Genomic DNA, 57,478 nt, shown 5'->3' with positions numbered 1-57,478 from the left:
CTGAGCGAGGAGGCTACTGACAAGCTGCAGGCGACGTTCATGGACAACCAGCATGTGCCGCATATCCGTGAACTGGCCTCCTATCCAATGCAACTGGCGATCTTGCTGCATCTTCTCTATCGTCGCCAACTGCTGCCCCAGCAGCGCACCGAGCTATACACGGAGTACTTGAAGACGTTCCTGGATCGCGAGCAAACTGCGGAGAAGGAGCCGCTGCTTGCCGACCAACGCGACACCATCGTCAGCGTGCATGCCTACCTGGGATGGTATTTGCAGACCAGGGCGGAAGAGGGCGCCAGCGCCGGGTCGATTTCGCGCGATGAGTTGCGCAAGCTGCTGCGCGAGCATTTTGCAGGCCAGGAGTACGGCCAGCAGTTCGCCGAGCGGTTGTTCTCAGCGATCTCCACTCGCGTGCTGTGCCTGGTCGAGCGAGAAACCGACCGCTTCCAGTTCGAGGTCCAATCGCTGCGCGAATACTTCACTGCGCTTTACATTTTCGAGAATGCTCCCCCTAAAGGTGACGGGAATTCCCGTGACGACTGCCTAGATGCGCTGCTGCAACGCCCCTACTGGTCCAACGTCTGCCGCTTTTTTGTCGGGATGTTCTCGAAAGTAGAGGTGCGGGGGATCCGCCATAACTTGCGTCAGTTGAGCACCACGACAACTGATCTCACGCTTCATCCGATGCTTCGCGCGATGGCCGCCCAATTCCTCGACGACCGGACCTATGTCGGGCAAGCCGATGAGCCGATTCAAGAGGTTGTGGATTTCGTACTGGAAGGCCCCGGAGTGGTGCTGGCCAGGGACGGCATGCTCGACGCCAGCGGTCCGCACCTGCAGTTCTCCGAACGGGCCGGGCAATCACAGGCCGCCCGGCACCTCAAAGCGCGCTTGGTCGACGAGGCGTCGGCGCAGACCAGATCAGCGATCGCCGAGCTGCTGCGCCGGCACAGCACAACCGGCGAACTTCATCAGTGGTGGTGGGAGCAGACAGAACCCACGCTTGAGTGGTTGCAGACCGCAGCCGAATTGGGCGTGCTGGGCGACCTCAGCGAGGATGAGAACACCACGCTCGCAGCCACCTTGACTGCCTTAAACCCCCCTTCGGCATGGCTGGCGATCCTTCTCGACCAGGGCGGCTACAACGGTCGCCACGGGCAGGTCATCGAACTATGCAAGGCCGACGTCAACGACGGTGCGGCCGAAATCATGCCGCCGATCGCAATGACCTCGGTCGCCGTCTTGGTGGAGGGCGCAGCAAAGGCGCAACTACGCCCATACGCGACGTTCCAGCGCGCACGGCGGACACGAATCCGTCAGCGAGGCAATACCGGTGACGCGGTCCTGCACGAGGTTGCCGAGTTGTCCAACTACCTGTCGGACAAGCCGCTGACCGAAATGTCAGCCAACGATTGGTTCAACCGGCTGAAGCGGATCGCCCAGACATGGGGTGACGGCTGGGTTTTGCGGCAAGCGCTCGCAACCGCCCCCGTCGACGCAGACCTACAGACGCTGGCTGATCGCGCAGGAGATGAGCAGCCGACACTGGCTGCCGTGTCCCGGTGGGAATATGACGCTCGCTCCCACGCCAAGGATCGAGACTGGTGGGAACAGTCGCTGGCCTCGTGTGGGTCCGACCTAGACCGACGGCGTTGGATCTTCGCAGCACTGAGCATCGCGCGGCCGCAAGCCGTCCTGCATGTAGCAGCACACCTCAACGAGACAGTGTCGGGTCTTTCACCTAAACACTATGCAGCGCTACAGTATTCGCTCCGGCGATTCAGGCTATCTCCGATGTCGCGCGAACTTGTATTTGCCGAGCCGTTGCGGCTTCAGCAGGTCGACGCGAGTGCGCGTCTACTGTGGCTGATTCGAGCAGTGGGAACCGAGGCGACGACCGACTGGGCCGATAAGCGGCTGGGAGCCAATTTCGAGTCGTTGCTGCAGCCAGGCTTGGGTGACATGCGGCCGTTGCTGCGTACTGTCGGCGCTCAGACCACAGTGAAGGTCAAGCGGCTCCAGCACAGCCGCTCCGTGTTGCCTGTGGGCGGGTGGGCAAGCGATATCAAGCTCGGGGCACTTAGCCTTGAGTTGGCCCGCGAGATCCTTCGCAACCCCGAGCAGTGGCCGGGCGACGTCGTTCAACGAGCCGCCGAGAAGATCGGCACCAGGCTCGCGTCGAAGGCCCCCACGCTGGGCACCGTCGCCCACACGGCGGCATGGTTCACATAGCCGCTCGCAGATTCCGTCGAGTCTGTTCAGCGGTGCACATCAGCTAGCCGACGCCGGCTGCTGCCCACCGGGCGCCGGCGTTGGTCGCGGTGATGCGCCGCACGTAATAGGTGCAGTGCGCGGCCATATCGGTCGGTACCCAGGACGGGGGACACGGTCTGCTGCGAGTCATCAAGAAACGCTGTGATGCGTTGTTGTGCTTGAGGATGGGTCGCAGCCGAATGATATTCCAGTTCGGGATAGATCGTGGCCAGATTGATGACGGAGGCGTGCCGGCCAAACCAGTACAGGCGCTCGGTGTTGTCCCCGTCGTTGATCACGAGGAAGGTGCTTAAGTTGTTCACGGCGTCAATGTAGGCGGCAGGTGTGCTGGCAACATCTCACGACGCGTTGGGAGAGGCCAGTTTTTGGGCGGTGGGCAATGATCAGGCAAAGGTTCGTCCGAGCGAGCGACTGATCAGCACTTCCGGCCCTTCATGGTCGGGAGGATTCAACGCTCGAGCCAGGAGGGCCTAGCGAACCTGGGTTCCCATCGCCCGCCCATTGCCCAGCGCTTCAGGGTTGACAACCGACCTGTGTGCCAGGCTGTCCACCAGTCCTGATGCACGCCGTCGGCGAGACGTGCGAGACGTGTCGTCGGCTTTTCTGTGCAGAATAGGTCGGCGGGCGTCTTGTAGATGACCCATTCGATTTCCTCGGGTGGTCGCAGATGAGTCAGCAGGGCGTCGCCGACCTCAGCTTGCCGCTTATCGCACTCCACCAGCCAAACAGGCGAGGCGGGGTTACTGGCGGGGCAGAACTCCCACCGCCAGAAGCCATGACCCTTCTCGCCTGCGTGGTCGATCAGGACGCTTGCCCGGTCCTCGCACAGCTCCGCTCCATTCGGCCATATCCACAACGCCTTGGTGTCGTAGATCAGGACCGTGTTGCCTGTGGCTTCTACGTTGTAGCCGAGCACCGTGAGGCGTGATGAGAATGTTGTGCCATTGGTGCTGCTCCCATCGGGGATTGTTACGAAGGTGGCGAAGGTGCTGCCGAATGCTCCGTCGATGACCGCCGAGCCGAACCAGACGGCGCCCAGGGCAGCCAGGATTGCGCCGCTTGCCAGGGGTAGCCAGGTGATTTTGGGTGGGGTGCGGCGGTGGGTGACCGCGGGAGGTTCGGGTTTCGCCGGTTCAGGGTCGAGAAGCGTCGGTACAGGTAGGTCCATGGGGCCTAGAAAGAGTAGGTCGTCGACTTCCTGGGCGGCTGGCGCCATTGGCCACCAGTGCGAGGAGCCGTCGACGGCGAGCCAGCCTTCCAGTACGCCGTAGATGCCGGCGGAGAGGAAGGTGGCCGGCAGCTGCGCGAGCAGCCACGGGATGATCAGCGAGGACCAGATCGAGGGGGCTGGGTCGTAGAAGAACACCAGTGGTGTGCCGCTGAGGACAGCGGCCCACATCATGGCTGGGATCGGGTAGGCCCGCAGCTTTTCGGGGATCAGCCTGATGATTTGGGCGTAGACCAGGCGGCCGAGTGGCCAGCCGATGGGCGCGGCGGCTGCGGCGGTGGCCAGGATCGTTTTTTCCCACCATCCGGTGTCGGCGGCCTTGCGGAAGAGGATTCCTGGCCTGACGTCGTCGTCGTGGGGATCGGGACGGACGCCGGTGCGCGCGCGGGTGCGGGCACGTAGCCGCTTGCCGAGCAGTTCGGCGCGGCGTTTCTGGAAGACGAAGATGCCCGCGTGCGCTGCGATCCAGGCGCGTCGCTGATCGTCGAAAACGTCAGCAGGCATTGCGTACTCGCGTGGTGGGGTCGATGCGTGCGACGGCGTCCCAGAGGGCGGCCAACTGGCGTTCGACGCATTGCAGTCGAGCCTCGACTCGGGCCTGTTCGTTTCCTCGCGGCGGCTGCGGTGGTGGGTCGCCGCCGTTGAGGATGTGCGCACATGCGCCGGACGGCCATTCGAGTGCCTCGTCAAGCTGGGCGATGGTTTCGGGGCGTAGGCCGCGGGAGTTGCGGACAGCTTTGTAGAACGTGCTGCGGCTAAGTCCTGCGCGTTTGGCCAGTTCGGTGAAGGTCATCCGCTTCTCGGTGAGGCGGCGTCTGACATACCAATCGAGCCGTGCGGGGCCATCTTGAGGTGCTTCCACGCTAGAAAGATAACTGTAGATGACAGTTCACGTCTACATGTGTCGACAGAAAGATGATCTAGTCGCTACAGTCATGCCTACAAGATGAGTTTTTGATGACAGCGAACGGAGAAGGTGGCATGAAGGTGCTGAAGGCGACTCTGGCGCTGGCCGGTGTCGCAGCGGTCGCGCTCTATGTGGCCGTGATGCTGCTTATTGAGCTACTCGCCCGGTTATTGCCGCTGATCGTGCTAGGCGCGGTCGTGATGTTGGCCGTGTATGTATGGCGTCGAGTCCAGGCACACCACCGTGAGCGCCACCAAGCAGCGATCAAGGATCGCGCACCCACTGGCACGGTGGAACACCCTGCGCAGCGGCAGGTATCAGTGGTCCCCGCACTGCCATCGCATCAGCAGACGCGGTTGATCGTCGGCAGCGAAGGCAACGGCGGCATCGACCAGGAGGGATACCTACGACTGGGTCCGCCGCCGGCTCTGCCTAGTTCAGCCCGACAGTCCGACGTCGTGGCAGCTGGGCGTTCCCATGGCCGGCGCAACGTCTCACATGCACGGCCGCGGAGCAGTCGGCCATGACCCGATCCACCCCGCTCGATGACGATGAACGCTGGCTTGTGGGCATCGGGGCCCAAGTTCGGCCCGAGGACCAGGATGACGAGTCCGACGACGTACACGACGAGGAGTCCGACGACGAGCTCGACGACGACGACGAACGCGACTCCGATGACGCAGGCGGCGAGCCGCTCGATCAGACTGCAGGCCACGGCGTGGACGGCGATCAGGGTTCCCCGACAACGCAGTTCAGCGGGGTCACCGACCTCGACGCCGCGCCGCCTCCAGGCCATGAGTCCTCAGCTGGTGTCTCCGTCGACAAGCGGCGTCGCTTCACACCGTGGGTGTTGGGAGCGGGTGTGGGAGCAGCAGCCCTGGCGACCGTAATCACCGCTGTCGCCTCCAACTTGAACAGCCCGGCTCCCGCCGCAGCGCCGAGCCCGCCGAGCGCGTCGTCATCGTCCGCACCCCGGCCTGCACCTGCAGCACCACCACGACCTGCGGCGCCCAGCGACGCCAACGCTGATGGGCCGCTGCCGTTCGCGGCGTATTCGGACTGCGACGAAGCCGGTTCAACCCCGGCCCAGTCGGTGGCAGTTGCTGATTCACCGTCACCGTGGATATGCGTGCTCAATGGGCCGGGGCAGCGCCTGGACCTTGTGCTGGGTCCGCCGGGAATGCCGCAGTCCTACGTGATCACCGGAGTCACGATTGTGCCGGGCGCGGTCGGGAAGCCTGGACGCCCTGATACCGAGCCGGATCCGTGGCTGGCTCATCAGGTCGTGACCCGGTTGCAGTGGTCGTTTAACGACCCTGCCAATACCGTCAAGCCGCAGAACACGTACAACGTGCGCGGCGAGGCGCCCATGGCGATCCCGCACATCACCGCCTCGAAAATCACCGTCATCATCCAGCAGACCAGCCCACCCCCGGCTCCGCAGCCCAGCGCGACCGAGCAACCCGCGCCCGGAGGCGTTTTCGGGTCGGTGCTCGGCCCACCCGCGCCACCGGCTGGGACAACAGGCAGCACATTTCCCCTCGACGGCAACGAGCCCAGACCGGATAGCAGTCTGCGAACGTTTGCGGTTTCCAACATCAAAATCATTGGACACAAGGCAATTTGATGAAAATCTCGAACACGTGGAAGCGTCGGATCGGTGCGGGTAGCAACATCGCCCGTCGCGGCGGCTTCGCTGCCCTGGTGCTGTTCTCGGCGATCAGCGGTTTGGCCGAGGCCAAACGGTTCGTGTTTCCGCCCCCGCCACCGCCAATCACTGAGGAGAGCCGATCGGTCGTCAATGAATCCGACCGGGTCAAGGCGTTCGCGGCCGACTGCATCGAATCGCTGCTGTCGGGAACCATCACCGGCGGAACGGATCTGAGCCGCTGCTACCCCGACGGCCGCAAGTACACCCCGGCTGTTCCTGGCTCCAAGATCGTCTCGGACGCCAAGCCTCAAGCCATCAAGTACGGGCCCAGCAATGACGAGGTCAGCCTCTACAGTGTGAAAGTCCAGGTGAGCGAACAGCTTTACCCAGGAGCTCCAAAGACCCCGGCGGTCTATCAGCTCACGGTGAGCGCCTACCAGCACACCGGACTGCAAGCCATTGACAAGATCTCACGCCTGCAGTCCGACCCGCCCGGGGCATATATCGCGCTGAACTATCCCGTCACGGTCGAGCCGCGTAGGCCCGACTCGACCGAGTTCACGCCCTTGTTCACCTCACTGTCAGGATTCGCCACCGCCTACCTCACCAACGCTGGCGGACTGGACCGATTCACCACCCCCAACTCCGGGATCACACCGCTGGCGGCCTACAGCGAGGCCACCGTCACCGCAGCCCAGGCCGAATCGGAGGCTCCTGAGAACCCACCTGACAACTTCGAGCTGCCGGTGCACATTGATGTTTCCGCGCGAAGGCCCGACTACAGCCAGGAGACACTGTCCTACCCACTGACGCTGCGGGCCAGCGGCGGCAGCTGGTTCGTCGCGCAGATCGACGCGATGCCGACGGTGGCTGATCTGACCCCGACCCCGGCGCCTGCACCTGCTTCAGCAGCAACCCCGTAGCCCATCACATCGAAGGAGCACCATCATGAACGAACTGAGCCTCTTGCAGACGTGGCTGCACGACATGCCGGACCCGGTGAGCGCGAGCAGCAACATCGCCGACGTCGCGGTCCACGGCGTCACTGAACCCAACTCGCAGGTCATCCTCGCTGCCGGCGGCGGCGGGCTCATCGATATGAGCCATTGGATCTTCTACATCATTGTCGGGATCGGCTGCGTCTACTTCCTGGGCGGCGGCATTCTCCGCGGCATGCGCGACCACTGGAAGAAAGGGGAGGGCGCGGCGTTCAAGGCGATCCTGGGCGGGGTGGGTCTGGCCATCCTCATCACCCACATCGTGGGGATCTACCAACGCGGCAACAGCGAAGTGGAGAAAGCCCCCGGCGGTTGGTTCAACGGCGGTAACGGCGGCTCCGTCTCGGTCAACCGCGGCTGGTGAGTGCGCCCATGATGGCTCCCCGCCGCAGCGGGGAGGCCGCTACCGTACACACCGGCATCCGTGACGTCGAAATCCAGGTCGGCGGGGATGTAGGCAAAGGCCAAAGGTGGCCGGGCGGCCCGTACCGGCCCGCCGAGCGTGGCGCCATCATCACGATCGGCGGAGCGACGCTGTGGTGGGTGGACACCCACGAAGGCGCGTGGCCGGTCCTCGTCGGCGGCATAGCGCTCATGGTGATCACCGTGGCGCTGATGCGCGTCCTGATCCCCAGGACACGACCGTCGTTGGCCGTGCGGATGATGTTCGTGCGCAACATGCTGCGCCCCAAACACGTCATCACCTCCAACGGCGACGACCACGGTCTCACTGTCGACGAGAGTTTCGACCCCGCCCAGCAGGTCGAGGGCAATCTGGTCTTCACACGCGGCGGCGTCTACGCCGAGTATCTCCTCGACGGGCGTGCTGTCACGATGCGCTCGTTCAACGTGCACGAAGAGGCAGCCAAGCTGACCCAAAGCCTGGGACGTCAACTGCCCTCGGGTGCACAGATCCGCGGCCTTCTCGTCGCCGAGGACAAGAAAGCGATCATGCGCTCCATGGTCGGCTCCCACACCGACAACAAGGCATGGATCAAGCAGTGCCGCGCATGGGAACCAACCATCGCCGCGCCCTCGAAAGCCATCACCTCGGGCTACACCGGTCCGGTACGCGCGCGGTTCTGGCTGTCCATCCCCGTCGATTCGGGCACCTCGGGCCGCACCACGTTGGGCCAGGGAAAACGTGTGCTCGACTGGATCAGCGGCCGGGATAAGGATTCCGATACATCGATCCACCACTACCGCACCGTCGCTCGAAAGATCGTCGGGGCACTACCCAATCAGTTCAACATTCGCCCCGCCAGTCCTGCTCAGATCCAGTGGTACTACCGCCACCGTGCCGGCCTGGGCGTGATTCACCAGCCGATTCCTACCGACGGCGCGGGCCCGAGTTCCCTTACTGCCGCCGACTTTCCGCAAATGGCGCTCGATGAGGGCGACAACGCCGATCGGCCATGGTGGCGACCGAAGGTGCAGCCGCTTGTTCGGGTGTATGACCCCAACAATCCGATGGCGGCCAGCAGCTATCAAACATTCCTCACTGTCGAGCACTTCCCTGAATCGGGAATCTGGTTTCCTCGTGCGTCCTACTTGCACGGCCTGCTCAACGTTCAGACCGATGCCGCGATCGAGTGGACCCAGCACTACGACGTGCGCACGCCCGAGGAAGCTAAGGCGGTCAACTACCGCTACACCAAGAACATCAAAGATCAGATCGACCAGCGCGGTGACCGCGGACGAGAAGACGATGAGTTACCTAAGAAGCTGAAAAGCACGCGGGCGTACACACGCAAGATGTCGAACCCCGCCGAACGCGAGCTCGATCACAGCACGATCATCGCGGTCGGTGCTGCCACCCCCGCGGCCCTCGACGACGCCGTGAAGCAGATTAGACAGGAACTGGAGTCGGTCGGCATCGTGGTGCGCCGCCGGCGCGGGGCGCAACTGCAACTGTGGAAGGCGTTCCACACCGGAAGCGAAAATTCCTGCCCTCTGGACGAATTCCGCAACCCGACGACGGCCCACGAGTGGTCGTTGTTCTTGCCGCTGATCTCCGGGCGCGTCGGCAACGTGAAGGGAAGCCCCCTGGCGGTCGATCAAACCACCATGCGGCCGTCGGTCATTCTGCACGATCCCGAAGGGTGCGCCCGACGCAACAACAACACCGGACTGGCGATCGTCGGCGATCCCGGGGGCGGAAAAACGCACCGCGCAAAGCTGTCTGCGCTGGAATTGATCTATCGGGGCGGACGTGTCGTGGTCTTCGAGCCCGACACGATCGCTGAATGGCGCACAGCACTACGGTCTGTTCCCGGCGTACTGTTCATCGACCCCACCTTGGCGGAATGGTGCTTCGATCCGCTGGTCATCTTCCCTACCGCCGTCGCGGCAAGGGTGGCAGCGGCTCACATTCTTCCCTGGATTGGTTTGCCTGCCAACCATATTCAAGCCAAGCGATATCGCCGTCTCCTTCGACCGGAGAACCGCGAACGCCTCGAAATCAACAGCCACCGCGAGCTGATGAGCTATCTACGCGCGCAGCCGGGATCTGACGAAGACGAGTTGTTGCTGCGTCTGGAGTCTGCCGAAGAGGATTTCCCCGGCCTGTTCGACGACTCGCTACCGGCTTACCATCCCCAAGACGGCGCGGCGACGGTGTATTTGACCGGCAACCTCGCCCTTCCTGACAGTAGCGATGAGTACGAGCAGCTTTCCGGCCCACAACGTGCCGGTATGGCGGTGTATGGCCTGCTGATCGAACTTGAGCAGAAGTTCATGTTCGGCCGGCGCCACATCTTCGATGTGATGATCTTCGAGGAATGCGCCGAGCTGCTGGCCTACCCCGCGACCGCGCGCATCGCCCACCTCATTACCCGCCGCGGCCGCAAGCACGCGACCGGAATCTGGTTCATCACACAGGATTACCGCGACCTGGCGCACATGGGCGACAAGTTCGTCACGCAGAAGTGGATCTTCCGTGTGCAGGATCCCGAGCTGGCGTACTTGACGCTGAAATGGGCCCGGATCGATCCCGAGATGTACCCCCAGCTTGTGGACACGTTGTCGCAGGACACCAGCCCGGGCAACACCCGCGAAGACGACCTCGTGGAAACCGACGCCGACGGCACGGTTCGCATCACCGAGGCCAGCGCGGTAGACCCCGAGCGACGCGGTGAGGGATTCATGGTCGATGAGCTCGGCCGTGTCGCGCGGGTGCAGTTCTTCGGCGCGCCCACCGACAACCTGGCGCGAGACTTCGACAGTACCCCGATGCAGGGGGCCGCATGATTTTGCGAGAGCGCGTGGCGCTGTGGCTTTCCCGTCACGATCGGGTGCGCCAAACACTGACGGTGATGATCGCGATGCATGCGTTGTGCGCGATGGCGATGGCCGCAGCGCCCAGCGCCGCGGCGGCTACCGGCGCTGCAGCGCTGGGGTGGACCGGGCTGCGCGATGCCGACGGCGTCCCCCTCAAGGACATGTTCTTGTCGGTGGTCAGCACGTCCGAGGCGGTCACCAACAACGGCCAAGAAGTCGACTGGAACCCCGCGTCGTGGCTGCAATGGCTCAACGAGGCCGGTCAGGTTTGGATGTCGCACAGTCTGGTCACCTCCGTGCTGACCTGGGAGGCCGCCGCGATCGTCTACGGCGCAGCGCTGTCGTTCTGGTTTTTGCGCTTTGCGATGTCGAATACCTACCTGCTGGCGTTGTCCGAGGTTGCTCGGCCAATCCACACCGCGGTCACGGGGTTTGTCAACGCAATGTGGCTGGGCCCGATAGCGATTGGAATCTGCGTCCTGGTAGCCGGCTTTCATTATCAGAACGCACGGCCCGGCCGCGCGTGGAGCATCGCAGGCAACGCCGCCATCTTGACACTGCTGTTGTTCACTTTCTTCCGCGACCCGATCGACGAACTGACCAGCGAGCACGGCCTGTTGGGCATGGCCCGCTCCACAGGGTTTCAGATCGCTCAAACAGTGCGTGGCCAGTCATTTGCTCCCGGTCAATCACTGGACGGCCAACTCGACGCGATGATGGGTGAGCTGATCTCCAACACCGTGCGCCCGATGATTCAGCTGATGAACTTCGGACGGGTCGTCGACGACATACCCGGCTGCCGGCAGGCCTGGTCGGCGGCCGTTCGCGCCGCCGACGGTCAAGGCCCGGGACCGGCACACGCGATGTATGCCGACCCACGATTGCCCCAAACTGGCGGAATCCACTGCAACGCCGCTGACGCGCTCGCCCACGCCCAGCACCTGGGCGCCAACGACATCATGCTCGGGGCGCTTTTCCTGGTCATCGGATTCTTCATCGGATTCTTCATCTGGTACGTCGGGATCAGCACCCTCGTCGTCGGCGCCAAGGCCGCCTACTACGGAATCATCGTCACGCCGGCATTCCTGCTCGGCATGATCGGCTGGAAACGCGCCAAAGACTTCGCCACCCGCTCCGGTTCACAGCTGCTGTTCCATGGTGTCGAGACGATCATCTTCACCACGTTCCTAGCCATCAGCACCCTTGGCATCGCCTGGGCCCTGACAACCGGCATCATCGGGCGAGGCGAGGTCACAGTGGTTCCGCGCCTGCTCATGGTGGCAATCGGTTCGATCGTGGCGGTCTTTGTGTTCCACTACATCGACAAACACTTCTATACCGACAATGTCGGAACGATCGCTCACCACTGGCGTTCGGTATGGGACTCCGGCCGCGGTGCGGCACGCTCGGAATACGACGACTTCCATGACGGCCTCGACCGAGCGCGGGGCTTGCGCGATCGTTACCGCAACTGGCGGTCGGGTTCGTCGGACGAGGACGGCGACGAGGGCTCCGAGACCGGTGGCGGCTCGAAACCTGACGATGTGCCCGGGTTGGACGTCGTCAAGCCCCGTCCGAGCCGACCCGCGCCCGATCTGGCCACCAAGCCCGCGGCCACGGCCGGGACTGAGGAGGCGGCCGCACATGCGACGTCGGCGGCCGCGACCACTGCGACGCGCAGTGCTGCGACTGCAGAAGTCGGCGCGGCCGCAGAAACGGTGGCCGAGGTTGCCGCCCCAGAGGTCGCGGTGCCGGTCGCGGCGACGGTGGCGGTTGTCGAACGGGCACGCGGTCATCGCCGGGACGAGCATGGCGGCGCGCACGAGCACGGCGGCGATCATCCGCACGGGGCGCACCCGCACTCTGACCCCCCGACTCAGCACTCACCGGTTGATGAGCCGGCCATGGGGACACCTGAGCCCGGCTTGGCGATGTCGGCTACATCAGCGCAGCGGCCGTCCCGACGCGCATCCTCAGGACGGCATGCGGCATCGGCTGGCGATGACCCTTCGCAGCGCGGTCCTGGCAATGTTGCCGACGACGCGTCCGGTGACGGCCCCCTAGAATTTCCTGCAGCGACGCCGCGACCTGCTACGAAAGGGCAGCAATGATGACCGCCCGTCAACACTTCGCTCTTGGTATCGAGGCGCTGGGACTGTCCTCGCCGGTACCCGGGTATCCGCTCACGTTGGCCAGGGACGCCACGGATCAGCAGCGCAGCGCGGCGCGCCCGCATTTCCAACGGGCCGTCGATGCCGATCTCGCGATGTGCGACGCCTGGGTGGGTTTGGCCTGCGCAGGCGACGTCAGTGTGTCCACGCTGACGAGTGCCCACGAAAATTCGACATTCTTGCACCGCGAGACTCGCCGGCTGGGGCTGGAGGACACTCAGCTCTATCCGGCAGTTCCGGCTCCGATCGACTGCATCAACCTGTATCCCTGCACCCATACTGGTCTGGCATTGGCGCGCATCGCCGCCGTCATCCGAGCACGCGATTACGATCTGGCCGAAAAGCTCCTCGACACGGTCCATTTGGCCTCCGAACCCCATCAGGCTCAAATCCACCGTCTCCTGGGCGCCAGCCTGTACTACGTGACAGAACAGTGGCCGACGGTGCTGGACTGGACGTGCCGCTCAGTGTCGGTGATCGAGCCGGAAGTCGACGAGGTGACGACGTTGATGACGGGGGTGGCCCAAGCCCGTCTGGGCCGAGTCGATGAGGCTGTGGCCACGTTGGCGACGATGAAGCCAACGATCCCTCAGGTCGCTGCTGAGGCGGCGCTGTTTCTGGGGTTGTGTGAACGTTCGCGCCAGGATGAGAAGCGTGCCCACCTTCATCTGCAGAAGGCCGTTGTCGGTGACGTGCGATTGTCGGAGGCTGCGGCTGCGCTGGCCGACCCCACCTACGGCCTGCTCACAACGACCGTCGATGCCATCGCTGCGCGCAGCAATCGGTGGGATCCGCGCAGCGGGCCGTCGGTGGGCGATCTCGCGCGCGAGAAGCGGCGCGCGGGAGATCCCGAGATGCTGGCCCGGGCTGAAGCACGTATCGATGCTTACGTCGGCCTGGCACCGGTCAAAGAGCGACTGCACCAGTTGAAGATCGCTCGGCAATACGACGCGATGATGCTCGCCGCCGGCGAAGAGGTCGGTGAGATGGAAAGTCTCAACATGTCGTTCGTCGGTGCGCCAGGTACCGCGAAAACCTCGATGGCTCGCGATGTCGGTGAAGAGTATTGCGGTCTGGGGCTATTGGCCAAACCCGATGTGGTGGAGGCTTCGCGGGCCACGCTGATCGGTGAGCATATCGGCGTAACAGCCAACCGCACCTTGGCCTTCTTGGAACAGGCCAAGGGCGGTGTAGCCCTCGTCGACGAAGCCCCTGAGCTCTACAAGCCGCACACGCCCAACGATTTCGGCATAGAAGCCCTCGACACCATCATGAAGTGGACCGAAGATAACCGCGACAACACCATGGTCATTCTCGCGGGATACAAAGGTCCACTCAACGCCATGCTGGACCACAACGTCGGAATGCGTTCACGGTTCCCGGTCCAGTTGGAGTTTCCTTCCTACACCGGCGAGGAGATGCTGGAAATCCTCACACGGATGGCCGCCAGCCGTTCCAAGGTTCTTCTCGACGACGACAGCGGTCAATACTGGTTGAAGCTATGCACCTATCTGTACGAGGCATGGTCGAGCGAAGACGAAAACACCGGGCCCAGAGGCGAACCCGGCGGCCCGCGACGTCTCATCGACATCGCCGCCAATGGTCGTTTCGCCCGCATGGTCCTGACCGAGGCCGCGTTACTCATGAAGAACCGGGTCACACCCACACTCGACACCAGCACCCCCGAAGGGCTGCGACGAGGTCGCACAGTCATCACCGCAGATCTACGCGAGGCCACTCGGCGCACCCTTCTGACTCAGCGCCTGGACCCTTCCATCTCCGATATCACCTAGCCGTTCCTTCAACCTGCCGGAGGCAGCCATGGATATTGCTCCACCGCGCCGAAACGACAGTCGGGTCAGCACCGACGAGGTGACAGCATTCCTGCGCCAGGCCGGCCTGGACCCACAACACTGGGATATCGGTGAAATCACACGCAAGGTCAACCGGTGGGTTACCGATCACCTGATCGAACTCGGCGCGACGGAGCCGACATGGTCTGACGCCGACAAAGCCGCCCACCACGCAGAATTCGGATCCGTGGCGGCGGTGGACTTCCTCGAGCAATGCGTGATCGAGGCCGGCCCCGATAGTGCCCCATGGCGCGAGCTGCAACAACGTGTTGACACAGGGGAATTCGATGAGTGGCAACCCATTTGGCATCACGTTCCCGACAACGGGCACAAGCTGCGGATCGGCGGCCCGGACAGTGTCCAGACCCGCGGATCATTGCGTGACGGCGCACGCACGCCCCGCGACGAACGGCTGCTCCGTGCACAGCAGCGGGTCAACGCGCTCCATCGAGGGTGCACAGGTCACAGTCGTCTCAGCGTCGACTTGGCGTAGGTCCACCCCCTGCCCGGCCCATTGCCTCGAATCGTTGGCGATTGGTGTGGGCGACCGCACCCTTCTCGAGTGAGGATGCTTACCATGATCTTCGCCTACCTCGCTGCGGCATTCCTGGTCGCGCTGGCCGGCTGGTTGTTCGGATCGATCATTGCCCGGGTGTTCGGGGTGTTCTTTGCGCTGCTCGGTTTGGTGGGCACGTTCGTCTACGGCGCACACAACGAAGTCGGTTCTGCCGCAAAGTGCTTCCTCGCGTTCGTCGGTGGCTTTGCGTTGTGGCTGGCTGGCCATTGGATGATCGCCTACAAGCATCACAGTTGGAAAAGCTCGATCGCGCGGCGCCTGTTCAACCAGACACCTCTGCGGCGTATCGACCCGACTCGGCGGTGGGGCATTCCGGTCGTGCACCGCCGGGACTAGATCCACGCGCTGAGCGTGGAACGGGCACACCGAGAATGGACGGATGGCACTGACTCCGCTGGGTGATCGCGATGTTTTCAGTTGGTTCTCGGGTAACCCGCAGGCGTGGGGGCCCGACGGCGCTGGGTGGCGAGCGTGGTTCGCCGGGAACGTGGTCGATGGGCTGTGCGAACTCCTCGATGAGCACCTGGCTGTCGAACGTGTGAAGGGTGCGCGGTGGCCAGCAGCTATCGGGTGCGTTCCGTGGCTGGGCAGCAGGGAGGTTGCTGATCGGCTGGCCCAGATGTGGAGCTGCATCGTTGTCGACAAGAACGAGGTCGGCATCGTGCCCGACCAGCTGATCAACGGCCGCAGGCGCATGCCCAACACTGCGCTTCGCCTCGGCCGGCATCGGCCGGATGATTTCCCCGCCGATGAAGAAGACCTCGTTCTCTCTGGCGAGGAACCGCGGTATGAGTACGGCGTCGGACCTGTGCGCGTGTACGGGTGGCGCCAGCAGCAACCTCCAGTGACGAAGCCGTTGCTGCACACCAAGCTGCTGGTTCTGGGTGAGATCCAGCGGTGGGTGATCGATCCCGGTGACGCTCCATCCTTCGAAGAGACACACTTCATCCCCCAGCAGGTCTGGTGCGGTTCAGCCAACTGGAGCAACACATCACGCTTGCATCTGGAGCTAGGCATGGCCTGCACCGATGATCAGCTCGTATACCACGCGACAGATTTCATACGGTCCCTGATTACAGACTCCGAACCGATATCCACCCAGGCGGCAGGTCCGGAACCGAGCCTGGTCTACATCGAGGAGCCCGGCCCCACTTCGGACGAAATCGCACAGTGGGAGGCTTACCGAGCAGAGGCCCGCGCCGACGAAAGCGATCCGGACGACGACGACCATTAGAGCGGCGGCCCACCTCGGCACGAGGACGACCCAACCATGCCGATGTCGGGACGACAGCTGGGCACTGAAAATGCCGCGACGCGGCCTGTCCGACTTGGGTACGGTTTCGGGATGCCTGACGAGGACAATGGCTCACCGAACGAGGACGAAGACGTCCATCTTCAGTGGTGGTATGACCTCGATCTGCCACTACTAGCCGAAGTTGAGCTACTTTCCGCGCGGCCCAGCTACACAACATGCCTGGTTACCGACGACGGCATCCTGCCTGTCACACTGCGCCTGCCAGCAACACCGGCCGTCGAGTCCGGGCTCGCAAATTTCCTTGCTCCTCCGCCCGACTGGACGGCCACACCGCGAACAGCCGATGAACAATGGGGCACCCATTCCAGGCACGAGGCACTGGGCTTCAAAGGTGTTGCCATCAAACGCATCGCGTTCAGCGTTCACGCCCGCGCCGCGCAAATCGACCCGACGATACGTGCCGAGTGGGGCCAGGAGCTTCTCGCACAACAGATCCTGCACCACATCGACACCTGGTGGGAAAACGTCCGAACGTGGCTGGAGATCTGCACCAACCAGCGACTCACACAACTTGGTCAAGAAGGTGACGATTGGCTAAACCCTCACACCAGGACGTCGATATGGGCCGTCGACGATTACAGCGGGGCACGGCATGAGGTGAAGGTCGGGGGCACGGTGATACGGGGGCCCGAGCGTGTCATCGGTGTGACGCCCGAAATCCTGCAGGGTTGTGCGGCGCTCGCAGCGACGACACCGCCATTGGCCTGGAGACTGTTGCGCGACGCCCGTGCCCTCCAGAATGCCGACCAGCTACGCCGGGCAGTTATTGATGCCGCTACCGCAGCAGAGCTTGCCGCGACCAAACGGATCGACGACCTACTCGCCAACGAAGCTGACCCGAAACGACGCAAGACTCTCGCGGACGCCAAAACACTTGGAGGAAAGGCAACCGCACTGCGCGACGAGCTCCCGGCGAACTTCCATGCCGATCTCGTGCGCAGGCGCAACAACGCCGTTCACGAGGGGATCGAAGTACGCTACCCCGAGTGGGAGGCGGCTTTCCGCGCAGCGTTGGCGCTTGTCGAACGTGTCTTCCCACTACCGACGCCGCCCGGTTCTGCTGAACCGCTGATGTGCTTCTGGTCTCGTGCCACACGACCGGAGATTTTTAACTCGCGTTATGGCCCTAGTCGGGTGTAAGGCACCCGGGTGCCCCGGATTGCCGCACCCCCCGAGCAAGCATGGCGGTGCGGTTTGAACCTAGCTCGCAGCCACGCATGCCTCCCAAAGGTAGCCCGTCGCCTGCTATTTGGACGAGGCGCGCGCGACGCGCGCTTTGACCGCTTGGTCGTAAATCTTGAGGAAGTCGGACCAGTCGGGAATCCATACTCGTTCGCCGCCGGTACCCTTCACGACGAGCCGGGCTTCGTTGAGATCCTGCGGCAGGAATTCCTGCCATTCGATTTGCGCGCCGAACACCGACGATTGGCCACGGCTGCCGGACTGAGGTTCGTACGCCTCGGTGCGCCGGGTGGACAGACCTTCCCAGTGTGAGGCCTGTTCGAGCAGGTGTCGTTCATGGGCACCGCGCATGATGAGGAATCCTGGGAAGATGTCGCGTAATGCGTCGGCGTATTTCGGGCCGAAGACGTGATCGAATTGGCTGGAGGCTTGGACCTCGGCCTGGATGCGGATACCGCTGCCGCGGGCGGCACCGACGTAGTTGAGCAGTCCGGGCAGCGGGCAGGAGTTGCAGACCTCGCCGAGCTGCAGCAGCAATGGTTCGGTGAGTTCGTCGTTGGCGGCCTTGTTCTCGAAGTGGCGGATGATCGAATCGATCAGTGCGACCGCCACGCCGGCGACAGCACCGGTGTGGGGGGCGATCACGCAGATGGTGGTCTGGGGATCATCGAGCATGCGCACGTCGAAATTGTGGATGTCGAGTTGCTGGATCGGGTCGACGTCGCGGTTGTCGTTGGCTTGGGTGGCCAACCCGAGTCGTAGCCACGGTTTGATCGCTTTTCGCGCGGTGATCGCGACACTGTCACGCATTCGTGGGTCCATGGCGAGCATGCTGACCAGCGGGTCGGTGAGCATGGCGTGTGGGCACCATTCAACTGCGGCCATCCAGGATTCGGGAGGAACTTGGGCGGGTTGCAGCGCGGCGGGGCCGGAGCCGGAGTCAGCGGCGGGATCGGGCAGGCCGTAGTTCTCGGCGGCGTTGAGCACCCACGGCATTCCGAGACCGTTGCCTTTGGGACTGGCGGCGTAGAGCAGGGCCGCCAGTGGTGCTGATGCTGTCGACTCCCAGAGTCCGCCGGCACTCACGGTGGCCCCTGAGGTGACCCCGCCGAACCCGACGCCGCCAGTGGCGAGCATGGTTTCGGCGACTGTGAGCGCCTCGTCAGCGGTCTTGATGTTGGCTGTGGGATCGGAAACCATGGTGCGAACTCCTATCGGCCACACCGGATTCCCCTTGGCTGAGAAGTCCAGAACGCCACGGATGCCCCCCAGCCGACGCTGAAACAGCAGCTTGGCCGCATCGGGCTTAGAAGAAACATTCACGACTGGACCGGGATGGAGGAGGGCTGCCGGCCCGAAGATGCGCCTGGTCTTTCCGACCCCGGTTGGAGCCGATACGCAGATGTGCGGAGCGGTGTCGACCTTCACCGGCCGGTCACGATCGTCGAACTTGAGACCGCAATATGGGGTGTAGTCATCGAGGGAGGTCATGTGCTCGAACCGTAGCGCGATCGGGGCGACATTCCCCTACACCTCCAGTTCCCTGTTCCCGCAAGGCGCAACACCCAGCCCCGACGGTGGGGGCCAGGTGGGCGAACGCCGCAACATGCGCCCAACTGCACTCACGAAATGCAATGCACCGGGCGAGTGCACACGTACGCTGTGCTGCATGGAGAACGTCGAGGAGCGTCGGGCGGCCATGATCGCGCAGGCTGGCCAGATTCTGGCCGAAGCGCGCCTGCGCGAATCCATGGCCAGTACGGTCACCTACTGCGTCACAGGCGCGCTGGCGTATGGGCTGCGTGAGCAAGGGTTGTCGGACAAGGCGATCGGCGAAATCTTGTCGGTTTCGCGCAACCGTGTCGGCGACCTGGTGAAAGCGGGAATCTGGCCGACGTTGTTCGCTCGAATAAAGCTCGACGACGACCGCCGCAGGAAGTTCGCGGCCGCAGAGATGAAGTCGATCTACCGCCCTGTTGCGCAGGAACAACAGGAGTGGGTTCACACACGGACCGACTGCAGTGGCTACATCGCTGAACGGAACAACATCCCGATACCGCGGGAGTATCGACATAGCCCTGGTTCTCTGGAACCTGAGGCGGCCGAATTCGACAATTGCGTGACCGGCGAGCGGATCGTGGTGTACACGCTGGAGCGGCATCACGGCAAGATGCTGTTCGATTCGGAGCACCGTCGCGTCGGCTACGACTACAGGGGTGAGTACCGCATCGAACTCTGCTCGGCCAGCGGCGCACGCCACCCGCTTCCGCTGGAGCTTCTCGGCATCACCTCGAGCGAGTTACGTTTTGGCGATAAGTGGGCCGATCCTGAGGAACGCCGACTCAGCGACGATGCATTCCGCAACGCAGTCGCGGCGGTGCGCAAACATTACGGGATCTGGCCTCTTCCATCGCTGAACGAGGACGACGCAACCTACTGGGACACCGATTCGGGACTCCATAGCCCCTAGCGACCAGTCGGCATACGACCGGCGGTCACTTCGCGATAGGCCGCAGCGGGCAAGTCGATCCACCGCGGTGTAGGTATGCGGGGTGAATTTTTACCCCAATTACCTACACCGCCGGACAGAAGGGTTGAGGGGTTTCGTCAGCTAGGCGTCCCTCCCGGGGCAATGAAATCCACGGATCACTCCGATCGTTCCTGCGACCCGTCGGAAAGCCCGTCTACGTCGCGGGCCAGCTGCGCGCCGCGGCGCAGGGCCTCCTTGCGTTCGTCACGTCGGGCCATGCTTGCCTCGTCGTCGGGTCGGCGGTTGGCAAGCAGTTCTTCGGCTTTGGCGGACATTGCGAGGGCCCGCGCCGTACCCGCCAGCCCGCGTCCAGCTTCGTCAAGCACCTCAAAGAGCCGGGCACGTCCCGGAGTTGCTGCGGTCTGTCCGGTGTGAACCTCATGCGCCGCAGCAGCGCCGAGCGTGCCGACGATGTCGAAATCGTCGGCGACACGAATGTCGAAGTTGCGAAGGTCAGTCGGATCGTCCATGGGCAGTCACGGTATCGACTGATCGGGGAACGCACGCGACACGCCCAAGTGTGAGTTTTCGGCGCGTTCGCGAATTCACCCTTGTCTACTGGTCGGTGATATCGCGAGCGATGTTCTGCTCGGTGGGCGAGGTGTGCAGTGCGGTGATCTGTTGGTGGCGTTTGTAGGCGTTGCGGTTGGCGGCTCGGAGGTCATGGCGGCGACGTATGGCAGCGCGGGTGTGGTCGTCGAGCAGGTGGGGTTGGACGCGTTCGGCTTGGGCGAGGATCGGGTCCAGGTCGGGAGCAACCCGGCTGTGCAGTGGACCTTGGGTCAAGACGCTTCGAGTGTGGTGTTCGTGGTCATAGACCTTGGGCGCGTCAAGGGTGTGTGCCCAGGGGATGTCGGTTTGCAGCAGGGCCATCAGGCGGGTTGAGGGCTGGGGTGGCCAGGCTTGGGTGGAGGTGTCGAGCAGGATGACTCCGGCGCGGGCTTCGTGGGCGGCGTCGATGAGGTCGGCGAGCACCTGCGGTCGGGCGGTCGCGGCGTCGTCGATGACGATGAGGCTGCCCGTTGGCAGAGTCCATGTGTTCTCAATGATCTGAGCGTGCGTGTGTGCCAAGGTGGCGACGGTGTCGGCGAGCTGGTCGGCGCGTGCGGTGTCTGCGGCTTGGGGTGTGGGGGCACACCACAGGACTTTTCGGTCTTGGGCGCTGGCGGCGTGGTGCAGGGCGCGCATGGCGTTGGTGGTGTCTGGGCTGGGCAGGGCGCGTACCGGTGTGACGGTGAACGGCAGGTGCGCGATGGCCGTTAGGGCTGATGCGGTGTCGGGGGATAGCCCGGCCAGATCCTGAGCGGTAACTGGTAGCGGGCGGGTGGGGTCGAAGTTGGTGGTGGTTTCGAGCACTCGCAGTTCGGTGTGCAGCAGCTCGAGGTTGTCGGTGATGTGTTCGGCGGTGCGGGTTTCGGCGTCGGCGTAGGCGCGTGCGGTTTCGGCTTCGGCGGTAGACAGATCCGCGCGCAGCTCGGCCAGCGCTGCGCGTTTGGCTGCCAGGGTGTGGTCGTCGTCGCTGCGCAGTCCGGCCAGGTAGGTGTCGACGTCGGCGTGGCTGACGACGTTGTCGGGGCCGCCGGCGGCATGGGCGCGGGCGGCTTGGGCTGCGGTGAGCAGCGGGTAGTACTTTTCGGCCGGGGTGGTGTCGGGAACCTCGGATTCGAGCAGTTGCAGGTGCCAGCGGGCCGAGTCAACATCGCCTGAATCGGCGTCCGGATCGGTGCTCAGACGTTCGTAATGCTCGCGGGCGCGCGCGACGGCGCGTGTGGCCTGGTCGTAGCGCGCTTCGGAGTCGGCCCATTGTTCGGTGACATCAATGACGGCGTCGAGGTAGGGGCGATCGGCATCGGCGCGATCGCGCATGTCGCGGATGCGGTCGGTGTTGGCGATGACTGCGGGGCCTTGGCCGTGCTGGCACTGGCCGGCCAAAGCTGTGTATTCGGTTGTTGCGGCGAGGTATTCGCTTCGTAGGGCGTGGACATTGGCCAGCGCTGGCGCCAGGGGTGGAGCGGGTCGGGTGGTTGACAGCTCGTGGAATTGCAGGCCGCTGAACTCGTCGGTGGCCGGTGAGCGTGGGTCGGGGACAGGTTCGATATCGGGGCCTGGCTCGCGCAGGTCCCGGTTCGCGTCGACCGGGTCCGGTTGGTGCTCGAGGTGTAGATCGCTTTCCGCGAGGTCTGGTGGGGCGAGTTCTTCTTCCTCGGGCGAGAGCGGGGGGTGCTCGGGGGTCGGGATGGTGGTGTCGTGGGTTTTGGCGGCGTGGGTGAGGAATTCGACGCTGTAGGTGATCAGACGCGCGTATTCGTGTGTGCCGATGCGGGGTGCGCCTTCGCTTTCGGCGTGGGCGTCAGCGTCGGCGAGGTGTTCGGCGGCTAGGTGCAGCAGGTCACGCGGGGACCAGTGCCGCGAGTCCACGGTGGCGACGGCGCCCACCAGTGCGGGCCAGGCGATGTCGGCAGTGATGGCTTCGGCTGCAGCGGAGCCGAATACCTCGTGCAGGTCGCTGATCCAGGTGGGCCGCAGGTGCGAATGGGTGGTGTCCAGGGCGGTGGGGGAGAGCACCGGGGAGATGCGCCACCACAGCGCGGCGGCGGGCAGTTCGTCGGGCAGCGGGGCGTCGCGAGTGGCTTCGGTGAGCAGGGCGGGAAGGTCGGCGCGGATCTTGGCGGCTTGGACCAGCCGTGCCGCGAGCTGCGGCCAGTAGCTGTCTGCCCGGATCCGGGGATTGATGGAGTCGACAAGTTCGTCGAATTGGGCGAGTTGGGGTGCCTGGCGGCCTATTTCGCCGATGGCGCGTTCTTCGAGAAGCGATTGGATCTTCTGCGAGCGCACCGAGATGGCGCGCGGCCCGGTGAGGCGGGTGTCGGTGTCGGCGACGCCGTGGGCGGCGCGGAACACCGCGATCTCGGTGGCCAGTGCCGGGCTGGCCGCCCAGATTGCTTTGGCCCACACGGGAGTTGTGGACGCGGTCCAGGTAGCGCAGGTGACGCGGATCTGCTCGGCGAGGTCGGTGACCAGGTCGTGGCGACGCTGCAGGTAGCGGGCCACCTCGGGTTCGGTGCGCAGTTCGTCGGGGATGGGCGACAGCCAGCGCAGCGGCCCGGGCGGTGACGGATCGATCGATTCCATGCGGTAGTGCATGACGGCCGCAACCAGCCCGGCGCTGCGTAGTTCGCGGCGGTGCAGCTGCTGATCGTAGAGGCGCAGTGTTTCGTCGACCCCGTGTTGTAGGGCCATGGTGGCCAGCTTCCCGCGCAGCGCGGGCCAGGCGGCGCACTCGGGGATGTCGGCGCGGATGGCGGCCACACCGTCATCGAGGCGCGCCAGAGCGGCGGCACCGAGTCGGTGTTCGGTGAAGGTGATGACGGCGTCGTAGTACATGTCGCAGGCGGCGGCAAGACGGCCGAACGGGTCGCGGGCTTCGCGGTCTGCGGTGGTCGCCGAGACCTGTGCGCCGTCGCGGGCCAGGGCTGCCGAGAGTGCTTCGACGGCGGTTTCGGGATGGGTGACTTTGGTGGACAGAATGCGGTGCGGGTCTTGCTCGCTGGTGGACAGGTAGATGTGGTTTTCCGCGCGCCCGCGGGTGAGCGCGACGTAGAGCAGTTGACGGGTCATGGCTGCCGCGCCGACGATGTGGCAGCTATGTCCGGCGGTGAGGCCTTGGGCCAGATCGACAGTGGAGGCGTAGCCCAAGGTGACGTCTCGGGACACGTAGTCGGCGGGCAGGGTCAAGCGCTTCTTGCTGCCGAGGTGAGTGACGACCAGGGAGCCGTCGGTGCAGATGCGTTCGATGCGGTACCGGTAGCCGTTGCGCACGAAGTCGCGTGGTCCGATGCTCAGCCAGCGACTGTTCTTGCGGGTCTTGATGATGTCACCGGCCGAGGCGGCCAGCCCGTCGGACAAGATCGCCTCGCGGCCAATGCGGGTGATACCCGCGTCGGCGAGCCGGTCACGGCGTGCGCGGGCGTTGAGCTCGTCGACGACCTCGTTCGTCGGCGCCAACAATAGGCTGTCGCGGCCGGCTTTCATGTCGGATCGCCAGGCGCTATAGGCCATATCGGCGGCGGTGCTGTCTGCCCCGACGTGCACGCGGTGATGGTCGATGTAGAAGCCGAGCGCGGCGGGGTCTCCGGCGCGCAGTGCCAGGGTCGCTGCGGCTTCGGATTCACTGCGGAAGCGCACCAACTCGGACAGCGTGAGCGTGTCGGTTTCGTGGGCGATGTCACGTAGGACGCCACCGGCCGAAGGTGAAGCGAGCTGGCCGTCATCGCCGACGGTCCGAATGCAGGCGCCTTTGGCTTGAGCGTGGGCGATCACCGCGTCAAGATCGAGGGTTCCGGCTTTGCCGACCTCGTCGATGATGATCATGGTCTTGGCGTTGATCTTGTGAAACCAGGACGGAACACGGGGCTCCGAGTCGCGGTACTCGGCCTGGACGCGGGCTTTGATGGCTGCTTTGACTTCGTCGGGCAGCGCCGCGTGGCGGTCGCGGCCAGCCTCCGCATTGTGTTGTTGGTACGCCGCGGAAAGCGCGGCGGAAAAACTGGGCCGGCGCCCACGTTTGGGTGCGGCGCCGTTTCGGAGCGTTTCACCAGCGACCGTGTGCACGTATTTGGCGACTGTGTCTGTCTCGGCGTTCAAGTCTGCGGCCAGTTCGATGGCGGCTACGGCGGTGGGGGCTAACCCGATCACGTTGCCACCTGAGGAGCGCCAGGCGTGCGAGAGTGCGGCCATCGCGGTGGTTTTTCCGGACCCGGCGGGGGCCAAGGCCAGTATGAGTTGGCGGTCTCCGGCGGCCATTTCCTGCACGAGGGCTTGTTGGCCGGCGTTGAGGGGTTTGCCGCGCGCGGCTGAGTCGGCTAGCGCCAGGTCGATGTCGGTTTGGCTGGCGCGGCGCGACCCGGTAGCGCGGGCGGCGGTGATGATGCGTTGCTCGGCCGCACGCATTTCCTTCGATGTGAATTGGTCTCTGCCGTGTCGGTGATACACGCTGGTGCCGTCGCGGCGGCGCAGCAGCTTGGGCTCGCCAACATCGGTGTCACCGACGCGGGCGTGCGGCACCGAAAACGGCTCCGAGAGGGCGGTTTCGGTGATGCGTTCAACCAAATCAGATGGGGCGATCGCGGCGTAACCGCGGGTGCGGACGTAGCGTTGGGCTTCAGCCAGAACATGGTGGCGCTGCCAGTGCGCCCGGCCTTCGGCGACCACAGCGATCACCGAATCGGCCGCCGAGTGCACCCATTCCTGGTCAATTTTTTGCACTTGTTCGGGCTTGGCTGCATTGACCTCGCGCAACATCGCGGCCAGGCCACGGTGGCCGACAAGTTCCACGGCCTGGGTGCGCCATTTGGCGCGTTGTTCTGCCAGCGACATCGGGTCATGTTTGGCTTCGCGGGTCTCCAACGTGGCCTGCTGGGACAGGTCCAACAACTCGATCGCGGTGGGCTCGCGACCGTGGTTGTTCTGGAATTCCTTGGCCAGCTCAGCGGTGCGTGTTTCGATCGCGGCGCGGCGCGAGGACCACATTTTCAGCAGTTCGGTGGGCACTCCGACGATCTCGCGTACGGGGCGCTTACCTCGTGCGGGAGCTTCGGTTTCGGCGAACACCCACCCCAAGCGTTGGGTGGTGTGGTGCTCCAGTCGGGTGTTGTAGAGCTCGGACAGCGACACCATCATGTGGTGCAGCGGTTGGCCGTCCAGTGACAGCCAGCGCCGTACGCCGTTGTGGTCGATTGTCGAGACTTTGGCGCTGATTACCAGGTGGGTGTGCAGGTCGGGATCCCCGGCGCGTGAGTCGCGATGGGTCCAGGCGGTCGCGATCACGCCCTCGGTGTCGACCTGGGCGGCGCCGTTGGTGCCCATGCGTGTCAGCGCCACCGATCGTTCGATTTCGGCGAGGACATCTTTGACCGCGGCGTGGTGGCAGTCCTCGAGAATTTGCGCCACCGGCAGCGGTGCGACTGCCCACATGGCGCTGAATGACTTCACCGGTGAGCAGGCCAAGTCATACGCTGCCACAGCGACTTTCGCGGGGCGATGAATGCGCGCAATGTAGCCGGACAGTTCACGATCGTCGCCGGGCGGGCGGCCGTATTCCTCGACAAACCAGGCGCGGGCGAGCTCGGTCTTGATGGTGGCTTTGACGTCAGGTTCGAGTTTGGTGAACGGCGAAAGGCCCGCGGCGACGTTGTGATCCTGGTAGGCCTGTGACAGGGCGGCTACGAACGGTGGGTCGGCGTAGATCCGGAATTTGCCGCCGAGTTTGGTGGCTTTTTGGGCTGGGCCGGAACCGGCTCCTCGGGCGGTGAGGTACTTGGTGATCTTGCTGGCGTTGGGGTGTATGCCTTCTCCGAACAAGGCTTTCATTTGGTCTTCGGTGACCTCGGAGCCGGGCGCGACGGTCCAGACATCGGTGATGGTCTGCTCAGACATCGCCAGGCCGGTCGACGGTTGCGACAGTGCGGCCAGACCGCTGCCCATCCATTGGCCCGGTGCCTCGCCCTTGACCGAGTAGTAGTCGGACAGGGTGCTGCGGCCTCGGTGGGTGGCGTCGGAGGCAGCTACCTGCCGCACCAGGTACAGGTATCCGTCCCCGCTGCTGATCTTGTGCATGCTCACGGTCAAAGTTGCGCAGCCCTCCCTATGGCCGCACCGTAGAGAGCTGACCCCCACCTGCCCCCTACACCAAGGCAGGGTTCGTTACCGAATCGTTATCCACAATGCAAGAGGTGTGTAGGGCGTGGTGGTGCTTGGTGGTTGGGTCGGGGTTCGGTCGGGCTGGCCGGTGGCGGGGGCCGGGCGGTGGTGAGTGGGCATGGAGGGGTTATTGGTGGGTCTGGCTGGGCTCTGGTGGACCTGGCGGGGTGGCGGTGAGGGATTTTGGTGGTGAGTGGTGGGTGTAGCCGCTGCGGCGGCGTTACGGTCGGGCTGCATGGCCAACAAGCGGACGCTGGAGCAGGCGCGTAAGGAAGCACGGGCGAGATTGGTTGAAGCTCAGCAGAAGGAAGCTGAGCGGGAGCGGCAGGCGATTGAGGATGCGGCCGTGATCGTTCGGGCACGCACTAGGCGTGCCGACGTGGACTCGTGGGAAACCAAGCAGATCGCGGCCGTGGCCGTGGAAGCTGATCGCAAGCGGGTTGAACACGAGAGGACGGCAATTGATGCCGTGCAGCGGATGCGGGCCCGGGGCGAAACGGTGAAGACGATCGCGCTGCTGTGCGGTTTGACCGAAGCCGAAATCCGAAAGCTCACGCGCCGGGCGGCCAGATCGCAGCCGGCGCCTACCGAGGACGGGCAGCCGCGCGCACTAGCAGAGGGAGCGGCTGAATCGGCGCCGCAGGCGCCGGAGGTTGTGGACGCGGTGCACGCGATCGCCGACGCGGCACCGGTCGAGCGTGTTGCGAGCTCGACGTGAGTAGCAGGTCGCCTGGCGCGGAACCTGTGTTGTGGGTCGATGAAGAGGTGCACGCCGCGGAGTGCCGGCGCTTCGATGCGAGCGTGGTGCGCGGGCCGTCCGAGGACGACTGCGACATTTGGGTGAAGGCGATCGGCGGCGACGGCTACGGCCGGTTTTACATCACCCGCAACGGGCGCGGCAGCTGCGTCCGGCCGCACCGGTACGCACTAGCTCGCGCGTTGCGTCGACCGCTGGCACCGGCAGTGTTTGGCCTCCACGGTTGCAACAACCCGTTGTGCGTCAAAGTCAGCGCGGACCGCAAACATGTCTACGAAGGCGACCAGAAAGAGAACATGATCTGGATGGCCCGCGCGCGGCGGGGAAGCTCCGGACCGGGACTGCGGCGCGACCGGCTCGCGGACCGAAGAGCGCGCTCGGTCGCGCTGCGTGAGGCCGTACGACAGGGCTGGGACCGCGCGGCGATCAACGACGTACTGCAGCGAGGGCAGGAACCCGGCCTGTTCGACGTGAACCGATTGTCCCCTGACGAAGTCTGAAAGCGTCGCTCAGTGTGTTGAGCACTTCCATCGACCCACAATCGCAAGGAGCAACATGTCCTCTCGACGACCACGTCCCGCCGACGATATCGTGTTCGCGCCGTGTGGACCTGGCGGGCGCCGGCCCGAACGCATTGATCAACTCTTGAGTGAGCTCGGCGCCTACTGGCGACAACAACCCCACTTGAGGCTGGGCCAGATCGTGGACAACTTCGCCAGGGAGTTGGCCGCTCAACTCGATTTCACTGAGAACTTGGACGCGGCACATCGTGTGCTTGAAGACGACGCGCTACTCGGCATGCTCAGGACCGGGCACGGGCATCCGCACGTTGCCGCCCGCGAATACCTGCTGTGGCTCGGTGATTCCGGTCCAGTCGCTTCACCGCCGGCCAGCTGATCCTCGACCCTCTCGACGAACTCCAACGAAGGTCAGCTCGCGGCTGCGCTGGCGGCTACCAAGGCTGCCCACCACGTGGCAACGGCAAGTTGTTCTGGAGGAACGGCCGTGTCCAGCTGGCGCTGGACGGCGGCGGCCAAGGCTGCCGCCGACGCTGGTCGGTACCCGCGTGAAACGAACATGTGGCGTAGGTCGCAGAGCACACTTGCCGGCAGCGCCGGCACCTCGGGTAGCTCGGCGAGTGCGGCGGCCTCGCACCACAGCGCTTCGGCCATGAGCGGTGATTGGATTACCGCGGCAGCGGCATCCAGAGCGGGGTGGCTGCGGCGCCTTTCGTCACTAGCTGCCGCTCCGGCGTGGTGGTCATCGGAGATCCAGTGCAACGCGGCGGCGGCCGTGTAGTAGGGCGTGACAGCGGTGCCCGATGCGGTCACAACGAGAGGTTCGATGAACGCGGTGGCGGCGATGTTCGGCCGGCCGCGCCTGGCGTCGAGGCTGATGAGTTCGAAGCAGGCGCGTTGGACAGGGGCCGCATGCGTGGGAGAGACGAGTGGCCGCAGATAGGTGTCGCTGCGTTTGGCATGGGTCAGCAGCGCGCGACTCGCGTCGTCGTAGTCGTGATGCGTCGTTGTGGTGGCGCCGGTTTCGGCGGCGACCGTGAGCTGATGCATGGCTATTCCGTCCGGCCTGCGGTGGCCTGGTCAAAGTGCCGTGAGGCCCCGGTGAGCTTGTCCCACTGACGCTGCACGGCAGCTCGCTCGTACGTGTCGACGACGGCGATGCCCGTGTCGACCGCAAGCGCACTGTCGCGTACGACTTTGAGTTCAGCGGCGAGATGATGGCGCGGTGCGGCCGCACCGAAGTGTTCGATGGTGGCGGTCGCGTGCACGCGACCGCCACCGAGGGCGATGAGCTGCCAGCTGCTGAAGTCCGAGTGCATCTGGATCGTGTCGGTTCGGCAGTTGGCCTGCTCGACGTAGCGTTCAAGAGCGCACTTGGCGTCGGCACCGTCGGGATGCTCACTGATCGTGGTTCGGCGGTCGGTGCGCTCAATGGTCAAGCGGTGCATCGTCGTAACTCCTTCGGTGTCGGCGAGCGGTGGCCGTCAGGCGGTCCGGGCAAGTGAGCGGGTGGCAGGCGATGGGTTGGAGTCCTGCGCGGCGCCGAGTGTGTTGACGCGTTCGACAGCTAGGAGCGTGTCGTTGTGCGCTTCGTAGTGGGCCTCGCTGACGAGGGAATCGAGGAGTTCCTGGGCCTCGTAGGCGTCGATGTCGTCGTCGGTCCAGGATTCGGGGTATCGACTGGTGTAGCTGAACGAGTCTTCGGAGTTCACGCAGCGCGCGGTGGGGTTGTTGTTGGCGGGGCAGAAGTAGTCGCCGCAGAAGCAGAACGGTCCGGCGTAGGTGTTGGTGGCGGCCGCGTAGTCGGCGAACACCTCCGTGTCCGGTAGCGCCTCGTCATGGTGCTCGATCGCACGCGGCGCCGGCGACCAGGGGTCGGTCGTGTCGCTAGTCATGCGGATACCACCGTGGCGTCAGCTGCGGATGCCACATCTTTGACGTGGGCCTTGATCCGATCCGGACGGAAGCCTGACCAGTGCTCGGCGCCGGCGACCAGGGGTCGGTCGTGTCGCTAGTCATGCGGATACCACCGTGGCGTCAGCTGCGGATGCCACATCTTTGACGTGGGCCTTGATCCGATCCGGACGGAAGCCTGACCAGTGCTCGGTGCCGGCCACCACGACGGGCGCCTGAAGGTAGCCCAGGCTCATCACGTAGTCGCGCGCGTCACTGTCTGCGGTGGTGTCGACCTTCTCGAACTCGACGCCCAGCTTTTCCAGCGCCTTGTAGGTGGCGTTGCACTGTACGCAGGCGGGCTTGGTGTAGACGGTGATGGCCATTTCCAACTCCTCGTGAATTTGAATAGAGAAAGCGTTCTCGGTATTCCTCCATTTTAATATAGATAGAGGTATTTGTGCAATAGTATCAGCAAATTACAAGTTGTAATGTGACGTACTTCTATACAATTGCCACTAGGTCAGTCAGTCCACTTGCGGCGACCATTACTGCCGAAGACGATTTGCCCCGTCTATTCCATGCAATTGCCCTGCTGAATACCTCTAGGCGCACCATTTGACGCGAACTGGTTGCGGGCATATCGATTCAGTTGCAGTCTTCGCCACTGGTACTTCAAGATTCAACGGTGACCCGTCTTGTGCGCTGGGTTCGTCCGCACATAGCAACATGTAGTGAATGCCTGAAGAGAAGCGATACGACACATCCCCTCAATGATGATTTTCCGAATTCCTAGACGGCCATTGCGGGTGGTCGGCTGTCGAGGTGGTGTTAGCGCGAGGGCATCAATTCCAGTGGTCGATGCCGACGCTGACCTGGTGTCGGCCAGCTGCGTCGATGTGGTGCTGTTCGTGACGGGCGAGGGAGCGCAGTGTGGTGGCGACGAGGTCGGGCAGTTGGCCGGCGGTCGCGGTTTCGTGGGTGACGCTGGCCAGCCATACAAAGGGATCGGCCGTCGCGGTGCGTGTGTCGGTGGGGTAGATCGCGATGTGCCAGCCGACGTGGACGCCGTGGGCCTCGAGGGCGAGTCGTTGGGCCAGGGGAGTGATGTTGGCGGCGTAGTCGCTGATCCAGAGCCAGTCGCCGGTCTCCAGCCGGGATTGGAAGAACACGTGGTGTCCGCCCGCGTCGAGCAACTGCAGAGCGATGCCGAAGCGGTGGTGGATCTCGTCGAGGATCGCACCGAAGCCGCGGCGGTCGGGGAGCGCGACGTCCCCTCCGGTGTGGGATCTGCGGCGCGTTGGCCGCGCAGGGCTCAGCACGGTGGCCGGCCAGTGATTTGGCAGCGGGTGGCGTGGTCGGGCACCAGGTGGCCGACGATGTCATCGGCAATGTCGACGAGCGCGGTGAGCAAGTCGTGGACTTTCTCGTTCTCGGCGGGGCTGAGGTGGTCCTGGCTGCGCACATCGCAGAGCTCATCGCGCAGCGGAAACCAGTCGCCGAGCAGCTCGATGACGGGCCGGGCGATCGGGTGGTCGGTGGTGGTCATGATGGGGCCTTTCTGGGTAGGCGTGCTGAGCGGGTGGTGCTGTTCAACCGGAGGTGGGGGACGGTGGTCTCCCCACCTCCGGGAAAGTTCAGGCCAGGAGACGTATTGCGTGTCCGCCGAGCCACTGGGAGACGTTGCTGCTGACCGCGTTGCCGAACCCCATCGTCTGTTCGGACTTGTTTCCCATGGCCCGGTAGGTGTCCGGGAAGCGTTGAGCCCGAGCATGTTCCCGGGGGGTAAGCATCCGGAAACGGCAATCAGCGACGTCGATGGTCGATCCCGAGACCAGTCCGGCCGAGTCGCGGGTGGCCACGGTGTGCAGGGGTTCGCGGGTGGTCTTGGCGTCGCCTTTGCGGAACGGGATGACCAGGCTGATAGGCGGCTGCTGCGGGCAGGTGGCGTTGGGCGGGACGGTCAGGGCCTGGTGACCGCCTCCTCCAGAGCCAGTGGTGACCGTAGCCAGCGGGTCGGCGATGCTGGTGGCGTCGGCGTGGTTGCGTAGCACGGTGATCCACGGCTCCGGGGTGAACAGACCCTCGGTGTCGGGGGTGGTACGGGCCCGCATGGGCACATCGGTGGTGATCGCGGTGTCGTTCCAGGTTCCGCCAGCGGGCACCAGCATGGGCGGCACTGCCATTCCGTCACCGATCTTGGTCGAGCGTGTCGGCATGGGTGCGGCAGATACCGGGTAGGACCGCGAGTCCCCGTCAGCGCCGTGGTTGGTGGCCACGATGGTCGGCTCGGCGAACATTTCGATTCCGGCCCGGATGCGGCGCATCGTGGAGGCGGCCAGCGCCTTGCGGCGATCACCAATCCGCTCGCCCAGGTTGCTCCAGTCGATGGCGGCCGCCGCAGGCAGGACGAAAGGTTCCACGATGCTGTGGCGGCAGGACTCGTTCGGGCAGCGGTACACGTACTGCTGGCGGTACTTGCCGATGCGGCGGCGGTCGGGGCGCTTCCACGCTTGGACGGCGGGGTTGACGGCCTCGCACAGGGGGCACCAGGCCAGCGGTCGGGGCCGAATCTCGTCCATCTTCACGCCTTTACGGGCGAACAGAAAGTACATGCGATCGCGCCACTGCGGGGCGAACGGATTGGTGTCGTCGCCAATGTGGGCCGAGGAGACGGACACGAACTGGTGGCTGTAGCCGAGGGTGTCCATCGCGGTGAGCCAGACGTCGAACAGCTCCCAGCGGGCCGCCTCAACCACGTTCTCGACGAAAACCATGTCGTAGCGATGCACTTCGGTGGCCCGCACGACATCCCAGAAGGTGGCGCGGGTGCGGTCACGGCCGGCCGAGGGGACGTGGCCCTCGTCTTCCAGAAACAGCGACATCTGAGTGCGGGGCGCGGCGGTGCCGCCGGCCGGTGAGAGTTCGGTGCAGATGGGCGATGCCCACAAGATGTCGGTCTTGGGCATGCGGCGCATGTCGTAGTTGGACACGTCGGCGATGACGTGATCGGCGTTGGGGAAATTGAGTGCGTGGGTGGCGATCGCCAGATCCCAGTGGTTGGCTCCCATGGCCAGCTGCAGACCCGCGTTTTCCAGGCCGATGCTCGAACCCCCAAAGCCGCAGAAGATGTCGGTGTACGAGATGCCGGACGGCTGTCCGCTGGGGCTCCAGTCGGAGTGTTCGGCTTCCAGGGCGGTGCGGATGTCCGCGAACTGTTCTGCGGTGAGAGCGGGAGCGTCCACGATGTTCATGCGATTACCTCACGGGGGATGTGGTGCGAATGCGGGGGCGTTGCTGACTGTTGTCTATAGTCTACACCAACTGTTGCCTATGAGCAACAGGCCGGTTCACCCTTCATCAACCCCAGCTCACGCGAGTTATGCTCTTGCACAACGGTAATCAGGCACATTCGCGACTCACTCTGCGGAGTCCCATGGGCCCGTGTAGGTCACGATGGTGCGGGACACAACTTGCACATACCCGGCCGGGAAGCCCCAGTACTGCGCTTCGGGATGGGTCGCCCACTCACGTGCCTGGTGCTCATTCGGTGCGTCAGTGATCTGTCCGCGCTTGGTGGTGACGTAGTCACGAAGCCAGCGCACGCCCCACTCGGTGCGTTCTGCACGCTTGCCGCGCTCAGCCCGGCCGGGGAGGTCGAACAAGGGAAGGGTCATGAGGTGACCGTGAAAAGTTCGAGTTGGCCGACCGGCAGCAGTCCAGGCATCACCTCGTAGGGACGGTAGAGCCCCGAAGCGCCGTCGCCGAACTGCACCTCCACCTCGTTGGACGTGATGTCCGCGACGACACCGGATTTCATGGTTCCCGGGCCGAGGACCACCTTGACGTGCTGGCCGATGCTGAACTCATCCAGCGATGTAGCGCAATGGCCGGCTGGTTCGCTCTCCGGGTTGGACAGGTCGTGCTCGACCGTCTGGAATCCCAGTGCGCGATCGAGTACTCGGTCCTGCCACGCCTGGATCCGGCGTAGCTCGCGGTAGTGGTTGTCGACTTCTTCGTCGGTCGGGTGGTACATGCCGCCGTAGGTCGGGTCGCCTTCGTTGCCCCTGTGGCATTCGGCCTCCCGGCCGCAGCGGCACCAGTCGCGTCCGATGTTCTCGGCGTTGAATGCGCGACGTACTGCGCGGAGTTCGTCGGTGACGTCCTGGGGCAGGCTGCGGGCGTATCGGTTGATTTGCGCGGTAGTGATGGTCACTGATTTGACTGGCGGCCTGCCGATATCGGTGGTCCACCATGGGCACACGATTTTCCCTCTGCCGCAGGTGTAGCCGTTCGCTAGCCATTCCGGCGCTCCGTCGATACGGTGACCGGTGCTGCTGGAGCAGCGTGACATCAAGTCCGCGACACCTTCGGGCCCGAGCAGGCAGTCGCGCATTGCCCATCCGCCGATCGAGCGCAGCAGCCACCGTTGGTCCTCGGTCAATGCCTGCCTGGCCATCACGCATCACCCTTGGGGACGCGATGAGCGATTGAGTGCGTGTGCAGCTCGGCGGGGACGTGCGTGCGACCGCTTGAGGATCGCGCGTGTGACTTTCGGCCAGTCGTGGTCATGGCGGTTGAATCTCCCTTTCTGGCGCCTATCTGTTGTCTATAGTCTATATCGACTGTAGTCTATAGGCAACAGCTAGTGAAGCGAGGGGGCCGAAATGGTCAGCACTACAGTCGAATTCATGCCACGCCTGTCAGGCTTGAACGAGGGCGAGCGAACCCCGACAGTGTGCGTCTCGTTCGGCATGGGACTGGACAGCTCAGCCTTGCTCGCGCGGTGGCTGACCGACCCGTCCAGTCGCGACTTCGCTCTCGAAGACATGGTTGTCCTCACCGCCATGACCGGCCACGAGAGCGCAGCCACCATCAGCGCAGTGACCCGCCACATACTCCCGCTGTTGCAAGCCCACTCCGTGCGCTTCATCCAGATAGCCCGCAGCCAACGCAAGACCACCCGAGTCGGAGACGGCGTGGTAGTGCTCGACGACTCCCGATTCACCCGCCAGCTTCACGCTGAAGGCCTCTACACTCTCGGCGATGAGATGCGTTCGGCTGCAACGCTTCCGCAGCGCGGTGGCACTAGGTTGTGCTCAGTTCACTCAAAGGGAGACCTGTTGGACCCGGTGATCGCCCGGATCACCAGAGGCCGGTCATTCCGGCACGTGATCGGCTTTGAAGCCAACGAGCGGGCCCGGGCCGACAAAGATCGCCTGTTCGACACCGAGCTGCGGACTGGGTGGTACCCCTTGCGGGATTGGGGCTGGACCCGTGCGGATTGCAACGACTTCGTCATTGACACGTTCGGCGAGTCGATTCCTAAGTCCTGCTGTGGATTCTGCGTCTTCGCGATGAGCACAGCCAACGGGCGGGCAGCGACGGTGCAACGGTACCGGCAGGAACCGGAGCTCGGCGTAGAAGCACTCGTGCTCGAGCACCTGGCGCGAAGCATCAACCCGTCTCAGACACTCATCGAGGGCAGCAGCGCCGCCGACCTCGTCGCGACCGCAGGGCTGACAGAAGTGCAGCGACGTTTCGACGCGCATCTGGCCACGTGTGAGTGGTCGCTGTATGAGGTGCGGCGGCTGGTGCGCCCGGGCCGCAGCGGTGGGAAGGGGATCACCGCTCGGTCCTTGCGCGTCGCGGCCACCGGTTCACGAGAGCAGATGGCACGCCAGCTCGCGGGCCAGCCAGGACGACGCGTGCAGGGCGCTGACGGCATCGTGCGGCACATTCTGCGCGACCGAGCGACCGACTCGTCCAGGGTTGATCATCTCTACGTCGCGGCACCGGCCGGCGCACAGGACAAGCAGCGTCCGGGGTTCGAACAGTGGTGGCAGGAGGCCACCGGCGATGCGCTGTTCTGACTTGTCTCCGGTGCAGACCGCGCTTGTAGACTATAAGCGACAAGAATGCAGGGACACCGACCAGAGGACGTTCGTGAGCGCTGGCGAAGATTTTGACGAAGCAGCAGTCCAAGGCCGCATCGGCGCAAACATCAGGCTCCGACGAGAAAAGGTCGGTCTGAGCCAGGGAGCTCTCGCCGAACGCGCCGGCATCCATCGGACTTTTCTCAACCAATTGGAGAACGGCCACCGCGGATGCACCGTGACCGTCCTAGCTCGGCTAGCCAGAGAACTTGACACCAGCACGTCGGTGCTCGCGCTCGACATCGACTGACTACCTCCTCAGGCCTCCCCGTTGCATCGCGCGTAAGGGGGCAGGTTGTCCCTGGCCCACGAATCCGCCTTTGTGCGAAGGCTTCTCCTGGCGCTGCGAACAGGTCAAACCAGGACTTTGGGTTTGGTACGTCGTTAAGCCGAATCCGCGAGATCCCGCAGTTTGTTGTCGATCACGGATCGTTCCACAGCGATAGCTCTGGCCGAGAGGCGCCCCGCTGGGTTATCGAACACCTTCGGCAGTCGCTCGATGACAGCGGACAGGTCGTCTGACGTGGCATGCAACTCCGCCATGCGCTCCTGGTGGGATGAATCTGCAGCCATGTAGGACTCCACCGGGCCGAGGGCGAGGGCGATCCGAATCAATGACTGGTCATCGGTGTCGTCCTGTTCGACGGTGCGCTCGCGGCCCCAGGCGCTCGCCACGTCGACGTCGATGCTGTTGAGGTGCGCTGCGTTGCGCGTGTCGAGCGCGAGCCGGCCGCGGAAATCTGACTCCAGCCTCGCTGCGATCACATGCAGATTCTGCGGTACGGACCAGGCGAACCCGTCGGCGGCGTTGTCGAGTTGGCTGCCGTAAGTGCGGACCCGTTCGGCGATAGTTCGGATCTGAGTGATGACGTTCGTCAATCCCTCAGTGTCGTAGGAGTATCCGAACCCGTCGTGCTCTTGCCGATACTTCTCGACGGTCTCCGGACTCCACCCCTGAAACCTGTCCCCGATCACGACGTCCGGGTCTTTGAATTCTCGCGCGCGAATCCGTGCATGGAGCACATCGCGCGTGATCCCAAGGTACTCGGCCACCTGCGCAGTGCTCATGTAATGCCGCATGCTGCGAGGCTACCAGCCAGACACAATTGTGTACGCAATTGTGGGCGTTGCGCTGAGGTTGGTAGAGGTCCACAGGAACAAGTCCGGGGATCACGTTTCAAGGCGATCGCCGTCACCTACTCGTAGCGTCACGGTGTCGCCTCCTGGAACCATCGCCAGATCAGCCATCGTGATGGATGCGAGCCGCCCCGCCGCCTGGTGGGGCACCTCGACCGTTCCGACACCGTCGACAGTGACGGTCCCCCCGGACGTCGGCACATTCCAGAGCGCGCCTTGCACGGCGCTCAAGTCAGCGTCGCCGCCGACGATCTCCTTCCCATCAATGGTGACCGACCACGAGCCGCTGCTCCCGAGGCCACCATGAGAGACGGTGACCATGACGGTGTTACTGAACATTCCGTGCCCCATCGTCAACGGCTCCTCCTCAGTCCGGTAGCCAGCTCCGTTGCCTTCAGGAGCATTCGGAGTGGGTGATGAGCCGCAGACGGCGAAAGTCATGGTTAACAGTGCACGTGGGCACAGAGAGCGGACTCGAAACGTCGCGTCGCGGCCGGGCGGTCGCCGGGAGGGCAGCGAGTGGCGAGTACGCCGGCGCCGCAGCATTCGCGCGCCGATATCGCGTGTTCCACTGCTGCATGGTGCCGATTTCAACTCCGAGGCGCGAAGCGACGCGATGATCGTCCCAGCCGTACCCGCGAAAGTGTGCCCATTCGTGGCGAAGGTCGGCGTCGGGGATCGCATCGAGGGGGAGGGGCAACCGTTGGTCCGTACGGTCAACGTCGTGGCGGTCGTGGTGTGCCATGCGTCTTGACCGTAACGCTGCGGGACAGCCAACACCCACCACCCTGATGGCACCTCGCTAGACAGACACCAGGGTTCGAAACGTAGAGGTCGTAGAGTCGGCGTGACCGCAGGTCGACTGTGAGCATCACTTCCCGCGCGTGAGATCCCTCTGCGTGCCCCGCCGGGCCAGCCAGCAACCAAGCCGGTTACTTCATTCTCGGAAGAGAGCAGCGGCCGTGCGGGTACTAGAGGACCGATTGCTGGTCGCGTCGCGGAGCAGTGGGTCGGCGGGGGACGACCATCGTAAAGGTGTTCGGCGTTTCGAGCTTGAGGCTAAGTGTCCACGCGTCGTCCCTGTCGATGATCAGACTGGACGTGTTCGCCTCGCCAGTCTCCCTATCCACACTGACCACCCAATAACCGTCCTGCGCCACCTCACAACCCCTTGTCACCGTCATCTCGCTTCGTCGTATCTCGCTTGGTGGTACGCGGTGAGCGTTTCCTCGGCTCTCCCGATGTCTCAGCTGTGCCGAGTTGTGCGCGGTACGTCGCCGCCACCTCCCTGGCCGCCGCGAGGGCTTCGGTAAGGGCTTGAACGCGATCGTCTGCGTTGCGCTCGGCTTGAGCGAGCTGCTCAGCGTGGTTCGCGCGTAGCGTTTCGCGCTCTGACTGGGTGTCAGCGCGTTGGCGATCGATCTCTTGGCGAAGCGTCAATACGGTGTCATGCTCGACCTCGATGGCACGCTGCGCCGCGGCGGCTTGGGCCTGCGCGGTCGCCAGTTCGGCACGGGTGGTTGCGATATCGGCTGCGGCGACTTGCTGCGCATCACGGGCCGATTCGACCTGCGCCTGCAATCGCTGGCGGGTCGAATCGGCATCGCGGCGAACCTGCTCGAGCTCGGCGCGCAACTCGGCGGCGGCTTGGCGTTCGCGCGCTGCTTCAGCGTCGGCGGCCTGGTGGCCCGACTGGGCCGCCGCAGCCGCGACCTGTGCCGTGGTGACGTCCTGGCGGGCTTGCTCCAGCTGGGTATCGCGTTCGGCGAGGAGGCGCCGGTGCTCGTCTTCAGCTTCGGTGACCTGTTCCTGCGCGCGGTTGATGGCGGCTTCGGCTTCTGCGCGTATCCGGGCGACTTCGGCTGTCGTCTCATCGCGAATGCGGGCCATTTCGGACATGGCGTCTTCAACCAGGGCGTCGGCTTCCTGACGGTCCCGCTCGGCGTCGGCTGCGCGTTCCTCAGCGAGGCGGGCGTTGCGCTCGGCGGCTGCAGTACGCCGGTCGGCCTCTGTGACCTTGGTCAGTGCGTCACGGTGCGCGTCTTCAACCTCAGCGCCAGCGGCTTCGACGTCGCCGGCCTCTCGGATACCGGCTAGCAGTGAATCGAGGTACTCACGCAGTTCACCGAATTTCTCGGGTAGCTGTTCGAGGCGCTGTTCAAGGGTGGCGCGCGCCAGCGAGACGGGAGCGGCGGCATTGGACGGCTCCTGAGTGGTCACCGCGGCGTCGCGCTGGGCGTTGCGCGCCTTCCAGGCGCTGGCTGGCGTATGGACAGGTCCACCGTCGGGATCCGCCTCGCCGCAGTAGCGGGTCGGTCGGCCGGTGGCGGGGTCGGGGCGCCGCACACGAGTGCACCCGGGGTAGTGGCAACGATCTTTGCTGGACGGTGCGGCCTCGACGTCAGGTCCGGTCATGAGAGCCATTGTATCGCTTTCATCACCCATACGACTGCTATGAAACGTAACGAAATAAAAGACAGGAAACAAAAGACACGCAACGCGGCGGGGGAGGGGGGGGGAGGGGAGGGCCGGGCACCCGAACCCCCTCCCGGGCCCCGGGTGACGTGCAAGTCTCAAGTCGGGCGCTGTTCGATCGCGGCGACTCACCTCGGACGTGGGGGCGACAGCGTAGCTACGTCGAAACTAGGTGAAACATCTTCGGCGAGGTGAGTTCACATCTCTCGCAACCACCCGGCGGTTATTCGTCGTGCTTCGCCGACTCGCGGATCGAGGGCGCATCTGGACGGTCAGGCATAGGCCCCAGCACGATCGCAAGCAGGACAGGTATCGCCCCCACCACGGTCGCGGCGATTCTGACCAGACTCGAACGTGACGGCAGAATAGACCGTCGTCCGAATCCTGAGGACGCTCGTTCGTCGTTACTGGCCATCGCCGATGACACCGGGCGTGAACTAACGCGGCTGTATGAAGGCCTGAACAACGAGTTCGCACGCACCATTACCGCGCTTACCACCCCCGAGCGCACCACCATCACGGGGTTCCTACAAGATCTCTCGACCACCATCCACCGATTCGGGCATTTCGGGCCTGTTCGGCAAGGCTCAGCCAGATCCGAGGCTGGAGAGGGAGATTCCGCCTCCCGCGCGTGATGCCGACTATTTATCGAACTCCATGGTGGCCAACAGGTTCAGCCCGAGGTAGGCGGTGGCCGACGCGTGAAGCCTGCGTCTCGTCGACGGTGGCCGTAACGATTCTGTGCAGGGCTCGTCGGCAGCGGGAAACCGCGCGGCCCGCGGTTCGAGTTCGACGCCGGACACACCCAGGTCCCACCGCTGGGCGCGGGCGCCGCGCGAATCGCGTTGAGTGAAACAGCGCGCCGTCCTGGTGGTCCACACCCCTGACGACGAGGCTAGGTCAAGCCTTCTCCCGCCTCGCGAAGTGTGCAGACCAGCTGCCGTTCGGCTGCGGGCAGCCGGGCAGCGAGCGTCGCCGCGTGAGATGCTTTGCGGCGCGGCTCCGTCTGCGGGTCGTATGCGATACCTGCCACACTCGTCCACAGCCGCGACGCGGTCAATGCCGCCTGCTCCGCGCGGCGCGCCGGTTCGTAGTCCAATGCTGCGGCTATCGTCCGGCAGCCCTGTGCCTGCAACGTCCGAAACAGGCCCCCGCCCGTGCCCGCCTTCTGGATGAAGGCACTCAGAGCGAACAGTGCCGCCTCCAGATCTTCGTCGCCGAACAGCAGTGACCACTCCTTCAGATCCTCAGCGAAAGCCGCTACTCCCGCGAGCCCGGTGACCTCCACCTCGCCCGAGGGCACGGCCACGATCGGCGGAGTCGGACGTGCGCCATCCATCACGTCCGCGCTACGGAGAAAGGCCGATCCGGCGGCCAGTCGGAGGTCGGGCGCTGACGTCGGCCACTCGACGATGTACGTCGTGTGCCTCGTCGGAATCGGAAACCCCGTCGACGCCCGCGCACGGCGCAGATTTTCGTACGGCACGGCCTGCACGTCGTCTCGATCGTTGTCCACGACGTAGGCCACTGCGCGCGCGTCGTCGTATCCGACGATGACCACGTCATGACGACTCATGCTCAGGCGCGCACGAAGATATGGCAGTTCGGCGATATCGGCCCACACCATGACCGGCGTGCCTGCGTCGAGCTGTTCGGTCACCCACTGCCAGCCGAGGTCGGCGTCATCGGTAGCGCGCGCCTCGAACCGCGCACCCATCCGGCTGAGGTATTCGTCCTCGAGATCGGTGCTTCTCCCGACGAGGTAGATGGGCGGCTGCAACATCGACGACCTCGCGTACGAGAAGTCGAGCGCGCCTCCCAGCGCGAAGACGAGCCCCTCATCCGGCGGCCGCCCATCGAAATGGATGCCCGCCCACTCCGTGAGATCCCTCAGGGCTCCCGATCCGCAGTGTCCGGCGAATTCGTGTCGGTACTCGATCAGTGTGGCTGCCATAGACGTGACCTCGCGTCGTCGGATCGGAACGGACTGCGTCAGAGCGACCGCGAGATGATCTCCTTCATCACCTCGTTCGTGCCGGCGTAAATCTTCTGCACGCGCTGATCGACCCACAGTCGCGAGATCGGGTATTCCGTCATGTACCCGTACCCTCCGTGCAGCTGCATGCAATCGTCGAGTACCTTCATCGCACGCTCCGTCGTCCACCATTTCGCCATGGCCACGGTCGGCACGTCGAGTTGCCCGGCAAGATGCTGCTCGATGCAGTGGTCCAGGAACACCCTGGCCACCCGCGCTTCAGTAGCTGCCTCGGCGAGCGTGAACTTCGTGTTCTGGAAACCGAAAACCGGCCGCCCGAACGCTTCGCGCTCGCGGGTGTACTTCAGCGTCAGCTCCACCGCCAGTTCCATTGACGTGACCGCGCCCACTGCGACGATGAGACGTTCCTGCGGAAGCTGCGTCATTAGCTGAACGAAGCCCTGACCTTCGGATTCGCCCAGCAGGTGCGTACGCGGAACGCGGACGTCGTCGAAGAACAGTTCGGAGGTGTCCTGTCCCCGCTGTCCGATCTTGTGCAGGACCTTGCCGCGCCGGAAGCCGGGGCGATCCGCTTCGACCACGAGCAGGGAGATTCCGGCCGCGCCCTTGGTCGTGTCCGTCTTGGCGACGACCACGATGAGGTCGGCCTGTTGTCCGTTGGTGATGAACGTCTTCGAGCCGGTGATGACGTACTCGTCACCGTCCAACACGGCCTTCGTCTTCACACTCTGCAGATCGGAGCCGGTGCCCGGCTCCGTCATGGCGATGGCACCGACGAGCTCACCGGATGCCATCTTGGGCAGCCACTGTCGACGCAGATCCTCCGTTGCGTAGTGGAGGATGTAGTGCGCCACGATGCCGCTGTGCAGGCCGGCGCCCCACGAGCTGTCACCCACACGTGCCTGTTCCTCGAGCACGACCGCCTCGTGCGCGAAAGTGCCGCCTCCGCCGCCGTATTCGACGGGTATCGACATGCAGAGCAGGCCGAGATCGCCTGCCCGATTCCACAGGTCGCGGTCGACGTGATGCTGCTCGGCGAATCGCTCTGTGTGAGGGGCTATCTCGCTGTTGAAGAACTTCGCGGCGAGGTCGCGCAGTTCGTGGAGTTCCGCATCCATCCACGGCGAATGAGAGGTGACCATGACGTCCTTTCAATTGTTCGGGTGTGAAAGCTCGGTTGTCAGACGGACTGGACGACGTCGTAGGCACCCTGCGCGTGCTTCGCACGGATGACCTTCTTGTCGTACTTCCCGACGCTGGTACGCGGTATCTCGGCGACGAAGCTCCATCGCTCCGGGACCCACCATTTGGCGACCTTGCCGCTGAGGAATTCACAGAGCTCGTCGATGTCGGTGCGTGCCCCCTCGTGCAAGACGATCAACGCCAGGGGCCTCTCCTGCCACTTCTCGTCGGGAACGCCGATAACAGCTGCCTCGTAGACGGCGGCATGGCCGATGAGAGCGTTCTCCAATTCGACCGAGGAGATCCATTCCCCGCCCGATTTGATCACGTCCTTGGATCGATCCGTCAACGTCAAGTAGCCGTCCGGATCGATGCGACCGACGTCGCCCGTACGCAACCACCCGTCGTCGAACTTATCGGCGTCCACGTCTTTGAAGTACGACCCGGTGATCCACGGGCCGCGGACCTCGATCTCGCCGACGGATTGGCCGTCCCAGGGCACGATCTCGCTGTCGTCGTCGCGCAACCGGATCTCCACGCCGCACACGGGTCGGCCCTGAGTAGCTCGCATTTCCCAGGCTCGGTCCTCGTCCGCACCGAACGCCGGCTGGGCCACTGTCGCGAGCGGCGACGTCTCCGTCATACCCCAGGCCTGAACGATGGGCACACCGTACCGGTTGTCGAAGGTCTTCATGAGAGACAACGGCACCGCTGAGCCGCCACAGGCGACGAGCCGCAGCGACGAGATGTCGCGAGTCGGGTCGGCGTCGAGCAGACGCGCGACGTCGTTCCAGATCGTCGGGACGGCACCGGCGATCGTCGGTCGACTGTCCTCGATGATCGAAACCAGGGGTGCCGCTTGAAGATGGCGGTCCGGCAGCACAAGATCCGCGCCGGACATCAGGGCCGCGTAGATCAGACCCCAGGCGTTGGCGTGAAACATCGGCACGATCGCCAGGACTCGGTCGGCTTCCCCGATCGACAGTGCATTCGACGTGCAGGCGGTGAGGGAATGCAGGTACGTCGATCGGTGGCTGTACACCACGCCTTTCGGGTTACCCGTCGTGCCGCTGGTGTAGCACATCGCCGCAGCGGACAGCTCGTCGAGCTCGGGCCAGTCGAACGACTCGTCATGGCTGGCGAGCAACTCGTCGTAGCGGAGGACGGTCTTACCGGCGTGAAGAAGCGGATCGAGTGCTCCGTCGCCTACCGCGATGACGGTGTGCACCGACGCCATCGCCGGCAGCGCTTGCGCGAGTATCGACGCCACTAACGTGTCGACGATGACGATCTGATCCTCGGCGTCGTTGGCGATGAACGCGAGCTGTTCGGGAGTCAATCGAATATTCAGCGTATGCAGTACTGCGCCCATCGAGGGCACTGCGCAGTACGCTTCCATGTGATCCTGATTGCTCCACTGAAACGTCGCCACCCGTTGGTCGGCCGTGATTCCCAAGTCGCGCAGTGCATTGGCGAGCCGTCCGATTCGACTGCTCAATGTCCGATACGAGGTTCGTCGGAAACCCGTACCGTCAAACGTCATCACTTCGCTGTCACCGTGGACGGCCACGGCGTGACGCACGATCGACGGGATCGTGAGTGCAACGTTCTGCATGGTGCTCTGCATTTCTGGATCTGCCTTTCAGGCGAAGAGGTCGGGACTTCGATCGGACTGGTCGATGAACGTGCCGTAGTGGGTCCGCAGGGCAGCGATGATGTCCTCCAGGGGCAGATCGTCGAAGGCACCGCGATCGTCGAGGTACTCCATGTGCTGAGCGCCGTCAGCGGTGAAACCATGCAGGAGTGCGTCATTGCGGCCGTCGAATTCGATTGGCGCAACGCCGAACCGAGCGCACAACTCTCGGTTGAACGCCGGCGTCGCCTTCACCCATCGGCCCTCGAGGAGCATGAGGCTGTAACCGTGGTACACGAAGACATCGGTACCGCCCATGCGCTCCCGCAAGGTGTCGGTTTGCAGGTGGTTGCGCACGTCCGCGAAACCCAGACGCGCCGGAATACCCGCGGCGCGACACGCCGCTGTCAGGAGCACGGCCTTCGGGACGCAGTACGCGCGTTCGGAGGCGGCGACGGTGCTGGCGCGGTAGGCCACCGGATCGTCGGTCACCGTGTAGGGGTCGTACCAGATGGTGTCGCGAACGGCGGTGAAGATACCGACGGCCTTCGCGATGTCGCCGGTGGCTCCGCAGGTCGCCGATGCGACGAATCGCCCGACGGCACTGTGACCCCAATCCAGGAATTCGGTCTGCTCGAGGTAGCGGGTTCGATCCGTGCTCATCGGCGGCGCAATTCAAGCGGTAACCCGTCCACGGGTACGGGCAGCGAGGTGTTGTCCCATCGCACGTGGTAATCGGCGGGGAGGGTCCATCGAAACGTACGCAGCATTCGGTGCAGGATGGCCTTCACTTCGAGCGTGCCGAACTGCATTCCGATGCACTTGTGCACGCCTCCGCCGAACGGGACCCATCCGAACCGGTGCTGTTGATCCTCGCGACGAGGTTCGTCGAAGCGGGAGGGATCGAAGTTGTCCGGGTCGGTCCAGATCGACCGTTCGAAGTGATTCACCGCGGGTGTGACGGCGCACATGGTGTCGGCCGGAATGTGGTAGCCGTCGATCGCGACGTCGCGCACGGTCTTGCGCATGACGAGGGGAACTGGCGCGAGCAGTCGCAGCGACTCCTTGAGAACCAGGTCGATAACCGTCATCTGATCCAGCGCGTCGATGTCGGGCAGTGCGTCGCCGAGGGCGTCGGCCTCGGCCGCCGCAGCGTCCTGCCACTCCGGATGTTTGGCCAGGAAGTAAGCGACAGCGGTAGTGGTGATCGTGGACGTATCGTGAGCAGCCATCATGAGGAAGATCATGTGGTTGATGACGTCCTCGTCGGAGAATCGCTCTCCGTCTTCGGTACTCGCCTGGCACAGGGCCGCGAACAAGTCGTCGCTGTCACCGCTGCGCGCAGCCGGCAGGTGGCGAGCAAAGTAGTCTTCGAGCAGGCGTCGACCCCGCACTCCGGCGCGGAACCGGGTGCCGGGAAGCGGGACTCGCACAATGGAACTCGCCGCGCGGACGGTTGCAACGAAGGCCTCGTTGACAGCGCGGCTCTCGTCTCGGCCCCGTCCCCCCATGAAGACGTCGGTGGCGATGTCCAGGGTGAGGTTCTTGAGCAGCGGGTAGATCCTGACGGATCGACCAACCGGCCACGCGAGCAGTTCCGTCGCCACTCGCGGAGTCACCTGCTCCACGTATCGGGTCAACCGGGGTCTCGTGAACGCCTCCTGCATGATTCGCCGATGCATCAGGTGCTCGTCGAAGCTCATGAGCATGAGGCCGCGATGAAAGAAGGCGTCGATCAAGAAGGACCAGCCGTCTTGCGAAAACGCTTTCGCCTCGCTGGTGAGCGCTTCGCGCGTGGCGTCGGGACCCGCAATGACGACCATGTTCGTGCCGAACGCACCCATCCAGGACACCGAGCCCAACCGTTCGTACCGCTCACGACTGAAGTCGGATCCGAATCGGATGTAGTCGAGCGTGTGCCCGAGAAGGGGTAGACCGGGATCGCCCATGACCGGCTTCAGACGATTTCCCGGAGGTACGGGAGCGAGTTCTCTCGCACGCCAGTCGCGACTCCACTGACGCCATTTCTCGTCGAAGGCGCGCGGTGCCGGCGTCAGTACCACCGAGGACAGCCGTTCCTTGACGTGGTCCATCGGCGAGAGAAGGTTCGGCATCGTGACTCCTGGCGCTCCGGTTCGATCAGCGACTTCAGCGAGTGTTTACAATTTTGACCGTGTTGTCAAGATAGCTACGTTAATCGCTTGTGTGTAAAGTGCGATTGGAGCCCCTTCGGGTCGCGAACGACTGTGGGAGCCGATGAGGGCACCGCCATCCGCTTGTGGGATTGGGGATTGGGGATTGGGGATTGGGGATTGGGGATTGGGGATTGAAGGACAGCAACCGGAGATTGACACCGAATCGCTATGCCGGATCCCGCCCGAGCGGCCTCGGAGAGAGCAGAACTGGGGAGTAGACGTGCAGCAGCCTAGCGATGACGGCCGCCGCCGGTCCACCCACGTCCGGTCGTCGATGAATCTGACGTTCGGCGCAGGAGCGCATTCCCCGACTGACGCATTCGAACGCGGAATGATCGACTTCGTCCGCCGATGGGAACCCTACGGCGGCGGAAGCGCATCCGACATCTACGAGAGTTTCGGCATGCGTGAAAGCGCGTTCTTCGCTCGGGCCCTTGCTCTACTCGACACCGACTACGTCGCATCGCATTTCGACTCCACCGTTACCCACCGCATTCGCGACGTGTGCCTGCTGCGCCTGATGTCGTGACCCACCGACCCAACGCGTCCGGCAGTGAAGTGCCGCAGGCCTGGGGCCAGCGCGGACCTGACGCTCGAAGTACTGCTGATTGCCGACGCCCCAATTGGATCCGCGACCTGTACGGACGGTCAGCTAGGGCACGCCGATGTACCGCAACGCGACACGGGAGATTCTGCGGCCGGTGGTGCCGACATCGCCTGCTGGTAGCACAAGATGACTAACGGTGAGCCGAACCAGGACATCGGCAACTTCACCGACGTCCACGGAGTCGAGATCGGCGAAATGCTCGCCGAACCACGTCACCAGTACCGCCGACGACAATTCGAGCAGCGATGCCGACGTGGGCAACAACGGCAGCATCCCGGTCGCCCCGCCATCCGCCTCGCCCGTGCGACTCGATGTCAGCACGGCCTTGAGCAGTGGGCTGGCCTCGGCCTCTTTCAACGTGTACTCCACCGCGGCCGTGATTCCACCTCCGACATCAGTGACGTGGTCGGCCAGTACCGCCTGGATTCCCTCCAGGAACCGCTGCCCCTCGGCGACGACCAGTGCGTCGCCCAAACCCTGCTTGTCGGTGAACTCCTTGTAGAGCGTGGGGCGGGACACACCGACGAGAGCGGCGACCTCGCTTATGCGGACGCGTTCCCACCCCTTCTCGATCGTCAACGCCCGCGCCGCGCGCAGGACTTCGTCGCGCATGTGCCGGCGAAACGACATCCGCAGGGTTTCCGAGGGCATGCGAGCACAATAGACGTGCAGAAGTGCCGGTCACGTCGGCCAGCGGCCGAGAGTCAGACGACGTCGTCGAGGAAGTCGAGCACCGCTGCAGTGAAGGCGTCGTTGTCGTCACCGGCGATCGTGTGGCCTGCACCCGACACGTCGACTGTGCGCGCGTGCGGCACCAACTTGACGAAGTCGTCGACCGTCTGTTCGGACACCACGTCCGACAGCAGCCCGCGCACGAGAAGCGTCGGAGCCGACACCCGCCGCGCGCCGTCGACCAGCAGGCTGCTCATCTGCTCGAACTCCGCTGCGCCGTCCTGCGGATCCCCTTGCTTGCAGGAACTGGAGATTCGATGACACGAACGCGGGATCCCAACGCCACACCCACCGTTCGTCTTCCCGTTGCCGCAACACTCTGCGCAAGCCCTCTAGGTTGCTCGGACGTGGCCGGTGCGGGTTGTACGCAGCGATGACCTCCGCCGCGGCCTCCAGATCGTCGAATCCGTCGGGATGCGCTCCCATGAACGCGACCACGCGCCGGGCGCCGTGCATCTCCATGCGCGGGGTGACGTCGACGAGCACCACGGCGTCCCACAGGTCTGAGGGGGCGAGCAGATGGGTGCCGAGAACCGTCAACCCGCCCAGAGACGCACCTACCGCCACTACCGGGAGTCCGGAGGCGATCTGCGCACGCACCGAGAGCAGATCGGATCCGAGGCGGTCCAGGTCGTAGCGGCCCTCCGGGTCCCAATCGCTGTCTCCGTGTCCGCGCGCGTCGTAGGCAGCGACGCTGAAACCACGCGCGTGTAACCGCAGCGCCGTGCGATCCCAGGCGTGGCGGCTCTGGCCACCGCCGTGCAGGAGCACCACGGCCGCGCGCGGTGCATCGCAGCGGTAACATTCGACGGCCAGCGTCAGTCCGTCGCCGGTGTTCACCCGTTCGAGCACGGCGGTCATCGTGCACCGCTCGACGTCGTCACGTCGTCCGACCGCTCACCACGGTCACCGTGCCCTGCGCGACGCACACGGCGCGGCCGTCGTTGGTGATGTCGATTCGAGCAACACCGCTGGTCCTGCCCAAGGCCACGATGTCGGCGACGGCCACGCACGTACCGGTGGACACCGGGCGAAGCAGGTTCAACTTGAACTCCGTCGTCGCGACCCATGAGCCCTCGGGTATGACCGGGTAGAACACCACACCGAGGCAGTGGTCGACCATCGCCGACAAACACCCGCCGTGCAGGTTTCCGAACGGTGTCTTCAGATCGTCCCTCGCGTCCATCTCGGCGACCAGGCGTCCGGCGACGAACTCGGTGTGCCGGAACCCGAGGTACCCAGCGAGTCCACCGGCCGTGACTGCGGCGTCCTTAAGTTGGTCGGCGACGCGTTCGTCGAACGCGGCGAAGTTCACAGGCATGTCGACGCCTCCTCATTACGGCTGAGTCGTTGAGACACTACGCTCGATGTGTTACCCCACGCTACGCTCGTCTCCCGCGACGATCGCGGGCAGGAGGAGCCTTTCGAGATAGCTGCGCAAACCGCCCCTGCTGCGCTCACGCGGCCCGCGCACCGTGAGCAGGCTCAGTATGGTGCGGAGAATCCACTCGGCGGCGTCATCCACGGACACGCCGGGTGCCAGCTGCGTCCAGTGGGTTGCGAAGACGGGTCGAAGGAACTCGGTGACGAGTTCGAACAATGACGTCGACGTACCCTCGGAAAGGCCGACGCCGGCCAACTCGACGTCAGTGCCGAATATCATTCCGATGAATCGCTCGCGTCGAGCCGCCCGCACGGCGATCTCAACGAAATCGATTAAGGCCGAACCTAAATCGGCGTGAGCGAAGACTGTCGGGCGAATGCGGACGAGGTAGCGTTCGGTGGCGCGCATGATCACACCGGAGACCACCGCCTCACGATTGGGGAAGTACCGGTACACAGTGGCCCGAGACACCCCTGCCTCACGGCCCACGTCCTCCATAGTCGTGCCGCCCGCGCCGCGGTTCTCCAGGCAGCGTTCGGCGGCATCGAGGAGTCGGTCGCGCGCCGAGTCGCGATCCTGCGGGGTCGAGGCTCCCCAGCGCAGAGACGGGTTGGACACCACCCCATTATGGCGTTTCGCGTCGGCGGTTGTCGCGACCATTCCGACGTGACAATATCGATTTCATGTCTCATTCGGACGCGCCGGTCAAAGACCCTAAGGTCCGCGCCAACGCCGAGGCTCTGATCCTGGCGCGTCCTCGAACACTCCAGCGTCGCCGAATCCCGGTGCCCGACGTCGGACCGGACAACGCGATACTCCGCGTCGAGGCGTGCGGCCTGTGCGGAACTGATCACGAGCAGTTCAGCGGACACCTACCTGCTGGATTCGCCTTCATCCCCGGACACGAGATCGTCGGCGTCATCGAGACGATTGGCGCGTCGGCGAGTGCACGCTGGGGCGTCCGCGCCGGACAACGCGTCGCGGTCGAGGTGTTTCGATCCTGCCGGGCATGCGACGAGTGCCGTCGAGGGGATTACCGGCGCTGCGAACGCAACGGCGTCTCCAGCATGTTCGGATTCGTCGACGTGTGCGTTGGATCGGGCCTGTGGGGCGGCTACTCCAGCCACGTCGAACTGCCATGGGATGCGATGCTGCTCCCGATACCGCCGGGTATCAACCCCGTTCACGCCACGCTGTTCAACCCGCTGGGAGCCGGCATCCGATGGGGCGCAACGCTTCCCGGTACCGCACCGGGTGACGTCGTGGCGATCCTGGGGTGCGGTATCCGGGGTATCTGCGCCGCAGTCGGGGCCAAGGAGGCCGGCGCGGCCTTCGTTGTCATGACCGGAGTCGGTCCTCGCGACAACGCCCGTCTGGCCATGGCGCGGTCGTTCGGCGTCGACACCACCGTTGACGTCGCCGGCCACGATCCGCTCACCGCGCTTCTGCGCGCGACCGGCGGCCGACACGCGGACGTCGTCATCGACGTCACCGCCAAGGCACCGAGCGCCTTCGCCGACGCCGTCGCACTGGCTCGTGTCGGTGGCACCGTGGTCGTCGCGGGCACACGCGGTGGCGGAGGAGCGCCCGGCTTCGAGCCGGATCTGGTGGTGTACAAGGAATTACGGATCATCGGGTCGCTCGGAGTCGATTACCCCGCATATCAACGAGCATTCGAGGTGCTGGCTTCCCGCCGCTGGCCGTTCGAGGAGATCTCGCGACGGATCGTCGGTTACAGCGGCTTGGACACCGTCCTCGGAGATCTCGCCGACGCAACGACCGCCGCCAGCCCCGCACTGCACAACGTCTTCGTCCCCGACTGACCGAGAGGCGACCGTGACACCACGTCCCCGCGTTGTACCGATGGATGCCGGGAGTGCGCGCAAGAAGGCTAGAGAGTGCGGTCTTCCGGCGGAGTTCGCCGACTTGTCGGTGTTCCGCGTCGCATTACATCAACCGGGGGTTGCCGTGGCGCTGCACGGGATGCTGGACGCCCTTCTGTTCCGAGGCGTACTTGATGCCCGTCTGCGCGAATTAATCATCATGCGCGTCGGGTGGTCGACGCACTCGGTGTACGAGTGGACCCAGCACTGGCGGGTCGCCCGCCTGCTCAACATCCCCGAACAGGACCTGCTCGCAGTGCGCGACTGGGAGCGGTCCGATCGTTTCGATGCCGACGCACGCGCCGTCCTCAGTGCCACCGACGACGTCGTCAGAGACGGCGTCATCTCGCCCGCGAGCTGGGCGGCGTGTGTTGCCGTCTTCGAGGGCGATGACGCCACAATGGTGGAACTTGTTGCCGCAATTGCGAACTGGTCCCTGTTCTCGACGCTCTTGAAATCGCTTGACGTCCCACTCGAAGACGGCGTATCTCCTTGGCCGCCCGACGGGGTCACTCCCTGAGCCGGAGTACCGGCCCTTGTAGCGCGCCGTTGGAGTGATCAGCCGACGACGTGCTGCACAACTTAGTGATACTAGTAGTATCACTACGCTACATTTTGTAGCATAAATCGACACAACGACGTGCCGAAGGAGTCCACCAATGCACACCCAGTGGATCGAACACCGCACCGTCCAACGCGTGTCCCTGCGCGAGGGCCTGGTGCTCGACCTCGACGACTACAACGAGCTGGTCATCACGCGTCCGATGCGGCTCACTCTGCCGCCGCTCGGCCCCCATCCGGAAGAACAGGTGCTGATCGACCCCGACAACGTGACCGCGCAAGAGCGACCGCTACTCGATCTGGCCGGGGCGGTGTGCACCCGCGCGTGGTGCGACGACGACGGCACTCTGCACTTTGGGCTTCTCGCGCGGGCACCGCATCGACGTCGACCCCGACGAGCGTCAGACGTCTTGGGAGCTGTACGGCAAACGCCACGGCTACATGGCGTGCCTGCCACGAGGCCGGGTACGCGTGGTGCGCCACGACCTGCCCGACGACGAAAATGACGCTACTGCAACATAATTCATGGGCGTCCCGTGGATCGACTCATGCGAACCGATTGGGCGGCGAGGGCTTCACGAGCAAGTGTGGTACTACTAGTATCGTAACGATACTCTCAGTCCCACATTTTCGGGAGGCGCGCTCATGGTGAACCGATCGGCCGACGGCGTGGTCGTGTCGGGCCGCCGCCGTGCGTCCGACCCGACCGAGTCGTCGGAGTACAGCCTGCGACTGGGCCGCCTGGCCGCGTTCACCGTTCGACACAAGGCTTTGGTGATCGGCGGGTGGCTCGCGCTGGCGGTGGTGCTGGCCCTGCTGTTCCCGCAACTGGAGACCGTGGTGCGCCAGCAGTCGGTCGACCTCATCCCGCGCGACGTCGGGTCGTTTCAGACCATCGACCGGATGAGCGCGGCCTTCCACGAGGAGGGCTCCAAGACGATGCTCTTCGTCGCCATGGAGAATCCCGAGGGGTTCACCCCCGACGCTCGCGCCCGCTACGACACCCTGCTGCAGCGACTACGCGACGACCACGACCACGTGCTCCTCGTCCAGGATCTGCTCGCCGATCAGGTCACCCGCACGCAGGCCCTCAGCAAAGACGGCAAGGCGTGGTATGTACCGGTCGGGGTCGCCGGCACCCTCGGCGACCCGACCGCCGCCGAATCCGTGCAGGCCGTCCGCGCGATCACCGACGCCGTGTTCGACCGATCGGACACCACCGCACACGTCACCGGCCCGCCGGCCACCTTCAGCGACCAGATCGCCGCAGCCGAACACGATCTGCTGTTCATCTCGATTGCCACCGCCGGTCTGATCGCACTGATCCTGCTCATCGTCTACCGATCCCTGTTCACCGCGCTGCTGCCCCTGCTGGTCATCGCTCTCAGCTTGGCCGTCGGACGCGGTGTCCTGTCCGCGCTCGGGGAACTCGGCATGCCGGTCTCGCAGTTCACGGTGGCGTTCATGACCGCGATCCTCCTCGGCGCCGGCACCGACTACACCGTCTTCCTCATCAGCAGGTACCACGAACAGCGCCGCGCCGACGTGCCCGCCGACCTCGCGGTCGTGCACGCCACCGCCAGCATCGGACGTGTCATCCTGGCGTCGGCCGGAACCGTCGCGCTGGCCTTCCTGACAATGGTCTTCGCCGCCCTGAGCGTGTTCGCCGGACTTGGGCCCGCCTGCGCCGTCGCCGTCCTGGTCGGATTCCTGGCCACTGTCACCCTGCTCCCGCCGGTGCTCGCCCTGGCCGCCCGTCGCGGCATCGGCGAACCCAAACCCGACCGCACCCGCCGCTACTGGAACAGCGTCGCCGTCGCCGTGGTGCGTCGCCCCGTACCGCTGCTCATCGCCAGCCTGGTGATCCTGCTCGCCCTGTCGGCAGCCGCGGCCACGATCACCATCAGTTACGACGACCGCAAGGGCCAACCCGATACCACGGCCAGCAACCAGGGCTACCGACTGCTCGACCGGCACTTCCGCAAGGACATCGTCATCACCGAGTTCCTCGTCGTGGAGAACCCCACCGATATGCGCACCGGCCGCGGGCTGGCCGACCTCGACCAGATGGCCTCACGCATCGCCCAGGTCCGCGGCGTGGTCAAGGTCTCGGGCGTCACCCGCCCCGCCGGCAGCCGCCTCGATCAGGCCCAACTGTCCTGGCAGAACGGGCAGATCGGCAACAAGATGGCCGACGCCGTCGCCGACGGCAACGCCCGCCGCGCCGACCTCAACGCACTCACCAGCGGCGCGGACCGACTCGCCGACGGCCTCGCCCAACTCGACTCCACCGTCCGCACCGCAACCACACCGTTGACCGGAGTCCTCAACCAGGCACAAAGCGCCCGCCAAGACATGCAACGCTTCGGACCACTACTGCAACAACTCTCGGCCACCGCACCCAGCGTGGACAACGCCATCCAAGCCAGCCCCGGCATCCGCCCCGTCGCCGAACGCACCCAAAACGCCATCAGCACCCTCGAACCCCTCGTCGGCACCCTCAACAACTCACCCTGGTGCGCCACCACCCCCGAATGCGCCCAGATCCGCGACCAAGTCCAAGTCCTCGTCGCCCTGCGCGACAACGGCTTCTTCACCCAGATCGCCACCCTCGGCGACCGCTACGACCCGGCCACCAACGCCACCGTCACCGGCACCATCGACGACATCCGCAACACCGTCGCGGCCATGAACAAGGCGTTCGGCTCACTCGGCGACCCCGCCGACCTCGCCTCCAACATCCAAGCCCTGCAAGCCGGAATCAGCCGACTCGCCTCCGGGTCACGCGCACTGGCCACCGGCGTGCAGACACTGGCCGACAGCAACATCCAAATGCTCTCGGGCATGAGTCAGATCGCCACCCAACTGCAGAACTCGGCACGAAACACCACCGGATCCGACGCCGCCACCGGCTTCTACCTCCCCGGCGACGCCTTCGACAACCGCCAGTTCGCCGACGTCGCCAAGCAATTCCTCTCACCCGACGGCAAGACAGCCCGCTTCGCCGTCGAAACCGGCAACGACCCCTACAGCGTCGACGCCATGAACCTCGCCCACCAGATCACCGACGTCGCCAACGCAGCCCGCCCCAACACCTCCCTGGCCGACGCCACCGTCTCCGTCGCCGGCTTCCCCGCCGTTAACTCCGACATCCAACGACTCCTGTGGTCGGACTTCACCCAACTCGCCATCGCGACCCTCGTCATCGTCGGACTCATCCTCGTCCTACTGCTGCGCGCCGTCGTCGCACCGCTCTACCTACTGGGCACCGTCGTCCTGAACTACCTGGCCTCACTGGGCATCGGCGTCATCTTCTTCCAATGGATACTCGGCCTCCAGATCGCCTGGCCGGTACCCCTTTTGGCGTTCATCATCCTCGTCGCCGTCGGCGCCGACTACAACATGCTGCTCGTCTCCCGCCTACGCGAGGAATCCAGCACCAACCTGCGCGTCGGCGTCCTGCGTACCGTCGCCAACACCGGATCCGTCATCACCTCCGCCGGCCTCATCTTCGCCGCCAGCATGTTCGGCCTCATGATCGGCTCCGTCGCCATCATGATCCAAGCAGGACTCATCATCGGCTGCGGCCTCCTACTGGACACCTTCCTCGTCCGCACCCTCACCGTGCCCGCCATCGCCACCCTCCTACGCGAAGCCAGCTGGTGGCCACACCGCCCGCAACGACACAACAAACCCAACTCGCCGCAACCGTCACAACCCGTCGGAGCCACCCAATGAAACCCATACTCGCAATGGGCTTTCTAGTCACCGCCGTCACCGCCGTCGCCTTCGCACCCGTTGCCGCCGCCGACGAGAACAGTTACCTGCAACGCATCGAACCCCGCATGGCACAACTCACCCGCGACCAGATCCTCACCGAGGGCCACAAGGTGTGCCAACTGACCCGCAGCGGCCACCCGTCATCCGACGCCATCCCCATAGTCGTCGAAGACCTCGCCATCTCCGTACCGGCCGCCGTCGACATCATCATCGCCGCCGCCGGCGAACTCGGCTGCTAGCGCCCTTGTTACCTTGCGGGGGAAGGGCATCGGCAGCGATCGCAACCCGAAACGCACGGTTGCCTGTTTCCTCGTGATCGCCTACCTCTCGGGTGTGCGGACCGGCGAGGCCCTGAACCTGCGGCGCGGATGCATCAGCCGCGACCCCACGCTGGAGTTGACGTTCATGTCCGGGCTGCAGTTGAAGGCTGATGATGGGCGCCGACAGCGGTCACCTGCCACGATCCCGTGGGTCGTCACCGACGAAACCGCCCACGCCGTCACCGTCTTGGAACAGATCACGGTCAGCGACCTGCTCTTCCCGGCATTCAGCGTGTGCTCCCAGCAACGGTTCCTCTTCGGGGCCACCCGTACGAGAACACCCGGCTCCATCAACACCGACATCACTCGTTTCATCGACTGGTTCAACCAAGAGGTCGCTCCGGTAGTCGATCATCCGCTGATACCTGCTGATCCGTACGGCAGCATTCAAGTGCCGCGCCTGCGACGGACCCTGGCATGGCACATCGTCCGGCGGCCAGGCGGAACCATCGCTGGCGCAACGCAATACGGCCACCTGCACACACAAATGATCCACGGCTATGCCGGTGGAGCTGATTCAGGATTTCCCGACGACATCACCTTCGAACGATTTCTGCACCGCGCTGAGACCATCCACGACGATGCCCAGCGCCTCGAGGCCGGTGAACACGTCTCTGGTCCGGCCGCCGAGGAATACCGGGCTCGCATCGCGCGGGCACGCACGTTTGCGGGACTGACGGTGACCACCACCGGTCAGGTCAACGCCGCGCTATCGAACCCCGCCCTGCAGATCCACCACGGCGCGGTCCTCACCTGCGTGTTCCGACGCGCCACCGCGGCCTGCCTGCCACCCAGCGATAGTTCCGATGAACCCTCCTGGACCCGGTGCCGGCTCGGTTGCGTCAACGCCGCCCGCACCGACCGCGATGCCGTCAACCTTCGCGAGCACGTCGGCGCACTCCAGCAGGACATGGCGGCGCCCGGACTGCCCGAACCGCTGCGACAACGCATTCAGACGCGTTTGATCGAGCACCTGAAGACCCTCGCGGACCACGAATCCAGCCGCCCGACGCCAAACCCAGACCAGGACGGGGACAACGAATGACCACCGTGCGCGTTAGCGCCGCCCGAAACGAGGAGGAACGCCAACTGGTTCAGGCCGCCATCGGCCGCCTACGAGACAACCATGCCGAGCGGAGCACCGGTGCACGCACCGTCGTGGCACTGGCGGTCGAATCGGGCGTACCACGGCAAAGACTCTACGAACATCACAGCGATTTACTCAACGAGTTCAAGGCGGCGGTCGGGTGCGGACCCGTTGCCCCGAGCATCGAGGCCGTGCAACGCCAACTCGCACACGCCCGCGATCACAATCAGCAACTGGCCGCCGAGAACACTCAACTACAAGCCAAGATCAGAACACTTGCAGCGGTGATCACCGAACTCACCCACGATGCCGCCGGGACCACCGTCGTTGTTCCGATGCCACGCGAACGCTCACGACTGTCCGATTAAGGGCAACCCTCGGGCGTCGCACTGGTCGCTGTCGCAATAGACCTGGACGCGACGGTGGTCCACCGACAGGTCATCCCTGGACCGGCGCTGCCGACTATTCAGTACACGGAGAACAGATTATGTGTGCCACGGCGGGCGGCCCGGTCGGGGGTCAGCTTGGCTGTATTTGCATGACTACGGCCTTGGGTTCGGTGAAGAATTCGCGGCTGAAGGTGCCGCCTTCGCGGCCGATGCCGGAGTCGCCGACCCCGCCGAAGGGTGCGCGCAGGTCGCGGACGAAAAGCAGTTGACCCACACGGTGCCGGCCCGCAGGGCGGCGGAGACCCGGTGGGCGCGGTGCAGTATTTCGGTGAACAGCATCGCGTTTAGG

52 protein-coding genes and 3 pseudogenes (1 of these 55 cut by a window edge) are annotated in these 57,478 nt (G+C 64.6%); 27 read left to right on the top strand and 28 right to left on the bottom strand.

From position 1 onward, the window contains the following. Positions 1-2,232 carry the 3' portion of an HNH endonuclease gene (locus tag TX88_RS32985; protein WP_049925596.1) on the top strand. Its footprint begins 1,209 nt before the window's first position, so only the last 2,232 of its 3,441 coding nucleotides appear in the window; its start codon lies beyond the left edge, outside the window; it ends in the stop codon at positions 2,230-2,232. Positions 2,233-2,258: 26 nt separating this feature from the next. On the opposite strand, the gene TX88_RS31665 is transcribed toward TX88_RS32985, so the two are convergent. The 3 genes from TX88_RS31665 to TX88_RS31655 form a co-directional block, all read right to left on the bottom strand. Beyond that, on the bottom strand, positions 2,259-2,576 hold the full coding sequence (locus tag TX88_RS31665) for a hypothetical protein (RefSeq protein ID WP_065509587.1): 318 nt from the start codon (positions 2,574-2,576) through the stop codon (positions 2,259-2,261). Positions 2,577-2,722: 146 nt separating this feature from the next. After that, positions 2,723-4,006 carry a hypothetical protein gene (locus tag TX88_RS34765; RefSeq protein ID WP_065054686.1) on the bottom strand — a complete coding sequence of 428 codons (1,284 nt, stop codon included), beginning with the start codon at positions 4,004-4,006 and terminating at the stop codon, positions 2,723-2,725. Beyond that, positions 3,996-4,364 carry a helix-turn-helix domain-containing protein gene (locus TX88_RS31655; protein ID WP_131814156.1) on the bottom strand — a complete coding sequence of 123 codons (369 nt, stop codon included), beginning with the start codon at positions 4,362-4,364 and terminating at the stop codon, positions 3,996-3,998. Before TX88_RS31655 ends, TX88_RS34765 begins: the two co-directional genes overlap by 11 nt. 119 nt (positions 4,365-4,483) lie before the next feature. Between TX88_RS31655 and TX88_RS34420 the strand changes: the two genes are divergently transcribed. From TX88_RS34420 to TX88_RS32970, 11 genes are all read left to right on the top strand, one after another. Then, positions 4,484-4,936 carry a hypothetical protein gene (locus tag TX88_RS34420; RefSeq protein ID WP_044524534.1) on the top strand — a complete coding sequence of 151 codons (453 nt, stop codon included), beginning with the start codon at positions 4,484-4,486 and terminating at the stop codon, positions 4,934-4,936. Beyond that, positions 4,933-6,036, top strand: coding sequence for a hypothetical protein (locus TX88_RS34415; RefSeq protein ID WP_049925592.1), 1,104 nt, complete (start codon positions 4,933-4,935; stop codon positions 6,034-6,036). Before TX88_RS34420 ends, TX88_RS34415 begins: the two co-directional genes overlap by 4 nt. Next, on the top strand, positions 6,036-6,983 hold the full coding sequence (locus tag TX88_RS31640; RefSeq protein ID WP_044524532.1) for a hypothetical protein: 948 nt from the start codon (positions 6,036-6,038) through the stop codon (positions 6,981-6,983). The genes TX88_RS34415 and TX88_RS31640 overlap by 1 nt, the downstream gene beginning before the upstream one ends. 25 nt (positions 6,984-7,008) lie before the next feature. Next, a complete protein-coding gene (locus TX88_RS35480) occupies positions 7,009-7,422 on the top strand; it encodes a hypothetical protein (RefSeq protein WP_234793065.1) in 414 nt (137 codons plus the stop codon). A gap of 296 nt (positions 7,423-7,718) precedes the next feature. Continuing rightward, on the top strand, positions 7,719-10,307 hold the full coding sequence (locus tag TX88_RS31630; protein WP_244438725.1) for an ATP-binding protein: 2,589 nt from the start codon (positions 7,719-7,721) through the stop codon (positions 10,305-10,307). Next, positions 10,304-12,448 (top strand): hypothetical protein, encoded by a 2,145-nt coding sequence (locus TX88_RS31625; protein WP_044524530.1) that lies wholly within the window; start codon positions 10,304-10,306, stop codon positions 12,446-12,448. The genes TX88_RS31630 and TX88_RS31625 overlap by 4 nt, the downstream gene beginning before the upstream one ends. A 77-nt stretch (positions 12,449-12,525) precedes the next feature. Then, positions 12,526-14,301: an AAA family ATPase gene (locus TX88_RS31620; RefSeq protein ID WP_165610628.1), complete on the top strand. Its 1,776-nt coding sequence runs from the start codon at positions 12,526-12,528 to the stop codon at positions 14,299-14,301. Positions 14,302-14,329: 28 nt separating this feature from the next. Next, positions 14,330-14,854: a hypothetical protein gene (locus TX88_RS34760; RefSeq protein WP_065054685.1), complete on the top strand. Its 525-nt coding sequence runs from the start codon at positions 14,330-14,332 to the stop codon at positions 14,852-14,854. Between the two features lie 75 nt (positions 14,855-14,929). Next, positions 14,930-15,274, top strand: coding sequence for a hypothetical protein (locus TX88_RS31610; protein ID WP_234793066.1), 345 nt, complete (start codon positions 14,930-14,932; stop codon positions 15,272-15,274). Between the two features lie 151 nt (positions 15,275-15,425). Then, positions 15,426-16,172: a hypothetical protein gene (locus TX88_RS32975; protein ID WP_131821104.1), complete on the top strand. Its 747-nt coding sequence runs from the start codon at positions 15,426-15,428 to the stop codon at positions 16,170-16,172. A 111-nt stretch (positions 16,173-16,283) separates the two neighbouring features. Further along, positions 16,284-17,393, top strand: a complete 1,110-nt coding sequence (locus TX88_RS32970; protein WP_049925587.1) for a hypothetical protein — start codon at positions 16,284-16,286, stop codon at positions 17,391-17,393. A 105-nt stretch (positions 17,394-17,498) separates the two neighbouring features. Here the strand turns inward: TX88_RS32970 and TX88_RS31590 are convergent, their stop codons facing one another. After that, on the bottom strand, positions 17,499-18,926 hold the full coding sequence (locus TX88_RS31590; RefSeq protein ID WP_044524525.1) for a TraM recognition domain-containing protein: 1,428 nt from the start codon (positions 18,924-18,926) through the stop codon (positions 17,499-17,501). Positions 18,927-19,104: 178 nt separating this feature from the next. On the opposite strand from TX88_RS31590, the gene TX88_RS31585 reads away from it, so the two are divergent. After that, on the top strand, positions 19,105-19,905 hold the full coding sequence (locus TX88_RS31585; RefSeq protein WP_044524524.1) for a hypothetical protein: 801 nt from the start codon (positions 19,105-19,107) through the stop codon (positions 19,903-19,905). Between the two features lie 176 nt (positions 19,906-20,081). On the opposite strand, the gene TX88_RS31580 is transcribed toward TX88_RS31585, so the two are convergent. Both TX88_RS31580 and mobF read right to left on the bottom strand, forming a co-directional pair. Further along, entirely contained in the window at positions 20,082-20,435 is a 354-nt protein-coding gene (locus tag TX88_RS31580) for a hypothetical protein (RefSeq protein WP_044524523.1), read from the bottom strand. Between the two features lie 85 nt (positions 20,436-20,520). Next, positions 20,521-26,580: a MobF family relaxase gene (gene mobF / locus TX88_RS31575; protein WP_049925585.1), complete on the bottom strand. Its 6,060-nt coding sequence runs from the start codon at positions 26,578-26,580 to the stop codon at positions 20,521-20,523. Positions 26,581-26,899: 319 nt separating this feature from the next. On the opposite strand from mobF, the gene TX88_RS31570 reads away from it, so the two are divergent. The 3 genes from TX88_RS31570 (at position 26,900) to TX88_RS31560 (ending at position 28,318) form a co-directional block, all read left to right on the top strand. Next, positions 26,900-27,382 carry a hypothetical protein gene (locus TX88_RS31570; protein WP_044524520.1) on the top strand — a complete coding sequence of 161 codons (483 nt, stop codon included), beginning with the start codon at positions 26,900-26,902 and terminating at the stop codon, positions 27,380-27,382. A gap of 26 nt (positions 27,383-27,408) precedes the next feature. Next, positions 27,409-27,921 carry a hypothetical protein gene (locus TX88_RS31565; protein ID WP_044524518.1) on the top strand — a complete coding sequence of 171 codons (513 nt, stop codon included), beginning with the start codon at positions 27,409-27,411 and terminating at the stop codon, positions 27,919-27,921. 145 nt (positions 27,922-28,066) lie between these two features. Next, complete coding sequence (locus TX88_RS31560) at positions 28,067-28,318, top strand: hypothetical protein (RefSeq protein WP_044524513.1); 252 nt, start codon at positions 28,067-28,069, stop codon at positions 28,316-28,318. Between the two features lie 32 nt (positions 28,319-28,350). Here the strand turns inward: TX88_RS31560 and TX88_RS31555 are convergent, their stop codons facing one another. From TX88_RS31555 to TX88_RS31515, 9 genes are all read right to left on the bottom strand, one after another. Then, positions 28,351-28,989 carry a hypothetical protein gene (locus tag TX88_RS31555; RefSeq protein WP_044524507.1) on the bottom strand — a complete coding sequence of 213 codons (639 nt, stop codon included), beginning with the start codon at positions 28,987-28,989 and terminating at the stop codon, positions 28,351-28,353. Positions 28,990-28,991: 2 nt separating this feature from the next. After that, the gene (locus tag TX88_RS31550) at positions 28,992-29,387 is read right to left on the bottom strand and encodes a hypothetical protein (protein ID WP_044524506.1); all 396 of its coding nucleotides are present in this window, start codon (positions 29,385-29,387) and stop codon (positions 28,992-28,994) included. 36 nt (positions 29,388-29,423) lie between these two features. Next, on the bottom strand, positions 29,424-29,834 hold the full coding sequence (locus TX88_RS31545) for a hypothetical protein (RefSeq protein ID WP_044524504.1): 411 nt from the start codon (positions 29,832-29,834) through the stop codon (positions 29,424-29,426). A 120-nt stretch (positions 29,835-29,954) separates the two neighbouring features. Beyond that, positions 29,955-30,218, bottom strand: a complete 264-nt coding sequence (nrdH, locus tag TX88_RS31540; protein ID WP_044524502.1) for a glutaredoxin-like protein NrdH — start codon at positions 30,216-30,218, stop codon at positions 29,955-29,957. Between the two features lie 459 nt (positions 30,219-30,677). Further along, positions 30,678-31,154: a hypothetical protein gene (locus tag TX88_RS31535; RefSeq protein WP_044524500.1), complete on the bottom strand. Its 477-nt coding sequence runs from the start codon at positions 31,152-31,154 to the stop codon at positions 30,678-30,680. Beyond that, positions 31,148-31,381: a hypothetical protein gene (locus tag TX88_RS31530; RefSeq protein WP_049925582.1), complete on the bottom strand. Its 234-nt coding sequence runs from the start codon at positions 31,379-31,381 to the stop codon at positions 31,148-31,150. The genes TX88_RS31535 and TX88_RS31530 overlap by 7 nt, the downstream gene beginning before the upstream one ends. Positions 31,382-31,469: 88 nt before the next feature. Further along, positions 31,470-33,086, bottom strand: a complete 1,617-nt coding sequence (locus TX88_RS31525; RefSeq protein ID WP_081289776.1) for a DNA cytosine methyltransferase — start codon at positions 33,084-33,086, stop codon at positions 31,470-31,472. Positions 33,087-33,251: 165 nt separating this feature from the next. Further along, complete coding sequence (locus tag TX88_RS31520) at positions 33,252-33,509, bottom strand: hypothetical protein (RefSeq protein ID WP_044524498.1); 258 nt, start codon at positions 33,507-33,509, stop codon at positions 33,252-33,254. Then, positions 33,506-34,291, bottom strand: coding sequence for a hypothetical protein (locus tag TX88_RS31515; RefSeq protein WP_049925580.1), 786 nt, complete (start codon positions 34,289-34,291; stop codon positions 33,506-33,508). The genes TX88_RS31520 and TX88_RS31515 overlap by 4 nt, the downstream gene beginning before the upstream one ends. Positions 34,292-34,523: 232 nt before the next feature. On the opposite strand from TX88_RS31515, the gene TX88_RS31510 reads away from it, so the two are divergent. Next, on the top strand, positions 34,524-35,705 hold the full coding sequence (locus tag TX88_RS31510) for a hypothetical protein (RefSeq protein ID WP_044524496.1): 1,182 nt from the start codon (positions 34,524-34,526) through the stop codon (positions 35,703-35,705). Between the two features lie 73 nt (positions 35,706-35,778). After that, positions 35,779-36,018 carry a helix-turn-helix domain-containing protein gene (locus TX88_RS31505; protein ID WP_044524814.1) on the top strand — a complete coding sequence of 80 codons (240 nt, stop codon included), beginning with the start codon at positions 35,779-35,781 and terminating at the stop codon, positions 36,016-36,018. A gap of 134 nt (positions 36,019-36,152) precedes the next feature. On the opposite strand, the gene TX88_RS31500 is transcribed toward TX88_RS31505, so the two are convergent. The 3 genes from TX88_RS31500 to TX88_RS31485 all read right to left on the bottom strand — a co-directional run bounded on the left by TX88_RS31500 (position 36,153) and on the right by TX88_RS31485 (position 39,320). After that, complete coding sequence (locus tag TX88_RS31500; RefSeq protein ID WP_131814160.1) at positions 36,153-36,848, bottom strand: helix-turn-helix transcriptional regulator; 696 nt, start codon at positions 36,846-36,848, stop codon at positions 36,153-36,155. A gap of 90 nt (positions 36,849-36,938) precedes the next feature. Continuing rightward, on the bottom strand, positions 36,939-37,346 hold the full coding sequence (locus TX88_RS31495) for a hypothetical protein (RefSeq protein WP_131814161.1): 408 nt from the start codon (positions 37,344-37,346) through the stop codon (positions 36,939-36,941). 720 nt (positions 37,347-38,066) lie between these two features. Next, positions 38,067-39,320 carry a coiled-coil domain-containing protein gene (locus TX88_RS31485; protein ID WP_210743150.1) on the bottom strand — a complete coding sequence of 418 codons (1,254 nt, stop codon included), beginning with the start codon at positions 39,318-39,320 and terminating at the stop codon, positions 38,067-38,069. Between the two features lie 251 nt (positions 39,321-39,571). On the opposite strand from TX88_RS31485, the gene TX88_RS35795 reads away from it, so the two are divergent. Further along, complete coding sequence (locus tag TX88_RS35795) at positions 39,572-40,015, top strand: MarR family winged helix-turn-helix transcriptional regulator (RefSeq protein ID WP_074415826.1); 444 nt, start codon at positions 39,572-39,574, stop codon at positions 40,013-40,015. 260 nt (positions 40,016-40,275) lie between these two features. On the opposite strand, the gene TX88_RS31475 is transcribed toward TX88_RS35795, so the two are convergent. From TX88_RS31475 to TX88_RS31455, 5 genes are all read right to left on the bottom strand, one after another. Further along, on the bottom strand, positions 40,276-41,334 hold the full coding sequence (locus TX88_RS31475; RefSeq protein WP_044524487.1) for a BtrH N-terminal domain-containing protein: 1,059 nt from the start codon (positions 41,332-41,334) through the stop codon (positions 40,276-40,278). Positions 41,335-41,372: 38 nt separating this feature from the next. Then, complete coding sequence (locus TX88_RS31470) at positions 41,373-42,494, bottom strand: acyl-CoA dehydrogenase family protein (RefSeq protein ID WP_409365908.1); 1,122 nt, start codon at positions 42,492-42,494, stop codon at positions 41,373-41,375. Between the two features lie 62 nt (positions 42,495-42,556). After that, positions 42,557-44,173: a fatty acid--CoA ligase gene (locus TX88_RS31465; protein ID WP_109774466.1), complete on the bottom strand. Its 1,617-nt coding sequence runs from the start codon at positions 44,171-44,173 to the stop codon at positions 42,557-42,559. Between the two features lie 27 nt (positions 44,174-44,200). Further along, the gene (locus TX88_RS31460) at positions 44,201-44,854 is read right to left on the bottom strand and encodes a transglutaminase-like domain-containing protein (RefSeq protein ID WP_044524483.1); all 654 of its coding nucleotides are present in this window, start codon (positions 44,852-44,854) and stop codon (positions 44,201-44,203) included. Further along, on the bottom strand, positions 44,851-46,305 hold the full coding sequence (locus TX88_RS31455; RefSeq protein ID WP_044524482.1) for a cytochrome P450: 1,455 nt from the start codon (positions 46,303-46,305) through the stop codon (positions 44,851-44,853). The genes TX88_RS31460 and TX88_RS31455 overlap by 4 nt, the downstream gene beginning before the upstream one ends. A gap of 301 nt (positions 46,306-46,606) precedes the next feature. On the opposite strand from TX88_RS31455, the gene TX88_RS34065 reads away from it, so the two are divergent. Further along, positions 46,607-46,915 (top strand): hypothetical protein, encoded by a 309-nt coding sequence (locus tag TX88_RS34065; RefSeq protein ID WP_131814151.1) that lies wholly within the window; start codon positions 46,607-46,609, stop codon positions 46,913-46,915. Between the two features lie 123 nt (positions 46,916-47,038). Here the strand turns inward: TX88_RS34065 and TX88_RS31445 are convergent, their stop codons facing one another. The 4 genes and pseudogenes from TX88_RS31445 to TX88_RS31430 form a co-directional block, all read right to left on the bottom strand. After that, a complete protein-coding gene (locus TX88_RS31445; protein WP_044524812.1) occupies positions 47,039-47,605 on the bottom strand; it encodes a TetR/AcrR family transcriptional regulator in 567 nt (188 codons plus the stop codon). Positions 47,606-47,697: 92 nt separating this feature from the next. Then, a pseudogene (locus TX88_RS31440) lies at positions 47,698-48,577 on the bottom strand (alpha/beta fold hydrolase). A 28-nt stretch (positions 48,578-48,605) separates the two neighbouring features. Then, a complete protein-coding gene (locus TX88_RS31435) occupies positions 48,606-49,046 on the bottom strand; it encodes a PaaI family thioesterase (protein WP_210743151.1) in 441 nt (146 codons plus the stop codon). A 51-nt stretch (positions 49,047-49,097) separates the two neighbouring features. Further along, on the bottom strand, positions 49,098-49,769 hold the full coding sequence (locus TX88_RS31430; protein WP_044524480.1) for a TetR/AcrR family transcriptional regulator: 672 nt from the start codon (positions 49,767-49,769) through the stop codon (positions 49,098-49,100). Positions 49,770-49,792: 23 nt separating this feature from the next. Between TX88_RS31430 and TX88_RS31425 the strand changes: the two genes are divergently transcribed. The 7 genes and pseudogenes from TX88_RS31425 (at position 49,793) to TX88_RS31395 (ending at position 57,108) form a co-directional block, all read left to right on the top strand. After that, entirely contained in the window at positions 49,793-50,932 is a 1,140-nt protein-coding gene (locus tag TX88_RS31425) for a zinc-dependent alcohol dehydrogenase (RefSeq protein ID WP_044524479.1), read from the top strand. A 13-nt stretch (positions 50,933-50,945) separates the two neighbouring features. Continuing rightward, positions 50,946-51,512 carry a carboxymuconolactone decarboxylase family protein gene (locus TX88_RS31420; protein WP_044524478.1) on the top strand — a complete coding sequence of 189 codons (567 nt, stop codon included), beginning with the start codon at positions 50,946-50,948 and terminating at the stop codon, positions 51,510-51,512. Positions 51,513-51,651: 139 nt separating this feature from the next. Further along, positions 51,652-52,075: pseudogene (locus TX88_RS33630) on the top strand (DUF6188 family protein). 123 nt (positions 52,076-52,198) lie between these two features. After that, entirely contained in the window at positions 52,199-55,291 is a 3,093-nt protein-coding gene (locus TX88_RS31410) for an MMPL/RND family transporter (protein ID WP_044524476.1), read from the top strand. Continuing rightward, entirely contained in the window at positions 55,288-55,572 is a 285-nt protein-coding gene (locus tag TX88_RS31405; protein ID WP_131814150.1) for a DUF732 domain-containing protein, read from the top strand. The genes TX88_RS31410 and TX88_RS31405 overlap by 4 nt, the downstream gene beginning before the upstream one ends. A gap of 73 nt (positions 55,573-55,645) precedes the next feature. Then, positions 55,646-56,698, top strand: a complete 1,053-nt coding sequence (locus tag TX88_RS31400; protein WP_234793057.1) for a hypothetical protein — start codon at positions 55,646-55,648, stop codon at positions 56,696-56,698. Further along, the gene (locus tag TX88_RS31395; RefSeq protein WP_044524474.1) at positions 56,695-57,108 is read left to right on the top strand and encodes a hypothetical protein; all 414 of its coding nucleotides are present in this window, start codon (positions 56,695-56,697) and stop codon (positions 57,106-57,108) included. The genes TX88_RS31400 and TX88_RS31395 overlap by 4 nt, the downstream gene beginning before the upstream one ends. A gap of 151 nt (positions 57,109-57,259) precedes the next feature. On the opposite strand, the pseudogene TX88_RS34060 reads toward TX88_RS31395, so the two are convergent. Continuing rightward, a pseudogene (locus TX88_RS34060) lies at positions 57,260-57,478 on the bottom strand (aldehyde dehydrogenase family protein); the annotation flags it as partial.

The sequence above is a fragment of the Mycolicibacterium septicum DSM 44393 genome (assembly GCF_000455325.1).
Classification (GTDB): Bacteria; Actinomycetota; Actinomycetes; order Mycobacteriales; family Mycobacteriaceae; genus Mycobacterium; species Mycobacterium septicum.
This window is presented reverse-complemented; position numbering and strand designations above follow the sequence as displayed.

What these genes read in the sequence shown, in the direction of transcription:
- TX88_RS34765 (WP_065054686.1), bottom strand. Translation starts at nt 4,006, where the DNA reads ATGCCTGCTGACGTTTTCGACGATCAGCGACGCGCCTGGATCGCAGCG.
- TX88_RS34420 (WP_044524534.1), top strand. Translation starts at nt 4,484, where the DNA reads ATGAAGGTGCTGAAGGCGACTCTGGCGCTGGCCGGTGTCGCAGCGGTC.
- TX88_RS34415 (WP_049925592.1), top strand. Translation starts at nt 4,933, where the DNA reads ATGACCCGATCCACCCCGCTCGATGACGATGAACGCTGGCTTGTGGGC.
- TX88_RS31640 (WP_044524532.1), top strand. Translation starts at nt 6,036, where the DNA reads ATGAAAATCTCGAACACGTGGAAGCGTCGGATCGGTGCGGGTAGCAAC.
- TX88_RS35480 (WP_234793065.1), top strand. Translation starts at nt 7,009, where the DNA reads ATGAACGAACTGAGCCTCTTGCAGACGTGGCTGCACGACATGCCGGAC.
- TX88_RS31630 (WP_244438725.1), top strand. Translation starts at nt 7,719, where the DNA reads ATGATGTTCGTGCGCAACATGCTGCGCCCCAAACACGTCATCACCTCC.
- TX88_RS31625 (WP_044524530.1), top strand. Translation starts at nt 10,304, where the DNA reads ATGATTTTGCGAGAGCGCGTGGCGCTGTGGCTTTCCCGTCACGATCGG.
- TX88_RS34760 (WP_065054685.1), top strand. Translation starts at nt 14,330, where the DNA reads ATGGATATTGCTCCACCGCGCCGAAACGACAGTCGGGTCAGCACCGAC.
- TX88_RS31610 (WP_234793066.1), top strand. Translation starts at nt 14,930, where the DNA reads ATGCTTACCATGATCTTCGCCTACCTCGCTGCGGCATTCCTGGTCGCG.
- TX88_RS32970 (WP_049925587.1), top strand. Translation starts at nt 16,284, where the DNA reads ATGCCTGACGAGGACAATGGCTCACCGAACGAGGACGAAGACGTCCAT.
- TX88_RS31590 (WP_044524525.1), bottom strand. Translation starts at nt 18,926, where the DNA reads ATGACCTCCCTCGATGACTACACCCCATATTGCGGTCTCAAGTTCGAC.
- TX88_RS31585 (WP_044524524.1), top strand. Translation starts at nt 19,105, where the DNA reads ATGGAGAACGTCGAGGAGCGTCGGGCGGCCATGATCGCGCAGGCTGGC.
- TX88_RS31580 (WP_044524523.1), bottom strand. Translation starts at nt 20,435, where the DNA reads ATGGACGATCCGACTGACCTTCGCAACTTCGACATTCGTGTCGCCGAC.
- mobF (WP_049925585.1), bottom strand. Translation starts at nt 26,580, where the DNA reads ATGCACAAGATCAGCAGCGGGGACGGATACCTGTACCTGGTGCGGCAG.
- TX88_RS31570 (WP_044524520.1), top strand. Translation starts at nt 26,900, where the DNA reads ATGGCCAACAAGCGGACGCTGGAGCAGGCGCGTAAGGAAGCACGGGCG.
- TX88_RS31555 (WP_044524507.1), bottom strand. Translation starts at nt 28,989, where the DNA reads ATGCATCAGCTCACGGTCGCCGCCGAAACCGGCGCCACCACAACGACG.
- TX88_RS31550 (WP_044524506.1), bottom strand. Translation starts at nt 29,387, where the DNA reads ATGCACCGCTTGACCATTGAGCGCACCGACCGCCGAACCACGATCAGT.
- TX88_RS31545 (WP_044524504.1), bottom strand. Translation starts at nt 29,834, where the DNA reads ATGACTAGCGACACGACCGACCCCTGGTCGCCGGCGCCGCGTGCGATC.
- nrdH (WP_044524502.1), bottom strand. Translation starts at nt 30,218, where the DNA reads ATGGCCATCACCGTCTACACCAAGCCCGCCTGCGTACAGTGCAACGCC.
- TX88_RS31530 (WP_049925582.1), bottom strand. Translation starts at nt 31,381, where the DNA reads ATGACCACCACCGACCACCCGATCGCCCGGCCCGTCATCGAGCTGCTC.
- TX88_RS31525 (WP_081289776.1), bottom strand. Translation starts at nt 33,086, where the DNA reads ATGAACATCGTGGACGCTCCCGCTCTCACCGCAGAACAGTTCGCGGAC.
- TX88_RS31520 (WP_044524498.1), bottom strand. Translation starts at nt 33,509, where the DNA reads ATGACCCTTCCCTTGTTCGACCTCCCCGGCCGGGCTGAGCGCGGCAAG.
- TX88_RS31515 (WP_049925580.1), bottom strand. Translation starts at nt 34,291, where the DNA reads ATGGCCAGGCAGGCATTGACCGAGGACCAACGGTGGCTGCTGCGCTCG.
- TX88_RS31510 (WP_044524496.1), top strand. Translation starts at nt 34,524, where the DNA reads ATGCCACGCCTGTCAGGCTTGAACGAGGGCGAGCGAACCCCGACAGTG.
- TX88_RS31500 (WP_131814160.1), bottom strand. Translation starts at nt 36,848, where the DNA reads ATGCGGCATTACATGAGCACTGCGCAGGTGGCCGAGTACCTTGGGATC.
- TX88_RS31495 (WP_131814161.1), bottom strand. Translation starts at nt 37,346, where the DNA reads ATGACTTTCGCCGTCTGCGGCTCATCACCCACTCCGAATGCTCCTGAA.
- TX88_RS31485 (WP_210743150.1), bottom strand. Translation starts at nt 39,320, where the DNA reads ATGACCGGACCTGACGTCGAGGCCGCACCGTCCAGCAAAGATCGTTGC.
- TX88_RS31475 (WP_044524487.1), bottom strand. Translation starts at nt 41,334, where the DNA reads ATGGCAGCCACACTGATCGAGTACCGACACGAATTCGCCGGACACTGC.
- TX88_RS31470 (WP_409365908.1), bottom strand. Translation starts at nt 42,494, where the DNA reads ATGGATGCGGAACTCCACGAACTGCGCGACCTCGCCGCGAAGTTCTTC.
- TX88_RS31465 (WP_109774466.1), bottom strand. Translation starts at nt 44,173, where the DNA reads ATGCAGAACGTTGCACTCACGATCCCGTCGATCGTGCGTCACGCCGTG.
- TX88_RS31460 (WP_044524483.1), bottom strand. Translation starts at nt 44,854, where the DNA reads ATGAGCACGGATCGAACCCGCTACCTCGAGCAGACCGAATTCCTGGAT.
- TX88_RS31455 (WP_044524482.1), bottom strand. Translation starts at nt 46,305, where the DNA reads ATGCCGAACCTTCTCTCGCCGATGGACCACGTCAAGGAACGGCTGTCC.
- TX88_RS31445 (WP_044524812.1), bottom strand. Translation starts at nt 47,605, where the DNA reads ATGCGCGACGAAGTCCTGCGCGCGGCGCGGGCGTTGACGATCGAGAAG.
- TX88_RS31435 (WP_210743151.1), bottom strand. Translation starts at nt 49,046, where the DNA reads ATGCCTGTGAACTTCGCCGCGTTCGACGAACGCGTCGCCGACCAACTT.
- TX88_RS31430 (WP_044524480.1), bottom strand. Translation starts at nt 49,769, where the DNA reads ATGGTCGCGACAACCGCCGACGCGAAACGCCATAATGGGGTGGTGTCC.
- TX88_RS31425 (WP_044524479.1), top strand. Translation starts at nt 49,793, where the DNA reads ATGTCTCATTCGGACGCGCCGGTCAAAGACCCTAAGGTCCGCGCCAAC.
- TX88_RS31410 (WP_044524476.1), top strand. Translation starts at nt 52,199, where the DNA reads ATGGTGAACCGATCGGCCGACGGCGTGGTCGTGTCGGGCCGCCGCCGT.
- TX88_RS31405 (WP_131814150.1), top strand. Translation starts at nt 55,288, where the DNA reads ATGAAACCCATACTCGCAATGGGCTTTCTAGTCACCGCCGTCACCGCC.
- TX88_RS31395 (WP_044524474.1), top strand. Translation starts at nt 56,695, where the DNA reads ATGACCACCGTGCGCGTTAGCGCCGCCCGAAACGAGGAGGAACGCCAA.